The sequence below is a fragment of the Ureibacillus sp. FSL K6-2830 genome (genome assembly GCF_038004145.1).
Classification (GTDB): domain Bacteria; phylum Bacillota; class Bacilli; order Bacillales_A; family Planococcaceae; genus Ureibacillus; species Ureibacillus thermosphaericus.
The window spans coordinates 2,460,515-2,518,185 of sequence record NZ_JBBOQR010000001.1 but is presented as its reverse complement, the minus strand read 5'-3'; the positions used below and the strand labels follow the sequence as shown (position 1 = coordinate 2,518,185).

Sequence of the window (57,671 nt, the reverse complement as noted above, 5' to 3'; positions counted from 1 at the left end):
ATTTTTTAAAATCACAGATTTAAGTTTTAATTAAAAAAGAATGTGATATCCATAATAAGTAAAAGAAGAGAAAGTCTTTCATGGGACGTTAACGTATTAAACAACAGCTTGTTACCATGTCTTTGATGATTAAATCATTAAACACAGCTTCAATATGTCACATTAAATTGCATAGTATTTTTGTGGTGTTCCTACCTACTTAAAATTGCGTAACAAGTTATTTCTGTAAACATTGTTAGTCCATTTCACGTTATAAACGAGTGTCGTGACCAAAAATTGCTGTATTTCTAACAATATAAAAGTGATCAATTTATTTAATGACGAACATTTTTATACAAATCGAGTAGGAGGGAGCGATTAACTCCCGTCCTCTCACACCACCGTACGTACGGTTCCGTATACGGCGGTTCAATTAAGATCATTGACGCAAGTTTTCATAACGAGCTTCAAGACTTTTCAGCCCTTGGTTTCTCCAATAGGAGTTACCAAGGGTTCTGTGTAATATTGGACTTTTTGAAATACACCAATAACTCTTCCGAGTATTTCCCCATTCATACGCTTGCCATTGTGGTACGCCAAGTTGAATAAGGTTGCGTATCTTTGTTTTCGGTTTCTTCCAGTTCTTCCATAGACACATTCGAAGTCTTCTACGAATCCATTTATCTAATCCAAGGAATATAGATTTGGTGTCTGCTAACGCAAAATATCCACACCATCCCATTAGATATTGATTCAGTTTCTGAATGCGGTATTCCATCGGGTAGGGCATCTTGCGTGATGTGATTTCACGAACTTTATTCTTCACTCGTTTAAGGCTTTCTTTTGCGATACGAACCTTTGGCTCTTTATGATAGGTAAAGCTAAATCCTAGAAACTTACGTTTCCATGGACGGTCGACCGCTGATTTCTTCTCATTTACTTTCAGTCGTAGTTTTCCTTCAATAAATCGCTGGATACTTGCCATTGTGCGAAGTCCTGCTCGTTTACTTTTCACGTAAATGTTACAGTCATCCGCATATCGAACGAATTTGTGTCCTCTTCTTTCCAATTCTTTATCTAGTTCATCTAGTACAATGTTAGATAGTAGCGGACTTAATGGTCCTCCTTGTGGAGTTCCCTCAAATGTGTTTGACACCACACCATTAATCATGACGCCCGATTGTAAATACTTACGAATCAATTTCAGTAATGGTTTATCTTGGATTCTCTTCGCGAGTGTACCCATTAATCTGTCATGGTTGACCTTATCAAAGAATTTCTCCAAGTCCATATCTACGACCCATCGATGTCCATCTCTTATATATTCTTTCGCTTTCCTCACCGCATCATGAGCACTTCGGTTTGGTCGAAATCCGTAGCTGTTTTCAGAGAATGTAGGGTCATACACTTTTGAAAGTACTTGGGCGATTGCTTGTTGAATCAAACGGTCTGTTACGGTAGGGATTCCTAGTAAACGAACACCGCCGTCAGGTTTCGGGATTTCGACTCTGCGGACTGGCATTGGTTCATAAGTTCCCTTGAGAATTGCCTCCTTAATAGATAGCCAGTTTTCGACTATGTGCTGTCGTAAGTTTTGTACGGGCATCATATCTACTCCATGGCTTCCTTTATTCTGTTCTACACGTTTTAATGCTTGAAGCATGTTCTCCCGTGACAGGATTTGATTCAAAAGCATCGTTATTCTCCTTCCGTGAATAGCTGTTCTCTTTATGCCAGTGGTCACTCCACCCTCCAAGAGGTCCCCCACGGGATTCACCGCTTCCTTCCTCAAGTGAGGTACTACGTTTTCTGTGTTCATCATGACTCACTGAATGCCAAGGGCTATTCTCTCTTAATTGTTCGGTCCTTCTTAGTTGTTCTAGACCAACTAATACTATGACCTCTGCTGACTTCTGACGGTTCAGCTACTTATCACTAAGTAGGTTATGAAGCGTACTTCACCTATCCGCCAGACCTCCCCGGGTAAGTACATGCACTTTCACACCATCTATCCGCCTCATTTACTCGATATGACCTTCGACAGAAAGAGCTTTGTTTTGTTTCGCAAACTCACTCAATCATACCTAGCCTTATATGAGGTTCGTGTTCCTCGGACCGGTGTTTTGCCTCCAGCTTCCTTCAGATTCCGCGTCACCACGGACACCCTTGCTCTTGGCTAACCTCTACTTCTGTCTTCGGGGTTCGGGACTTACACCCTATAGTTCATGTACATGCCGGGCGCACCAAAAACGCCAAAATCCTTATCATAAAAGGATTTTGGCGCTCATTGAAATAGTACGAAATTTAATTATGGAGACGGCGGGGGTTATGGAAGCAAAACCTCTCCCCTCTGTAATAACAGTATCTATCAGACTTTTTTGACTATTATTAAAAAGATTAACTACGATTTTAACTACGATTAAGATTTTAATAATAATGTATCTTCAAAAATAAATGCATAAGCAGAATATAAATCATTGTACTTTGGATCATTTTTAATTACACTATCGAAATGTTTCCCTTTATTTTTTAAAACTTCTTCTAATTTTTGTTTATCTGCTTTCATCTTTTCATTTAATGCTACTGTTTCTCTAATCTTCTTTAATTTTGTTGAATAGTCTTTCAAATCCTTTTGAGTCCAACCAAATATATCTGGTCTAAATTTAAAAACTTCATTATAAAATTGAAAAGCCATTTCTTCTTTTCTTTCTTCTGATTTAAAATTACCCTTTTCATCTAAATAATCAAACAATTTATGATTTACAATTAAGTTCGAATATTCTTTAAGAATTGAGATTTTTTGATCTATTGGCTTATTTTTTAATTTATCACTATTTACAATATCATTTACTAACGCCAAATTATTAATATGGGAGTTCTCCGTGTCTCCATTATCACCCAATAAATGTTCTATTGTTATTTCACTATCATTTAAATATGCATCTGTTTGATAATAACTGTAATATTCTATTAACACATACTTTATTAATCTACTATTTTTAAGTCGTTTATCCTTGTTTGAATATTTGAGAGCTGAGCTATAATTATTTTTAAAATGTTCGTAGTTTACTAAATTACTTAATTCATAGAATAAATTTGAAATCTCAACCTTATATTCTACATCAGACTTTGAATGATAAATTGCATATGCTGCATTTTTTATAGCCGTATCTGTTCTGTTACTTGTTTCTCTTGAAGCATTAAAAATAACAAAGAAATTTCTTAAATTTTTTAAAGTCGCATCTTTAACTGAAATATCTATAATCCCTTTATGGAATACTTCAAAAATCGATGTCAATAATGATCTAATTTGCTTATTATTTTTCAAATTAAAATATTTAATATAATTATCTTTAGTATTTTTATCAGTTATTTGAGCATATAAGCTCGCAAATCTATGTAAATCATTTAGAAAAGAAGACATTTCATCAATTTTTATTTCTTCTTTAAATAGCCTATATACATCTTCAGCATTTTCTGCTTTTCTTTTCAAATAACATTTAGCAAAATGATTTAATAAGTCATCTTTATCAACTAAATGTTCTGTATAATTATATATATCTATCCATTTTTTTCTAGCATCATCTATATAATCATCTAATTTTGGGTAAACATACTTCATTGTGTGATTTTTGAGAAGCTCAATTTGCTTAAGTTGTTGCCCACGTGCATTTAAGACTTCAAAAATATTATATATTTCTTCCTCTTGCTCTGAAACAATCTCAACAATATTTATAACATATAACTTGTCAAGAAACTGATCTATTTCATATAAAGTTTTTGATGAAAAGTGTGAATAAAAATATTCAAAAGCTAATTTATATGGGTTATTATTTGATAATTTTAAATGCTGTGATTGTTTCATATTATGAAGTAATTCAAGTATAAAATCATTATATTCACTATTATATAATATTGGTATTAATTCATTCTGTGGTGTAACTGAGTTTATAAAAGTATTTTCAATATATCTTGCTCGTTGTAAGGCATCTTCGTTATTTAATTTATATAATCTACTACAAATTGCCGCAAACAATAAAAATAATGTCGTTATTCTTTGTTGTCCATCAATTATTTCATAATCTTTAATACCTTTAATTGAATCTGAGGATTTTAATTTTACATTACTACTTAAAACAATTGTCCCTAAAAAATGAGTCCACTCATTTTTTTCATTTTTAAATCCTAATGTAAATGTAATATCATTTAAAAGCTCATCCCAGTTTCTTTGTTTCCATACATATTCACGCTGATATCTAGGAATTACATAACGAGATTGTCTTTGAAATATATCTAATATTGTTCTATTTTCAGTATTAAATCCCATATTTTAATTACTCCTTAAGTTAGAAAAATATTTTCGTTAAATACTGCAAAGTTTTATTTGATTTTATTTAAAAAACTGTCTCATGATTCTATTTTGATATCAATTTTTAAAGCATTCATACATTCTTTTCTTTTTTGAACTTCTATATGTTGTAACTCAATATTTCGTCTACCACCAATAACTACACCATAAATTCTTATTGGTTTAGCACTATCCACAGTTAATCTACCTTTACTACATAGTAAAGGATTATATTTCTGAACTCCTGACTGTTGCACTGAAATCATGCATTTCTTTATTAAAGCTCAATTCGTTTGCCAAAGCATTAGCATTTCTTCTAATTATCTGATCAAATCCCTCTAAAATTTTTGAATTAAAAACAGCACTCTTGCTTGTAATATTGTTAATTAAACTAAAATCAGCTCCTTTTACTTCTATTTAATATACAGACATAAATGATCTATGCGTAAATACTGTAAAGTCAACATTTCCTGTTGTCCCTATTGGTAACTAAGAAAAACAAATAAATTCATCCGAAGGATTTGCATATGCTTTTGCAAATACAGACAAATCATTTTTTAAAACTTTTGTAATTCTTGCTCTTTTGCCCCACTATTTACAAATTTCTGTAATTCAGTTAATGTTTATCCTCCTCAACTCAACATATATAAATTTGAATTAACTTTAATAAATTTTTACATTTATTGTTATCGATTCTTATAGAAATTATATTGTTGTTATTAGAGAAGTCGCTAAAATAATTATAACAACAAAATGAAAAAATTAGCTATATTTTACATTTATATTCTGTCACTAGCGTCGCATTAAAATAATTTAACACCTTCAAATAAACCGAATTTTCTGAAATATAATCCAAACACAAAAAAATCCTTTATAATGGTTGGGTGGTAGTAAACCATCCAAATCCAATACAAAGGACAAAACCATGGATAAGTTTACACGAAAAACATCATTTGAACAATGGTTTTCACCGATTAATCGTCCATTATTTGACGACCTAGTGAAAACACATCAATTAAATCACTATACCAAGAAGCTTTATATGGCTTCATTTATGAAACTGCTTTTGTATGCCCAACTCCATGAAACCGAGAGTTTACGGGCGTTGAGTGACGCTGTCTTTTTAGAAGAATTACAACGAGCAACGGGATTGGAATCGATTAGTTTTTCACAGTTAGGGAGACGAATCAATACCATCCCAACTGAGTTCTTTCAAACGATTTTTCTCGATTTAGTGGCACAAATTCATCGGAAAACCAATTTCCAAACAAGAAGAAAAGTGACAACGCCTTTGAAAATCATTGATTCGAGTACATTACCGCTTAATTTGACCAATCATAAGTGGGCAGAGTTTCGAAAAACAAAATCAGGAGTAAAGCTTCACTTACGACTTGTTTTTATGGAAAAAGGACTCTCCTATCCAGATAAAGCCGTACTCACGAATGCCAACGAACATGATCGTGGTCAACTAGAAGTATTCGTGGATGACAAAGAATGCATGTACGTGTTTGATCGTGGTTACTTGGATTATGGGCGCTTTGATCAAATGACGGAAGATGGCTATTTCTTTGTGACCCGTTTGCGTAAAAACGCTGTTGTCCGAGTGTTAGAATCCTTTTCGTTACCAGAAGATTCACCCGTATTCTCTGATGAAATGGTTGTCATTGGAACACCACAAAATCGTTCTGAAAACGTGTTTCGCTTACTCAAATTGCATGATACAAAAGGAAATGAGCTTCATTTACTGACAAATCGGTTTGACATTGACGCAGATGAAATTGCAGAAATCTACCAATCACGTTGGGCAATCGAACTTTTTTTCAAATGGATGAAACAACATCTGAACATTAAAAAGTTTTTTGGTCACAGTGAACAAGCTGTACATCATCAAGTGTACGTAGCCATGATAGTGTACTGTCTGAATGTTTTAGCTCAGTTGAACACGAATAGTGACCGAAGTACGTTACAAATAAGTCGATATTTGAAAGCAGCTTTATGGAAATCTGCACACATTTGGTTACGGAAAATCGAAGGGAAGAGCGTTCCTTAAAGGTTGATTTGTCGTTGTTGCACTCGCCTTAAGCTATAGGTAAAAAATGGATGTTCACTACCTTTATTTAGGTGTTTTCGTTTTTCGCTAATTTTCCAGAAAAATAAAATCTGAAATTTCAAAACTTATTTATACGACGCTAGTGATAAAAATGATAATAAAATTTATATATAGGTATAAATTGATTAAAATGACAGGGCGGCAACAACTATGCAGATCACGAGCAAAAAACCATTTTTGTCGTCATTATATACAAATATTTTTCTCCTTATCATGTATCATGTAACTATTATACTAGTCCTATTATAACAAATTCTACAATAGATTTAGCACTTAATTCAAATTTTTGTAGAATTTTACTAATGATTAATTATTTTTCACAATATTTTATTTTTGGCTCTATAATATTTGGTGTTGGTGGATACAACCAGCATCATTTTTTTACACAAAAAAATGAGACATGTGACAAACTCTGGTAAAATGTAATCGAACAAAACCACATTTCCCAAAGGAGTTGTGTCACATGTCTCACCATCATTCTATACGAAACCTACTCAATATAAAAGACAAAAATATCACATTTGATGAAAATTTTTGTTCTACCGAAACGATCAAAAAAGTAAAAGCGAAAGTCTTTCATGGGACGTTAACGTATCAACCAAAAGCTTGTTATACTTGTGGACATGTCTTTGATGATCAAATCATTAAACACGGTTTTAAAACGTCTCTCATTAAAATGCCTAGCATTTCAGGTTTTCATACCTACTTAAAATTGCGTAAACAGCGTTATTTCTGTAAACATTGTCATGCCACGTTTACTTTAAAAACGAGCGTCGTGGCTAAAAACTGTTGTATTTCCAACAATACCAAAGTAGCGATTGCTTTAAACGCCAAAGATAAAATCTCCGAAAAAGATATTGCGATGAAACATCATGTTTCTCATGCCACTGTCAGTCGTGTCATTGACAGCTTTTATAGCTACTATCAACCAAATATTCACTACCTTCCAAAGCATTTGTGTTTTGATGAGTTTAAATCAGTGAAATCCGCAGCTGGAGCGATGTCCTTTATTTTCTGCGACTCTGAAACGGGGGAGATTGTGGATATCGTGGAGGACCGGAGATTACATGTCCTCAAAGAGTATTTCTTACGGTATTCCAAGAAGGCGAGAGATGCGGTAAAAACGATTGTCATCGATATGTACAGCCCTTATATTTCCTTAATCCAAGAAGTTTTCCCTAAAGCGGAAATCGTACTCGACAAATTCCATATCCTCCAACTATTTAGCAGAGCTTTAAACAAAACGCGCATCAACGTCATGAATCGGGATAAAAAGAATTACAATAAATTGAAAAAATACTGGAAGCTCCTTCTGAAAGATCAAACAAAACTTGATTATAAGAACTATACATATCATCGTTGCTTTAAAAAGCATATGTGTGAGGTGGAGATTCTCCACTATCTCATTGATTTAGATTCTGAATTAAAAGCGTCCTATGAGTTATACCAATACGTTCGACATTGCATCAAAACCAAAGACTTTGAGCTCTTGAAGAAAACCTTGGCGAATAAACAGAACAGCGTTTCCAGCTATATGAAAACCGCCATCAAGACAATCAACAAATACATAAATTACGTGGAGAATACGTTGAAATATGATTATAGCAACGGCATTTTAGAGGGGATTCATAACAAAATCAAAGTGATGAAACGCATTTCTTTCGGTTATCGATCCTTCTATCACTTTAGAAACCGAATATTCATTACCCAAAACTTAGCGAAAATAAAAACAGCTTAGGGGAACCCTAATTTCCCCTAAGCCATCCGATTACATATTACCAAATAATGTCACTAAAATTTATTCACCAACTCCATTTGACAAAGAACCGTTTTTTTATATAACAGTGGATAAAGTTATAAAACTTCAACTTGTCCCATCATACCGTTTTCTTCATGTTCAAGAATATGACAGTGGAACATGTAGATCCCTTTATTATTGAATTTCACAGCTAGCTTCACTGTTTGGTCTGGTTCAATTGCAACAGTGTCTTTCCATCCTTGTAATTCAACAGGTGGTTCTTTTCCATCTATTGAAACAATTTTAAATTGTGTTCCGTGAATATGGAATGGATGTAACATACCACCCATTTTATCAGGTTTATTGTAAATTTCCCAAATTTCTGTTTCTCCTTGTTTTTGAGTGAAATCGATACGGTTTATATCAAATTGTTTGTCATTTATATAGACCATTTCACCCATACCAAATAATTCAAGTTTTTTCGTAACAGGTAGATTTTTTTCTTCTTCTGTTACTACATAATCATTTAATGTTTCTGGAATTTTTACTGTATTTGTTTTTTGTTCATCAATCTTAAATGGCAATAAGATAGAATCGGCTTCGTTCACTAAGGCTACATCGCTTGATGCATCATATTTAGAGAAATCCACAATAATTTCAGCTCGTTCTCCAGGTGTTAATGTAATTTCTGACATCTCAGTTGGTTCATTTAAGAATCCACCATCTGTTGCAATTTGTTGGAATGAATCTCCTGTGTTTAATTTAAATGTATAGTCACGAGCATTTGAACCATTCAATAATCGTAAGCGTACTTTCTCTTTTCCTACTGTCAATTTTGGGTTAAGGGTTCCGTTTACTAACATTGTATCGCCGATAGTGCCATCTTCATTACGCACCGCTTGGTAATCAAATTGTTTGTCCTCAGTAAATTGTCTATCCTGGAATATTAGTGGAAAATCATTTTCACCGTATTCGGATGGTAAACCTAGGCTTTTTGAGTTTTCATCTTCGATATAAATTAAACCTGCTAAACCTTTATATACTTGTTCAGCTGTAGCACCTACTGGATGTGGATGGAACCAAAGAGTTGAGGCACCTTGACTTACAGTGAATTTTACATCTTCTGAAGCACCTGGTTGTAGAAGTTGATGTGGACCACCATCACCTTCACCCGGAATATCTAAGCCATGCCAGTGGAATGTTGTCGGTTCAGGCAAATCATTTTTCGTTCTAAATGTTACAGTTTCACCCTCACTTACACGTATAACTGGTCCTAAGAATGAACCATTATATCCATATGTGTCAGTTTGGACACCCTCAAAAATTTCAGTTTTACCTTGTTGAGCAGTAATAACAACAACTCCATCATTAGCTTCTACTAATGGTGGAAGGGCTAGTTCGTTTTCACCTGTCGAATTATTTAGTTCTAATGGATTTGTATGACTTGCATGGCCGTTTTCCATATCCATCCCTTCCATATCCATGTTGGAATGATCCATCCCCTCCATATTCTTCATTTCCTCTTCAGACATGTTGGAATGATCCATTTCTTCTGAATCTGAATTTGTATTATTTGCACTACAACCAGTTGTAATTACAGCACTGGCTATTAATGCAGTTATCCATAACTTGGATTTCATGCTGATTCCTCCTTAATTTGTTTACAAAAATAATGTAACAAATAATTATGGAGAAATTATGCACATATCAAATTATGATATGGGAGATTTTATTAAGTTCACAAAAAATTCATAATGTAATTTAAAATATAGTGAGTATAGAGTTATTTTTACAAACATCACTAACTGAAAATATTATAAATTAGCTCATATTTTTTATATTTTATATTAAATAATAGCGAACCTACAAACATATAGTTTTTGAGGTGAATAAATATGAAATACAAACTTGGCAGCTTTTTTGGATTCATTTCACTCCTCTTTGTATCACATTATTTGCAATAAAGTGAGTAACTAAAAAGCCCCCATTCCCAAAGGAACGAGAGCTATCCGCATTGCTACCCTTATTAAATAGACAACAGTATCGGCTTTTTAACCGGCCAAATCTTAATAAACCTACAACTTGGCTACTATAGTAAGAATACATAAACATTAGCTTCCACCAACCGCTAACCCTAACAATAAACTTGCTTTACATACTTCAAATCTTCGATTTTTTTGATATTAGTTTCGAAATCCATAAACTCTTTTGCTAATAAGATAAGACCTGCACAAGTCCCAAACATCGGTATTCCTTGTTGTGCCAATGTGTGTATTGGCTCATAAGTGATAGCAATCTAACAGTTTGCCCATTGTTGTACTTTCACCACCAGGTAAAATTAGACCGTCAAAACAATTCAAATCTTCAATTGTCTTTACTGCAATAGCTTCACAATCAAGAGATTCAATTTAGTGAATATGTTCTCTTACAGCACCTTGTAATGCCATGACCCCTATTTTTTTGTCATACTACCAGCCACGCTCCTGCATACGTTCACTTACATCTAGTGTAGCAATGTCAATCCCTTTCATCGGGGTTCCAAGTTCCTTCGAAATTTCAGCAATAAGTTTATAGTCTCTGTAATGTGTTGTTGCTTCGACAATTGCACGTGCAAATTGATTTTCAGATTTAAATATACCAGAGCCAACAAACACACCATCTGCTCCAAGTTCCATCATTAGTTCCCAACATATTTGAATTGCTGTTTGGGTAAATATTGATCAGTCATTTCCATTTTGTTAGTTGCTGCTCCATAATAATTGAGTACCGCTGTAAGAGCTGTTATTTCACATCCATTTGGTAATTCTGGAGTTTGAAGTAATGAAGGTACTGCTAATGATTGTTCACTATTTGCAGCGTTTGTTTGTACAATTACATTTTGTTTAGTTTGCGTATATGTAATTTCTTTTTCAGTAATAAACTTTCCCGTTTTAAAATTTTCAAATAATCCAACTTGTATTAAATACTCTTCGTTTTCATCTAAGTTACTAAAAATAACTTTCCCCTCATCAGTACTTACATTTGAATCTAGTATATTCCCTTCGTCATCAAGTAAAGTTACATATAATTTATCAAGAGGTGTTCCACTTGAGTATTCAACTATTAATACAGTCAGTTTATTTGAATCGTTGTTATTTTTTTCTACTTTGTTTGTGCAAGCGCTAAGTAAAGCTGTAACCATTAAAGAGATAGCAATTTTTCTTGTTTTCATTTTATTACCACTTTCAATATACTTTTTTTATAATTTAACAAATGATTATGGAGAAATTATGAAAGAAAGGATAATTATCATCAAATTATTAAAAAATGTACATTTTAAAACATCTGGTGCATGGGCTTATTTAGGGTATTCGAATATTGATGTGGAAGAGAGCAAAAGGAATTGACCCCACGTGGTACTCAGTGACATGACAATACAATTTACTAGCGAGGATAGCGCCAACGGAACAAGAGCTTTGATTATCTGATCCATCTTGTTAGTACCCCACAGTGGAATCTATCGGTTCTGTATTCACCTGTTCTGTACATTCTAACTCCATGTTCACTGAAGAGGACCATGATGGATACTAACAAAACCCTTATTTATCGTTAAGGGGTATGATTTTAAGAAGATAGAGTGCTAATATCAGCACCCTAAATCCTTTTTACTCAACATCATATCCTTGATCATCAATTGTCTCTTTTATTTTTTCTAGTGTTACTTTTTGATCATTGAATTCAACATTTACCTTACCAGCGCCTAAATCAACTTCTACTTGTTCAACACCATCTAACGATCCAACACTACCTTCAATCGATTTTACACAATGACCACATGACATTCCGTTTACGTTTAATGTTACATTTCCCATATTTATTCTCTCCTTTTATTTTTTTGTTAATTTGTGACAAGTATGCATCTAAAACTTCTAAACCCCTTTTTTATATACAATCAACAACACATTCTTTCATAAATGTTTCAAGAAGGTTTTTTTTGCTACACTTTTAACGCAACCGAGTATATGAAGAATTAACCTTTATTTTATAAATTTTATTTCAAAAGTCCTACCTCCATTTAGTTTACCGTAATCCAACCAACCATACCTGACTCTTTATGCCCAGGGACAGTACAAACGAATTTATATAATCCAGATTCCGTAGGTGTGAAACTAATCAACTGCTCTTCTTTAGGTCCTACATGAAGATGAATGATATTTTCTTGATTCGATTGATTTCCATGATTTCCATGATTACCTCCAGATTCCATTTTATTAGTATTTGGAATTTTCAATTCAATATCATGCTCGATAGTATCCTCATTTTTCAGAATAAGCGTAACTGGCTGGTTTTTTCCCAAAACAAAATTTGATGGCGAGTATTTCATATCGACTGTCTTTATAATTATTTCTTTTGAATCATCAACCTCTGAAGGTTTTGACTGTGTATGCTCATTATGTAAGGGCGAATTAGATTCTAAATTTACTTTATTCTCAGCAAAAGAAACCACACCAAATAAGTAAAAGGATATTATGATTGCAAGTAGTAATGGTTTAAGTAGCCAAATCTTATTATTAATCTTCTTTTGATTATGTTTATTGGGGAAAATTACAAATAAAAATATTGTTGAAATAGTTAGTATTAAGAATAGTCTTACTAATTGAATTAACTGCTCTCCATTTATCATCTCTCCCAACATAGCGCCCATCATTCCACCCATTAAACCAGACATAATTCCTTCTAAACAAGAAATTGTACCAAAGCTAATACCACATAATAATCCAGCTATCACTCCTATAATAATTGAAAGAATTGTCGATTGAAATAAATTACCTTGTAGGTAACCTCCAAGGAGAATACCAGCAGTTAATCCGAGATTCATGCTAAAAAACATCGTAATACTCATACCTTGCATTGGGGTAATCACATTTTTCATTTTGCTTGATAAAATTGTGATTATTAATGTTAATACGAGAAGTGAAATTAAAATAAATGTCTGATAGTAGTCCACATCTCCATCCTTTCATATATATATATATATATATATATTATATACCCTTTATAGGTATGCATCTCTATTAATTATTATTATTACTACATAGAAATAATTTGTATTATTCCAATTTTTATATAGGTAAATTGCATGTTCTGTACTATCTCTCAGTGATTTAAATCATAACCCTGCACACGCTTTTTTATGTTCCATATGGAGTAATATGTTTATTAAATACATCTCCAGATGCTTGACTTGTAATTAGTGTAAGGGCTGACTGATCTACAAATCTTGTCCTTCTGTCCTTTACCCCATCCTATGGTTGTTTTCTCAATAATATGTGGTGGGAATAAGAGTCTTATTACATGAGGGAACATCCCGTGTTCGTTCGTTCTTTCTTTCCAAATATTTCATGAGACATGGAAGCAAACCCCCCCTTCCCAAATGGCATTAACTTTACTTGGATTCTGTGAATAGAACTCCCAAACAAATAATGGCATTGGAATACCCCATAGTAATAAATCAGAAAACTAGCAAAGCAGATGGGGTTTTTGATTTAGGTAGGAAGTTACATTTTAATGTCTATGTTTATGCGGAATAGCTATTCCTCTTAAACAAAATGCTTGAAGGTATTTTCTACCCTCAAGCATTTTAATTCATGCATTTTCTAATTTGCTTTAATTATTAAATTATACAGCCATTTTTCTGCAAACTTCTGCACATTTGTAGCAAGATTCAGCACATTGTTTACAGTGTTCATGATGCTCATGTTTTTTACATACATCACCACACGCTTGACAAATTTCTGCACAGGCTTGACAAATTTGTTTTATATATGGGCTATCTGATTGCATTGATTTCGCGGCAAAAGCACAAATGTCTGCACATTCACGTAAAGAGCGGATACACTCAGCTAACATTTTTACATCCTCTTCTTTTAAACACGCATCATAACACCCATTACAAGCCTCCATACATTCTAGGCAAGCTTTAATACATTCTTCTAAATTCATGCTCATGTTCATCATCAATTACCTCCTATAATTTTTTTAAACAAAATTATTATGTTCAATGCTCTTATTTTTAAACTAGACATAACTACTTCGCTGATCAATTTTGCCTTAGATAATTCGAAAAAAATTCTCCAAATACACTAGGACGTCTAAACTAATATTGTCTCATCCATCCTTACCTTTATTTCCTTTAATAAAGGGCAATTAGAGCTATCTTCTATTTCTTAATTCAAACAGAACATGATTTAATCATGATTTATTAGTAGTTATTTGCACATGCTGACATATTTTCTTTAGTGGTCTGTGGATGGCAGTGTGCTTCTAATTCTGGTACCTTCTCGAGTGCCATCCATTTCCCTCTTAAAAATTGAACTACTAAAACAATAGCTCGAAAAACTATGTCAATACCTATGGCAATCCAAACTCCTGCTAAACCCAGTTCCAATTTAATGGCGAGGAAATATACCAAAATAGTACGGACAGCCCACATACCAACAGCCGTAAGGTACATGGGAAATTTTGTATTATTGGCACCTTGAAATACTCCTGTTAGAATTAGAAGAACCGCCAAAAAGGGTTGAAACATTCCTGAAATCCTCAATGCAATACTAATATCATTGATGACAAGCTGATCATCGGTAAAGAAGCTTCCAGCCCAGTCACCTAGAAAGAAGAGTATTGCACCAAATATAGCCATTGTTCCAAAGCCAAGATAGACTGTTAGCATTGCATAACGTTTTGCCTCATCAAATTTTTTGGCCCCAATCTGTTGTCCTACCAGAATGGTTGCAGCCGTGGCAAAACCGTACCCAATCATATAGGAAAATACTTCCACATTACTCGCTATTTGATGTGCAGCAAATGCATTAGTTCCTAAAGCGACAATAAAACCAAAATAAACAATCTGTCCTGCCCGCATCACTAACCTTTCCCCAGCTGCCGGCGCTCCCAGTGTTGTAAGTTCCATTAGATGTGACTTATCTGGTTTCCAATAGTCTCTCCTGAAAGAAAGGGCTTTTGAACGATTAATATAGAACAGCAAGAGTATGCTTCCAAGCATTCTTGAGAAGACAGTAGCAAATGCTACGCCAACAATCCCCATCTCGGGAATAAATAAAAGACCGTATATGAATACGTAATCAAGAAATGCATGTACGATATTGATTATGATGCTGACATACATAGGAGATTTGGTATCACCAGCACCCCTTAAAATAGCACTCATGACAAACATCAGCGACATAAAAATCGATGGAATACCAACAATTCTAAAGTAAAAAGCACCAATTTCCAAAACATCATTTTCTATTCCCATCAGCTTTAGGAGAGGTTCCGCGAAAATGAGTGTTAATAAACCCGTAAGAATTCCAAATAAAACCGCTAGTAAAATAGACTGCTGAGCTATATGGCGAGCTTTTTTCCGGAAGATTGGCGCCAAGAAAATTTGCAATCCTAACATTTGCTGCTACTCCTATCGCCATAAATAAAGCAAAATAAATTGCTAAGATTGCATTGGTTACGCCAACTGCTGAAACAGCAGCAAGGCTTATTTTTGATACAAAATAGATATCCACGAATCCAACTGCAGTTTGAAAAAAGTTCTCTATAACTGCTGGTACCGCAAGAATAATAACAAGTTTTATTCTTGCCTTGTCAGAAGCGGGGGATAGGACGTTGCTAGTATCTTGATGTTCTTTCACAGATTACTTCTCCTTTGCAATTCACATTCCTCGAGGAAAGGCTTATAAAAAGTGTTTCTTTTTCATGTAGTTACCGAATTATCTTAGAGCCAATAATGTTTCATAAAAAGATTTTCTAACTTCTATTAGTATTTCCACAAAAGACTATAGTGATTCTGTTTTCTATTTCGAAAGCATTGGAAGTTACAAATAAAAAAACACAGGGTAGTTTATTCCCTGTGTTCTTACTCGTCCATTTGTATTGAATTAACTATTTCGGTCATCATTTGTTCGTTCATTGGACCAATGATCTTTTGAATAACACCACCTTTAGGATCTAGAATATAACTAGTTGGTAGTGTTAAAATTCCGTACGTATTTCCAACAACACCATCTTTGTCTAATAGTATCGGGAAAGTTAAACCATAATCTTGCACAAATGATTCAACTGCTTGTACACCATTATCAATGTTAGTTAGATTAACGGCAACAATTTCAATTCCGTTTTCTTTATTCTGTTCATAAAACTTTTGCATAGCAGGCATTTCTTCTCTACACGGTGGACACCAAGTGGCCCAAAAGTTTAAAATAACGATTTTACCTTTAAAATCAGAAAGCTTAACGTCTGCACCACTCAAATCTGTTAATGTGAATTCTGGAGCAAACGTAACTGTTTGAGAGATTTTGTCGGACCCAGTTAAGCTTGTTTCAGTCATTTCATCTTATGAGTTTTTGGGAGTTTCATTTAAGATACCTTGTTCATTAACCTGTACTGTTTTATTAAAGGTATTTTCTTCAAAAAAAATAACAAAAATTAATATTAAAATGAAAATAATAGATATGAATTTTTTCAACATAAATAATACCCCCTATGTATAGTTTTAGTTAATAGTTACAGAATCTCTCGCTAGTTTTGGTGGTGAACTTCCTTCCTTTTTCCTCACGCGAAGTCATAAGAGGCTAACCATTTTTTTGCTTTCTATATCTAGGCCTTAAACTGAGTAATCGGTGGTTTTATCATAGCGAAACCTTTGCAAACTGAATGTTTAAAAATGTTAAAGTTTATATAGTGTGAAAGGTATTGGTGTGCCTTCTTTTTTCTCTTCGTACACAAAAATCGGGCACACCTTATCATGCTTACTCCTACAAAAATTTAGCGCTGAGCGTAATTAGTTAATTGATACATCGCTTTAAAATGACTTAAAATTCTCTTCTGTTCGCTTAAAGTAGCGTTTGGCATATCGATCCATTTTTTTCTTTTTATAAGATTGCTATATCTCTCTTGCAGGGTAGCTTGCTGTAAAGCCATGTGTATATGAATATGCCTTATGTTGGGGGTTTCCATTCTTAAGGCAGACATATAATTGTCTTCCGACATTGATTTTGCAGTATTCTTGCCTTCTAAAGCAATGTCTTTGTCCTTTAATAAAAGTCTACTTTCATTACAATTAAATTCAACAGGCTGATATTTTTGTAGGTCTGCAACAGTTATACTTGCATTTATTTCTGGATCAATTAACATTAACATTACAATTACATGGTTCTGCATAATAATGAATTGATCATGAATAATTTTCTTTAATTCCGGCTCTTGAGCAATGCAATAGTAGTTATTAAGCTTTGTCAGTATTTCCTTATGGGCTGTTAAATGTTCAGCCATTAACCCAAGTTCAATTGACTTGATAATCAAAACCATACCTCCTTCTCCTCATACTCATTTAAGTAAGCGTAAAATAACGCCCACGAAAAAACACGTGGGCGTTATTTTACGCTTACCTTGCTAATAATAGATTAACAAGGCTATTTCTTAATCATTAATTTATGAAATAAACATACATTGTAAACATCATAGCTATCAAAATCCCAACTCCCAGAATTGAATATCCTATCCATTTAATGTCATCTACTTTTTGAAATTTTAGATATTCTTTATAATTAATCTCTCCCTTTGCAAACCTTAAGCCAAAGTCATCAGGATTAACAGTAAAATAATTTTTATTCTCATCTTCTAGAATTATTTTAGTAATAAGGTCATTACTATTAAATTGTGAAGTTTGAAATTGAGGTTCCCAACAATAACCCTCTGAAAATTCCACTCTCGCTACGTTGTACAAAGAATTTTTACGTATTTCCTCAAATACTTGATATGAATGATTTTCGATAAAGTCGTTATTTATACACATGTTCTCACCTCTTTTTTCTTGTTAGTATTTGTTCATTATTGCTGAATAACCATAAATAGAGGGTTAATATTCATATTAAAAATAATGAAAGAAAATTCGCCTAAAATGTTTATTAAGCGAATTTTTTTGATACTTTCAATTGCCATATTTATTCCACATACATATTTAGAAAATCTTCTTGCGAAATTATTGTGATTATTTACCAAATTAGTCAATTCTCAATAATTGAGCATTAATCGCACAGATTATAGTACTTAATGACATAACCGCAGCCCCAATTGCCGGTGTGATCACAATACCTGCACTAATAAGAACCCCTGCTGCTAGTGGGATGGCAATAATATTATATCCTGCAGCCCAAATTAAGTTCTGAATCATTTTTATCCGACTTGCCCTAGAAAGTTTTAAAGTGCTTAAAATATCTACTGGGTTACTATTAACTAGGACAACATCTGCAGTTTCAATTGCAACATCTGTTCCCGCTCCAATAGCAATACCTAAATCCGCTTCAGCTAAAGCTGGTGCATCATTTACACCGTCTCCAACCATCGCAACTTTTTTGCCACTCTCTTTTAATTCTCTCAGATTATTTGATTTTTCATGTGGTAATACTTCAGCAATCACCTTTGTCATTCCAAGCTTTTCACCTACATAATGCGCTACGCGACTATTATCACCAGTCATCATGACAGTTTCAATTCCAAGATTATTTAATTCTTTTATAACCTTATAAGATGATTCTCGAATAACATCTGCTAATGCAATCATTCCCTGAAGCGCATTATCCTTTAATACGAAAATAACTGTTTTCCCTTGTTGTGCAAGTTTTTCATAAGTTTCTATATCAAAGGAAATATTATTTTCTCTTAATACACCCGGACTAACAATGGCAATTTCAGAATCATTAATTTTCGCAACAAGTCCTTTACCCGTTAGGTTTTGATAATTGGATACTTTATATAGTTCTAAATCTCGTTTCTTACCTTCTTTTACAATACCTTTTGCAATCGGGTGTTCAGATTGCGTTTCGACTGAGTACGCTAGTTTTAATAGTTCCTCTTCACTGATACCTACAGTTGGATGTATATCTGTAACACCAAAATTACCTTCAGTTAATGTACCAGTTTTATCAAATACAATACAATTGATTCTAAAAGCACTTTCAAAAGAGGTACGATTACGGATTAACAAGCCGTTTTTTGCAGCAATAGATGTTGATCTAGATGTTACTAGTGGAGTAGCTAAACCTAATGCATGAGGACAAGCAATAATTAATACGGTCACCATTCGCTCTAAAGCAGTATCAAAGTCACCAGTTGACCACCAATATGCGAGTGTGATAATACCTGCAACAATCGCAACATAGAATAACCATTTTGCAGCAGTGTCAGCGAATCCTTGTGCTTTAGATTTCGTTTTTTCTGCGTCACTTACTAATTGGATAACTTGAGCAAGATATGTTTCACTACTTGTTTTACTAACGTTTATTTTTAGAATGCCTTCACCATTAATGGACCCACCAATAACTTCCATTCCCATAGTTTTTTCTACAGGAACTGATTCCCCAGTCAACATTGATTCATCAACTGTTGAATGACCTTCGAATATTTTTCCATCAAGCGGAATTTTTTCTCCAGGTTTAACAAGGATTTGATCACCTGGTTTTAAATCCTCTACAGAAACATCAATAATATTTCCTGATGAATCTATTTTGTGTGCTTCTTTAGGCATTAATTTTATTAGCTCTTCTAATGCTTTTGAAGCTCCCATTATAGATTTCATTTCAATCCAGTGACCTAGTAGCATAATAACAATCAAAGTAGCTAACTCAAAGTAAAAGTCACTACCTTCAATAAAGAATGCTGTTAAAGTGCTATATACGTAGGCAGTGACAATTGCTAGCGAAATCAGCAACATCATACCAGGTGCTTTGTCTTTTATTTCACTCCATGCACCGAGTAAAAAAGGCTTTCCTCCATAGAAAAAAACTATTGTAGAAAGTAAGAATAATAAAAATGTATCTCCTGGAAAGTTGACTTCATACCCAAATAACATTTGAACCATCATGGATAAGTATGAAATAGGTATTGTTAGAACTAATGAGATCCAAAAACGTTTCTTAAATTCTCCTATCGAGTGGCCATGATGTTTGTCATGTCCTCCTTCATGATCATGTCCACCATGGCTGTGATTTTGGTGTTCCGAATGTTTGCTGTGATCATGTACATCGTGGTTATGAAGTTCATGCCCTGGATGTTTACTATGATCATGTGCAATATGTCCCTTATGCCCACCATGGACATGCTCACTTTTATTGTGATGTTCATGTTCACTTGGATTTGAATGGTGATGTTTATGATTTTGTTTACCATCTCCATTATCGTTCCTCATTACTATCACGCTCCTTATAGCTGATTTAGGAAGATTAAGAAAAACTACCTACAACCTTCTTGTATTTATATTAATACTATATACCATGTATGGGTATATTCAAATCACTTATTTGGAAATTTATTGGCTATTTTTCGAACTTTATTTATGATTCAAGAATTTTAAATAACTGTAAACTTTTTTGTTGATTCCCTTAAATCTTCAGCAATATTTGATAACGATTCTGTTGATTTAGTTATTTCTTCAATTGCAACTAGTTGATCTTGGCTTGAGGAGGAAACATCAATAGAATATTGAGTATTTCTCCTTGCTAAAGTAGAAATTTGATCTATTGTAAGAGATATTTCTTCAACATTTAATGCCATTCTTTCCGCTGCTTGTAATATATTACCCATTTCTCGGTTCATTTCCTCCGTCGATTGAGAAATTATTTTAATTATTACTAGTTTTTTACATAAATAGTATATTACAAATATATGCAAAAACTATCAAATTGTAGAAATAGCCTTCTTTACAAAGTGCATCTTAAGCAGAATTTATTTCATATTGTTAGTCTTTTGATACGAATTATAAAAATAAATTGAATCAATTACTGAATTTTAAAATCTCTATGAATCCCCAGTAATTCTCTGTTAATAATAAAGTAATACAAAGGATAGGATACTGCTAAATTACGTACAGACAATAAACAGCAGTACACAACATTTACATTCAAAGAACCCATTCGCTCAGATTCTTTTATTCTTTACGATCAAACAGAAACAAAAGATATTATTTTGATGAAGCAATTCAAGTGAATCTACACAATTGAATCTTACATTAATTTTTAGCTAAATAGATTAAAAAGTCTTTAATGTGCTTTCTATTTAAAAGACTCAAAATGATGTTATTATAAAAGTTCGTTTTTTAAATAAAGCCTATTCAAGACTCTGCATCTTGAATAGGCAAAATTACAATTTAACCATCTAATGAACACCTCTCACTTGACTTTCAGTGCGTTTTAAACGGTTAAGAAGTTGTTGTTTATTAGGCTGGACTGTTGTTTTCGTAGTTTTCTGCATGATTTCCTCTTTTCTGCTATTTTTCTAGATTCCCTGTCCATTCAGCAATACCTCCCTCGAGGTTAAAAACGTTCTTATAACCATTTTCTAACAAAAGATTTCCGCTTTCCGTCCCCATACGACCTGTATGGCAAACAAAGATAACATCCTTATCTTTAGGTAACTCGGTATATCTTGACTGAATTTCATCAAAAGGAATGTTTATAGCACCGGGAACTCTACTTGTGGCAAATAGTTCGGGTTCCCTTAAATCAACAATAACCATATTTTCCTTACTATCAATCATTTTAGTAAGCGTTTTAGTATCCACTGTTTGTAATTCAAAAATAGTTTCAGAATCCTTATTTGATGACACATATAAGGATGTCGCTATCACAATAAAAGTAACTACTATCAATCCAAACAAAATCGTAAGCTTATTTTTTCTTTTCATCTACACTGCTCCTCGCTAGAATACCTTATATCCTAATCATTTTCTTTTAGTAAATCTTATCACTAGCGTCGCATTAAAATAATTTAACACCTTCAAATAAACCGAATTTTCTGAAATATAATCCAAACACAAAAAAATCCTTTATAATGGTTGGGTGGTAGTAAACCATCCAAATCCAATACAAAGGACGAAACTATGGATAAGTTTACACGAAAAACATCATTTGAACAATGGTTTTCACCGATTAATCGTCCATTATTTGACGACCTAGTGAAAACACATCAATTAAATCACTATACCAAGAAGCTTTATATGGCTTCATTTATGAAACTGCTTTTGTATGCCCAACTCCATGAAACCGAGAGTTTACGGGCGTTGAGTGACGCTGTCTTTTTAGAAGAATTACAACGAGCAACGGGATTGGAATCGATTAGTTTTTCACAGTTAGGGAGACGAATCAATACCATCCCAACTGAGTTCTTTCAAACGATTTTTCTCGATTTAGTGGCACAAATTCATCGGAAAACCAATTTCCAAACAAGAAGAAAAGTGACAACGCCTTTGAAAATCATTGATTCGAGTACATTACCGCTTAATTTGACCAATCATAAGTGGGCAGAGTTTCGAAAAACAAAATCAGGAGTAAAGCTTCACTTACGACTTGTTTTTATGGAAAAAGGACTCTCCTATCCAGATAAAGCCGTACTCACGAATGCCAACGAACATGATCGTGGTCAACTAGAAGTATTCGTGGATGACAAAGAATGCATGTACGTGTTTGATCGTGGTTACTTGGATTATGGGCGCTTTGATCAAATGACGGAAGATGGCTATTTCTTTGTGACCCGTTTGCGTAAAAACGCTGTTGTCCGAGTGTTAGAATCCTTTTCGTTACCAGAAGATTCACCCGTATTCTCTGATGAAATGGTTGTCATTGGAACACCACAAAATCGTTCTGAAAACGTGTTTCGCTTACTCAAATTGCATGATACAAAAGGAAATGAGCTTCATTTACTGACAAATCGGTTTGACATTGACGCAGATGAAATTGCAGAAATCTACCAATCACGTTGGGCAATCGAACTTTTTTTCAAATGGATGAAACAACATCTGAACATTAAAAAGTTTTTTGGTCACAGTGAACAAGCTGTACATAATCAAGTGTACGTAGCCATGATAGTGTACTGTCTGAATGTTTTAGCTCAGTTGAACACGAATAGCGAACGCAGTTACTTACAAATTAGTCGCTATTTGAAGGCTTCTTTGTGGAAATCCGCTCACATTTGGTTACGAAAAATCGAAGGAAACGGCGTCCCATAAAGGTTTGCCAGTCGTTGTTGCACAAGTCATAGGTTATAGTAAAAAAATGGATGTTTACTACCCTCGCTTAGGTGTTTTCGTTTTTTCTCTAAAGTCCAGAAAAAATAAAACTGAAAATTCAGACATCATTTATGCGACGGTAGTGAAAAAATATAATTTGTAAAAAACCATTTCCCCAAAATAAAGTGATCATTTCCTATCTAAAATGTAAATTAACTGTAGTCTGGAAATGTTTACTTTGATACAATTCTTCCCAGAACATAGACGGTCCGGGATAAAAGGTTTTATAACCATTTCTAGTCTTGCGGGTGTATTTTTTTGAACGAAGTAAATAGCATACCCGTTTTGCTCGTGAAATACATACAAAAAACACTCTTCGTTCCTCAGCTAACTTTTCAGGATCATTTTCATTTTTATAAAACGGAAAAGTTCCTTTTTCCATACCTAATAATATTACAACTTCGAATTCAAGTCCTTTTGAACTATGCCTAGTTGATAAAGTCACTTGGTTTATTGGTTTACCTAGGTTGGAAAACCTAGTGATGTCATAGTCTCGAAAACTTCCATCTTTAGCAACCTTTAGTAACGTATTCAAATTATCCACCTCATCAGGATATACATCAGAATTATGTAAAATTGAATAAAGGTCTAAATTTTGAAATAAAAATTCTAACCAATTATACAACGATTGAAAGTGTTTAGCACTTTCTTTTAATAATGAATATAATCTTTTTCTTTCTAAAATACTCCTATCCGGAGATATAACTTGATTGTGTTTTTGTAATAGATGAATCCAGTAGTCAAATAAACTGGAAAATGATACATTCGATTTCGATGTAACCCATGAAGCACACTGTTCAAGCCAGATAACAGTATCACTTCTTTTAAAGTCAAATTTAGAAATATAATAAGGTATATTAGCTTCATCTAAAATTTCGCTCATAGACTTGATTTGTTTTTCTCCTTGAACTAGAACACAAATTTCCTCTAAAGGAATACCTTTTTGCTGACAACTTGGGATAATACTGTATACAACTTCCTTATACTGGTCATTCAGCTCTTCTTCACAAGTTATAAAATAAAATTCTGCATCTTTATCAAACGTTTTACCTGAAACATAGTTGCGATTTTGCTGGTTTAACCCTATTATTGATGCATTAATAATATCCTGATGACTTCTATAATTTGTTTTTAATTCTATAGCCCTAATGTTAGGACTTGAGTATAATTCATTTAAATAATCTGGGATTGCACCGTTAAATCCGTATATAGATTGATCTGGATCACCTACTGCAAAAATTTTTATATTTGTTTTATGAAATAATGAAAGAACCATTTCATGTAATGGCTTACCTAAATCTTGATATTCATCAATTAAAATCCAAGGAAATTTAGCTTCTAAGCACTTTCTTACATATTCCTCTTTTTGTATGAGCAAAGTGGCATATTTTACAATATCGATAAAGTCAACCATTCCCATTGCATGAAGTCGTTTTTCATATTCTTTAGCAACTTTTAAGGCAATATCATAAGGTTCAACTGTAACAGAACTAATACCATCGATACTTAAAGTTCTTTCTTTGTCCATATCAAGAATTTTAATTTTTTCAGGATCATAATTAAGTTGTGTGACTATATCATTAAAAAGCTTATTTTTCTCTTTTTCTGATACAATTTTTAATGGCATTGGAATATCATAATCATATAGATGAGCAAAAGGGCTAATCACCTCCGCAATACAAAATGCATGAACTGTCCCTAAAAAAACATTACTTCTTTTTACATATCCTAATTCGTATAGTCTATTCGTAAACTCCTTAACTGCTTCCCTATTATAAGTTAAGCAAGCTAGTCCCCTTGGATATTTAATTTTCTCATTTAATAATTTCATAATCTTTAAAGTTAAAACGGTCGTTTTTCCGCTACCTGGTCCAGCTTTAACGACTGTACTACAATTCGAATTAAAGGCGGCAAGTTGATCTTTATCTTTTTTAATCTGTTCTAGCTTTTCTAGATAAGTACTATTCATATTATTTTACCTCATCTATCTTGCTATATATGTGATCAATTGCTTTTTCAATATATATTGGAATATGTTCTTTTATACACATCAATGATAATCTTTGGGCAAATCTACCTTTCCCTATTTCATTATCACTATTTTCAATTTTTCTTAAGCAAGCCCAGTAATCTCCGGAATCTAATTCCTTTTTGAAATTCACTTTTTGACGTTCTCCACCTGTTGTTAACTCATTAAATATACTACAAATAATATTTTTTCCTTCTTCTGAATCTGAACAAGCTTCCATAATATCCACTTCAATTGTGTAATTTCCGATAAAAAATCCATAGTTTGAAAAAAGCTCGTCTTGTTCAATAAAATTTTCAGGTATAATAGAACTATCTATTCTCTTTAATTCTATCAATAAATTTCCAATTCTCTCGTTCCCTAACAGCCCCACCGATGAATAAGAGTCATTATGTAGTGTGTGGAATTTTCTTTTTATTTCTCCGTTTTCTTCTACGTTAATATAATAATCTCCATCAGTAATGCATACATATGGAATGCCTAGAAAATCTAAAAACCTAACATACGGCTTAAAATTAGTAGAATTGATATTGCAACATATAATCCCTTTTAAATCTAACGGCTTTCCAAGTTTTTCTGCAAATGCGGGGATCAAGTATTCCTCTGCTATACCTTCCACTAGAATTACTCCTTTACCGAAATATATTTCCCCTCGCTTAACATCAATATAACGTTCAAGATCTTGTTTTTCTTTATCTGATAAATCCAAGTCTGCAGTTGTATTAATCACTGTTCCTTCTTGAGTTGTCCGTAAATGAACGATTGAATTCAATGGTGCTACAGATGTTATGTATGGTGAATGGGTTGTCATTAACACAGAAGTATTGTTTTTCATTACGTCCTTATAAATAATTCTTTGAAAAGTTGGATGTAAATGTGCTTCTGGTTCTTCAATTGCAAGTATTGTAAAACCCTCTTTAGAAGAGTAATAATTATCCATAAAAGAGTATAGCTTTGAAATTAATTCATTATCTAAATTATCCTTTAAAAAATAATTACCTTTAGAACTTTGCACATAGCATTCCTCTAGTATTTCACTATCGTTTTCCTCTAATAGTTCAATATATTTTTCTTTTTTTAGAAAAGTAGGAATGGTCTTATCCTCTAATGATATGAGAATTAATGAAATATATAGGATGTTATTGATTCCAAGACTTGTTTCACTTGTCGGTCTTTGTTTTTCTTCACCAATCATTAATTTTAATGTATTTAAAATTCTATTAGGATCTACATCTACCGTTTCTAATGCAATTTTTGAAAAAGATTGGGTACCTAAAGTATTTATAAATTTATTGTTAATTTTCCACTAGCGTCGCATTAAAATAATTTAACACCTTCAAATAAACCGAATTTTCTGAAATATAATCCAAACACAAAAAAAGCCTTTATAATGGTTGGGTGGTAGTAAACCATCCAAATCCAATACAAAGGACAAAACTATGGATAAGTTTACACGAAAAACATCATTTGAACAATGGTTTTCACCGATTAATCGTCCATTATTTGACGACCTAGTGAAAACACATCAATTAAATCACTATACCAAGAAGCTTTATATGGCTTCATTTATGAAACTGCTTTTGTATGCCCAACTCCATGAAACCGAGAGTTTACGGGCGTTGAGTGACGCTGTCTTTTTAGAAGAATTACAACGAGCAACGGGATTGGAATCGATTAGTTTTTCACAGTTAGGGAGACGAATCAATACCATCCCAACTGAGTTCTTTCAAACGATTTTTCTCGATTTAGTGGCACAAATTCATCGGAAAACCAATTTCCAAACAAGAAGAAAAGTGACAACGCCTTTGAAAATCATTGATTCGAGTACATTACCGCTTAATTTGACCAATCATCAGTGGGCAGAGTTTCGAAAAACAAAATCAGGAGTAAAGCTTCACTTACGACTTGTTTTTATGGAAAAAGGACTCTCCTATCCAGATAAAGCCGTACTCACGAATGCCAACGAACATGATCGTGGTCAACTAGAAGTATTCGTGGATGACAAAGAATGCATGTACGTGTTTGATCGTGGTTACTTGGATTATGGGCGCTTTGATCAAATGACGGAAGATGGCTATTTCTTTGTGACCCGTTTGCGTAAAAACGCTGTTGTCCGAGTGTTAGAATCCTTTTCGTTACCAGAAGATTCACCCGTATTCTCTGATGAAATGGTTGTCATTGGAACACCACAAAATCGTTCTGAAAACGTGTTTCGCTTACTCAAATTGCATGATACAAAAGGAAATGAGCTTCATTTACTGACAAATCGGTTTGACATTGACGCAGATGAAATTGCAGAAATCTACCAATCACGTTGGGCAATCGAACTTTTTTTCAAATGGATGAAACAACATCTGAACATTAAAAAGTTTTTTGGTCACAGTGAACAAGCTGTACATAATCAAGTGTACGTAGCCATGATAGTGTACTGTCTGAATGTTTTAGCTCAGCTGAACACGAATAGCGAACGCAGTTACTTACAAATTAGTCGCTATTTGAAGGCTTCTTTGTGGAAATCCGCTCACATTTGGTTACGAAAAATCGAAGGAAACGGCGTCCCATAAAGGTTTGCCAGTCGTTGTTGCACAAGTCATAGGTTATAGTAAAAAAATGGATGTTTACTACCCTCGCTTAGGTGTTTTCGTTTTTTCTCTAAAGTCCAGAAAAAATAAAACTGAAAATTCAGGCATTATTTATGCGACGGTAGTGTTAATTTTCTTTTCAAGGTCAATTATTTCATCAATTGATAATATCTCATTACTTTGTTCTTTTAATTTGGTACCAATATCTTCGAGTTCATTCTTATCAAATTCATATTCCTTTAACAAATTATTTATAGGTGATTTTCGCGAATTCCGCATTTCACTTTCAACATCGCGGATTGCATTGATAACTTTAATATTCAAAAATTTCCTGTGATTATGTGTAAACTGTACTTCTGGCCTATTTCCCTGAAAAATTGTGTAGGTATACTCATTTGTATCTTGGGAAGGAAAGAATTGATATGTTAAGCGTAAAGTAGGTGGATTATCTGATATTGTCGCATCGGACAGCATTGATAAAACGGTTTTATTGTGTTCATATCCCCGTATTTCAATCATAATTTCAATTATTTCACCATTTTTCATTGGGTCAACTAAACCATCATAAAAGTCTGATTCATTTAGATAACGATCTTCATCTGAAAGTTTAGGGTCTAGAATAAGTTGGATAGCCCTTAAAAAATTTGTTTTTCCTACATTATTTTCACCTATAATAACTTGCTTATGACTTAAAGTAACATCGGTATCCTTGAAGTTCCTAAAATTTTTAATTTTTACTCTGGAGATATATGGTGATTTGATTATGGACATAAAAATACCCCTCTTTTAAAATTTTCGTTAAATAAATTATAACGTTTTTGGTAGCATTTTGTATTTAAGAAGGACTATTAATTTTCAATATTTAGTAAAATAGATATATATGATAAAATAAAGGCTAAAGAATTAATTTCTACCATAAATAATCTTAAAATCGGGTAAATATTTATTAATTTATACTCTTGAAACTATCCTCAACTATAGAAACCTATTTTGTAAGAAAAGAGAGGTAACATTAGTATAATTAGCAAAGTGGGGATGAAATAAAGTGTCAGTATCAACTTTACAAAGTAGTATAAGTCGCTCAAAATCAAAGTTAATTGATTTAAGAAAAAAATTATCCAAAGAGCAAGAAACTGAAACTAAAACCAGAAAAGAAATTGTTAAAATACAAAAAGAGCTAGTTAGAACAAAATCACAAACACTTATTAAATCTAAATTGTCAAAGTTGGAAAGACTAAATAAAACTCTACAAATGTCAATCAAAGAACAATCTTCACTTAACAAAAAAATTACGGAAGAATCGAAAAAGTTACATAGGCTAGAGGAACAACTATTAAGCCTAGAGAAAAGAGAAATGAAAAAGCAAATCTCTAGTAGAATACAGGCTGAAAATAGAATCGAAGCGAATCAACAATCTTTGTTAGAAGAGTTATATAAATATAAGAAATCAATAGAAATTCATACAGAGAATTTATTTGAACAAGAAAATTTAGTAGCGCAATATGATGTTTTTATTTCACACGCTAGCGAAGATAAAGAGGAATTCGTTAGGCCGCTAGCTGAACGATTAATTGAGGAAGGTTTAAAGGTTTGGTACGATGAGAAAAAACTTACTTGGGGAAAACCAACTAGACGTTCAATAGATCAAGGTTTAGCAAATAGTAGGTTTGGAATTGTTGTTTTATCTGAAGCATTTTTTAATAAAGCATGGACTAATTATGAACTTAACGGATTAGTAGCAAGGCACCTCTCAGGTGAAGATTTAATATTACCAATTTGGCATAATGTTGATTATCATGACGTAATGAAATTTAGCCCATCATTAGTTGATATAACTGCATTAAAATCAAGTGAAATGACTATTGATGAGATTGCAGAGCAGCTAATAAACTTACTAAAAGATGAAATCGAGTAGGAGGGAGCGATTAACTCCCGTCCTCTCACACCACCGTACGTACGGTTCCGTATACGGCGGTTCAATTAAGATGATTGACGCAAGTCTTTATAACTTCCGTGAATAGCTGTTCTCTTTATGCCAGTGGTCACTCCACCCTCCAAGAGGTCTCCCACGGGATTCACCGCTTCCTTCCTCAAGTGAGGTACTACGTTTTCTGTGTTCATCATGACTCACTGAATGCCAAGGGCTATTCTCTCTTAATTGTTCGGTCCTTCTTAGTAGTTCTAAACCAACTAATACTATGACCTCTGCTGACTTCTGACGGTTCAGCTACTTATCACTAAGTAGGTTATGAAGCGTACTTCACATATCCGCCAGACCTCCCCGGGTAAGAATGTAATCTTTCCTTCCATCTATCTGCTTCATTTACTCTGTACCACCTTTGGCAGAAAGGACTTTGTTTTGTTTAGCAAACTCATCCAATGATACCTAGCCTTATATGAAGTTCGTGTTCCTCAGACCGGAAGTTTGCCGCTCGCTTCCTTCAGATTCCGCGTCACCACGGACACCCTTGCGTTAAGCTAACTGTTACTTCTGCCTTCACAGTTCGGGACTTACACCCTATAGATTACACCCATGCCAGGCGCACTAATATAAATAAAGGGGTGATAATTTACCACCCCTTTATTTAAAAATGCTATACAAATTATTACAAACATGCAATTTTATTAAAATGCACTAGATAAGGGCTTCCAATGTTCATCCTGTAAACTTTCTGTATAAACAGTATTATTAATTTTTAAATTTTCATTTTTGTCTCGAACAAATCCCCATTTCAGGTTATGTTCTTTGGCATATTGTTTAAAGGCTTCGAATTTATTTAAAACCTGAGGATCAATATTTTTACTTTGACCATATTTCTTTTCTCCACCCTTAGTTTCTATAACCCAAACATCGCCATTTTTTAATTTTACAATATAATCTGGGTAGAAAAGCCACTGTTTCTGTAAAGCATCCACATAAACTATAGAAAAATACTGTTGCCCTGAATCGCCATTTTTATAAACCCAATCAACTGCATCATTATTCTCACAGTATCTTTCAAATAACCTCTCAGGAAGTGAACGAATTCCATCAACTAAAGTCGAAGATTGATACCCTTCATAGACATTACTTAACATATCTATGACATCAGTTTCAGATGCATCGTATTTAATTAATTCTTGTTCTGGGATTTTAAATATGCTTTTTTTCGGTTGTAATACTAAGGAATTTTGTACATACATCTGACTAGTTGCTTTTACAAAATCCTCCTTTAACTTTTGTTCATTATTAATAATAAATGCATAAAATTCTTTGGTATTAAGATCTAATAGCTTATCTTTATTGGAAGAATTATTTCTGAATAATCTTTCTAATATAGTTCTCAATTTACCTTGTTTGATTCCGATAGCAGACTTTATTTCATTTATTGAATGAAGTAGTTCTATACCATGTTTATGTGTGTCTACAGTTCTCCGAGTTTCTATATAATAACCTGCACTTGTATCTAATATAGTATCAGTCTTTATAAATTTTCCTTGTCGAGCTTTCCTTATCAATTCATCAGTAATAACATATCCTTCTGATTCAAAAATAATTCGATTTTCTTTTTTCTTTGTGGACAATTTATACTTTTCTTTAAAGAATTTTTGAACTACCTGATATGTTTCCCTCTCACCTAAACCATCAAAATCTAAATCTTTTAATTGTTTTTCCAATGTAAATGTCTTACATTTTTCTTTTAAGTATACTCTCTTAACATCAAACGCATTTGTAATTTCTTGTTTAATACTTTGTCGATATTTCTCGTCAAAGGTATAAAGATAACAATTATCTAGCAATTCATTATCATAGTGTTTAGCTTCCGGCATTCTTCTTATTCTTCCGATAGTTTGAATAGTAAAATCTTCATTCATATTTTCTCGAAGTTTTACAAGTATCTTAGCCCTCGGACAGTCCCAACCGGTAGCAACCGCCTGTTTCATTAACAAAAATAATGGTTGAGCGTCATTTTTTTCAATATCTTTTATATTAATCTTATCATTGCTATCACTCATCCATTTAGCAAGAAGTTTATTTTCATAAGTATAACCAATTGATTCTAATATATTTTCTACATGCTGAATCAATTCATCTGACATATCTGGAAATTGTATTAATACCAACGGCCTAATATCTTTACCTAATTTTTTATACTCCTCAGCTATATCTTTCCTTTTTTTATTTGCCAAATCAATTAAGTATTTATGTTCATCATCAATAGTAATACTGGCCTCAACATCTTCATTAATATACAAAGCTTTTGTAATTAGTCCAGAATTAATGACATCTATTTCTGGTATTTCATAAAAATTGGCTAATTTATTACTTTTTGTAGTAGCAGACACCCTAATTGTATACAATGAAGCAAATGAATTAATTATATCTTTTGCTTTTCTTGTATCATTAGAATGTTCCTCGTCAATGATTAATATAAATTGAATTCCAGCTCTATGAGCATCAGCAATGCGTTCAAAAAGATTTTTTCTTTCACTATCAGTTATAGCTTTATTACCTTTCTTAGTTACTAACTCCCAGTTAATAAAAGTGGTATCTCCTGCTTCAAAACCTGATCTTAACACTTCAAATAAATTTTTTGTGGATCTACTTGGCAAGTGTTTTATCATTTTTTCCCTACTTTGTTCTTCGAGATTACCTTTTCCGGGACAAAGCCAAACAAAAGAGATATTGGAATTTATGTTATTCAGATATTTATCAATATAATCAATCAATATTAATGTTTTTCCAGATCCAGTTGGCGCTTTAACTATAACTGTGTTTTTATCACCACTTGATGTTGCATCCAATAGAAACTGAACACACTTTTCTTGAAATTCAAATAATCCGTTACGTAATCCAATCATATTTCCCCCACCTCCCTTAACTCATATTCGAAATAATAATCAGGTATATTAACTAAATCAATATCAAAATCATCAAACAGCTTTTCCTGTTTTTTCGTTAATAACACCTGTGAAGAAAGGTAAATAGTTTTACACTTTTTTAATTTTTCTTTCTCATGTTCTAATTTATCAACTTCGTTGTCAGATAAAATAATAATATATTCTTTATTATCAATTTTAACCCCATGTTCAAGTTGTACCATCTCAACAATGTGTTTAAGTAGTTCCTCTCTTATATTATAATTTTCATTTTGGTCGAATTTCTCAATATAATCTGTCTTATAGTATTTAAGGTTAGCTGGAATTCCTTCCACTTTTTCCTCAACTATGTCTTGACCAACTATTTTTAGAACGTTACCTTCAAGTTTTTTTATAATTCTTGTAAAATTTTGCCGACTACGTTCTTCAATTTGATCAACTGTTTCGATAATACTTTCCATATTATATAAATCATCAATATCTAATGACTTTTCATAAAGGACTGTTTCTTTATTACCTTGAAACTTATAACCTTCAATAACATTTTTTAATCTTTTATACGTTACCTCTTCACAAATATTGTTTTGGTTATTAGTACATAGAATAAATCTTCTATTACCACCATCACTTTTATTTAATTCCAATACTGCTTGTCCAGTTGTACCAGATCCTGCAAAGAAGTCTAAAACTAATGCATCTCTTTTTGGGAAAAGTCTGATTAAATATTTTATCATCTCTAAATTCTTAGGATTATTAAATTTTCCTTTTTCCCCCAATACTCTATTTAATTCTTTAGTCCCATCGTTAGTTGAAAATTCTATAATACTTTTTGAGTTTCCTCTTCCATAAAAATTGTAATAAAGTTTGCCATCTTTACTATAAACTTCATTCTTATCAACAAACGTTCTTTTTTTCACCGAATATGATTTAGTTCTTTTATTTTCAGTGATTACAATTAAATGTTTATCTCGATTAAATTTATCTAACTCCCAAGTCCAAGCACCTAATTTTCCTCTAACCCTCGGTGGCCTAATCGGTATGTATCCTTTAGATATTAAATTTTTATCATCCTTATATATTGCTTTTTCATCATTAGATACTTTTGCTAACTCTACATCATAATCACAAACAGCGATTTTATCATTCGTCACTGGATTAAAATAAACTGTATATCCTAAATTTGGCCTCGCATTTAGTTCTCCACCCTCTCCTCTTGTAGTAATTGGATCATTGAGGTAATAGTATTTTTCTCCTTCTTGATAAATTTTCTTGACTTTATAAGAGTCACTAATTAAAGTCGGCTTTTCTTTATTATCTATATAATTAGCTTGCTTCCGGTAAACTAAGATATATTCATGATTTTTTTGTATATTAAGGGCATCATTTTTTGAATTCATTTTATTTTGAATAATTACACCAATACAGTTCGATTCTCCAAAGTGGAATGTCAACACTAAATTGAACATTTTAAATAAGGGTGTAATCCTTCACATATTAAATTTTTCTTTTAAAGTGTTACCTAAGGATGTAGTGGCTTGACATGGAGCCTTTGCGAGCTTGATTTCTTGAGCCGAAGAACCAGCTTCATTTTGCTGGCTCTGCCAAACGAGGCTATCATGCTCGCCTCTCCATGTAAAGCCCTTCTTCGGTGATATGTATTTCATAAATCTTATTTATTGTATTACAACGCTTGTTGCTTATATTGAGTGGGGGTTTGATAGCCTAGTGTTTGGTGTATTCGAATATTGTTAAACCAATTCACATGATCCCACAATTCTATTTCTAGCTGTTCAAGTGTGTCGAAGGTTCTTTGATAAACAAATTCAATTTTAAAGCTTTTAAAAGTAGCTTCTGCTACCGCATTATCATACGGGCATCCTTTTGCACTTAAAGAACGCTGAATTCCAAAGGTATTCGTTGCTTCTGTCATCAGTTGATTATCAAATTCTGAACCACGGTCAGTATGAAATAATTGAACGTTTGTTAAATTCCCTTTAATACTACTTAACGCTTTGTAAACAAGTTCTGCATCTTTGTTTGGACCTGCACTGGCACCTACTATTTCTCGATTAAAGAGGTCGACAAATAAGCATACGTAATGCCACTTTTTCCCTACACGTACGTATGTTAAATCACTGACTAGAACTGAAAGTTCTTTTTCTTGCTGAAACTCACGATTTAATACATTGGCGATTTTTGCCTCGTTAGTTTGTTTCTTTTGGGGCTTGTAATAAGCAACTGTGTAATTTGAAATGAGACCCAGTTCCTTCATCATTCTTCCTATACGACGTCTAGAAACCGATAAACCTTGTTTTTCTAATTCTTTTTTTATCTTTCGTGTACCATAATTATTACGACTTTGCTTAAAAATTGTGTAGATCCGTTCTTGTAAGTCTGCTTCCTCGGCTTGTTTTTCGTCATCTTCTTGTTTTTGAAGGTGATAATAATAGGTACTCCTTGGTATTTGTAGGACGTCACACATTGCTGATACCGAATAGCGGTCTGCATTTTTGCGAATGACCTCTATTTTCGTCCCATGATCAGCGCTGCTTGCTTTAAAATATCATTTTCCATTCGTAGGCGTTGGTTTTCTTTACGCAATTGAATTAGTTCATTTTCTTCTGGTGAACGATTATCTTCTGCTTTAAATGAACCCGTTTCCTGATGATTTTTGATCCAGCGATCTAACGCAGAAAGTGTAAGATCGTATTCTCTAGCGATATCTGCACGCGATTTTCCATTCTCATAAAGTTTGACCATTTGTAATTTGAATTCGGCTGTAAAAGTTCGACGTTGGCGTTTCATTTTGTACGCTCCCTTTTGGTTAGTTTATTTAGTGTACTATCCCTTATAAGTTTTGTCTAATTTAGTGTAGCCTATCCAAAGATGCTGTCACATAACATCTTTAACTGAGCCATTTCATTATCATCAATACTAATAAATATAACACCTTCAGAATTAAGCAATTTATAAGCGATATTTAATCTTTTTGACATAAAAGAAAGCCACTTAGAATGTTTGAATGCATCCTCTTCATCAACATAATTATCATCATAAATAAAATCATCCTTTCCCCGATTATATGGAGGATCAATGTAAATTACATCAATTTTGTTTTTATGTGTTTTTTCTAGTAAATATAAACTATGTAAATTATCGCCTTCTAAAAGAAAATTATAAGGTAATGATCCATTACTAGAAATTTCTCTTTCCTTAATCTCAGTAAAAACTGGAACTTTTGTTTCAATCTCCTTATCTACACGCTCTTCATGCTCTTCCCAAACTAATCCATACTTTATACTTGTTAATTCAGATTCGATTTTATTAATTGAAAATAATACTTCATCGTCCTCGTGTTCTTCTCGCAATTTATTTAAAAACTCTAGTAGTTGTTCCCTTTTTTTCTTCGATATATTACCCATGAGCAACTCCCCATTTACATTTACTTTTATAATTCTTCTTTTATTCTACCATTAGATTTAATTTCTTTAAAATTAAGATTTACTCAGCATGTTCTATATAAAATAGAGAAGTTAATTTTCACTTCATCATCCTTAAATCGTTTTTTCTAATCTCAAAACTCCTTTTAAATTACGTTAAACTTTAAATTAAATTTAGTTGTGAACCATAAAATTTCCTAAAATAAAAGGAACCATAAAGTTTCCAAACGGAAATTTTATGGTTCCTGTCACAGATTTTGACGTTTATTGAAATTTTATAAAATTCATCTATGGAGACGGTGGGAGTCGAACCCACGTCCAGAAACTTCAACACTTAAGCGTCTACGCGTGTAGTTTGTCTATTAAAGTTTCGCGTTGCATTCTGCCGACAAACAGGCGTCCTGCACGCTAGCTTGTGAAATCTCTTGCCAGCGCCCCAAGCAAGGCACTAGCCGTAGCCCACTCAGGATGAACCCTAATGCAACCACATGGGCGATGGTTGATTAGAGTGCTTCAGCAATTAAGCAGCTAAAGCGTAAGATTGTTTGTTGCCAGTTATTTTTAACTGCCGTTGATCACGGAGACGAGCCCTCCGACGCGCAGCTTAAGCTTGAACCATTCCTGTCGAATCCGTAACGTCCCCTTCATAGTATACTACAAAAGGACTACGGTTATTTTAGAACGTCCAAACTGGCTGTCTACGTTTATTATTATACTTCACTCATAAATAATTTGCAACTATCCGAAATAAAAATTTAGCATTTTTCTTTCATAAATATTATTTTTTTGATCAACACACTATTGATTTTTTAATTTCAACGCGCGTTCCATTTCTCGTTTTGCTTCTTTCTTCCGCTCATCCGCACGTTTATCATATTTTTTCTTACCTTTGCCAAGGCCGATCAACAACTTGGCATAGCCGTCTTTAATATAAATTTTCAAAGGTACAATCGTGTAGCCGTCCCGTTTGACTGCACCGGCAAGTTCTGCGATTTCTTTTTTATGTAATAACAGTTTCCGCACTCGCAGCGGATCATGGTTGAATCGGTTTCCTTGTTCATATGGGCTGATGTGCATATTGTGAATCCATGCTTCCCCGTTCCGTACCAACACGAATGAATCTTTCAATTGCACACGGCCGGCGCGGATGGATTTAATTTCCGTTCCTTGCAATACCATGCCAGCTTCAAATGTCTTTTCAATAAAATAATCGTGGTTTGCTTTTTTATTTTGAGCAATGACTTTTCCTGTACCCTTTGGCATAATTTACACCTCGCTGAACACACAAAATAAAAGGCTGCTAGAAATTCCTTCTTCTATTTTAAAGTAATTTCATAACAGCCTCTAGTATAATTGTTCGACAGATATTTGTCGAATCATCGGGCTACTTTCTTTTCTTCTTTTTCCCTTTTTTTGCAACGCCTTCGTAGAATTTCTCTTTCTTTTTCCCTTTGCGGCCGCGCTCTTCTTCCTCTTTCCGTTTTTTCTTCTTCCGTTCAGCATGAATCACTTTTGGCGCTTCTCTGCGAACTTTATGGAAAGATTTCACCATATCCACAATCTCAAAGTCGATGGATGATTCATCCAAATTCACATTCGCCACACGGACTTTCACTTCATCTCCAATGCGGAAGATGCGTCCTGTATATTCGCCCACCATAATCATTTGGCGTTCATCAAAATGATAATAGTCATCCGTTAAGTTTGTAATATGCACGAGCCCTTCAATCGTATTTGGCAGCTCTACGAAAATACCGAAGCTTGTGACTGAAGAAACAATTCCAACAAATTCTTCGCCAATTTTATCTGACATGTATTGGGCTTTCTTTAATGCTTCTACATCCCGCTCTGCATCCACCGCTCTTCGTTCCCGTTCAGAAGTATGATCTGCAATGTCTTCCATTTCTTGAGCCCACTTAAAAATCGTCTCTTTTGAAACGTCCCCTTCAAATAAATAAGTCCGAATTAATCGGTGAACAATTAAGTCTGGATAGCGTCGAATCGGTGATGTAAAATGCGTATAAAAATCAGTGGAAAGACCAAAGTGTCCTAAAGATTCTGGATAATATCTTGCTTGTTGCAATGAACGTAGCAACATTGTCGAAATCACCGGTTCTTCCGGCAATCCATCAATGGACTCAATAATTTCTTGCAACGCTTTCGGATGAACGGAATTACCTGTTCCTTTTACAATTAAGCCGAAGTTTGTGATGAATTCAAAGAAACGTTGTAATTTTTCAGGTTTTGGATCTTCGTGGATACGATATAAGAAAGGTACTTCCATCCAGTGGAAATGCTCTGCTACCGTTTCATTTGCACAAAGCATGAATTCTTCAATAATGCGTTCAGCAACTGTGCGTTCACGTAACACGATATCAATTGGCCAACCCTCTTCGTTCACAACGACTTTTGCTTCATTAAAGTCAAAGTCGATTGCTCCTCGATTCATGCGCTTTTTACGTAAAATCGAAGCTAATTCTGCCATCTCTTTAAACATTGGAACGAGTGGTTTGTACCGCTCGATAAGCTCCTCATCTTCCTCTTCTAATATTTTATAAACATCTCGATAAGTCATTCGCTCTGTTGTACGAATCACGCTTGGGAATATTTCATGTTCAATGACTTGTCCGTTTTGGTCAACAATCATCTCACAGGAAATCGTCAAGCGGTCGACTTGAGGGTTTAATGAGCATATGCCATTTGATAACCTGTGGGGAATCATTGGAATGACTCGGTCCGCCAAATAAACACTCGTTCCTCTTTCAAATGCTTCTTGGTCGATGAGAGACCCTTCCTTCACATAGTAACTTACGTCCGCTATGTGAACGCCTAATTTGTAAGTACCATCTTCATTTTTCGTCACCGTTACCGCATCGTCTAAGTCTTTTGCATCGGCGCCGTCAATCGTTACGATCGTTTCATTTCGCAAATCTCTGCGGCCTACTAAATCTTCTTCCGTAATCACATCAGGCACTTGTGCTGCTTCTTTTAGCACTTCATCAGGAAATTCAGGCGGTATTTCATATTGATAAATAATAGATAAAATATCAACACCTGGATCATTTTTGTGCCCTAATATTTTAATAATGACCCCTGTAGCCGATTTAATTTCGCTCGGCCAGTTTGTCACTTCCACAACCACTTTATGGCCATCCACCGCACCTAAAGAATCTTCTTTCGCTACGAAAATATCCATGTTTAATCGTTTATCATCCGGCACAACAAATCCGAATCCTCGATTTGCTTGATACGTACCAACGAACGTTGTTTTCGAACGTTCTACCACTTTAATGACTGTACCTTCTCGCTTATCGCCTGAAGATTCTTTCAATACCCGAACTAGCACAATGTCTCCATTTAATGCGCCATTGACTTCATGTGGAGGGATGAAAATATCATCTAATCCTTCTTCATCCGGAATGACGAATCCATATCCTTTTGAATGGCCGACAAATTTTCCTCTAAGTAAGTTCATTCGCTCCGGCAAGCCGTAACGGTTCGAACGGGAGCGTACAATATATCCCTGGTCTTCCATGCGTACGAGCGCTTTTACTAATTCCTTAAATTCATCCGCACTTTCGATACCGAGCACTTCTTCTAGCTCGTCCACTTTAAGCGGCTTATAATCTTCTTCCTTCATTAAATTAAATATTCTTTGTTCTAGCTCACTGAACACTGCGATTTCCCTCCTTTATTTCGAAATGAGTTAATCTTCCCAATCTAGGCTTTCTAGAAATTCGAAGATTACTTCATGCAGTTGATTTTTTTCTTTATCTAATGTAATGACATGTCCGGACTCTTCAAACCAAATCAGTTTTTTATTTAAGGATTCCACATTTTCATAGATAATATGAGCGGATTTCGGGTCAATAATTTCGTCGTTTCTTGATTGAATGACTAGAATCGGTGCATACACTAAATCCAGTTCATTTCGAACATTTTGCACGAATTGCTGCAGTTCAGGTAAGCTTGGCATTCCTTTTTGGCGAATAGCTTCAACTTCTTCACTAATTTGTTGTTCCGTTTTTCCCTCATATTTTTTATACTCTTTTGCATATTTGATAACACCTTTGAACATGATATCCGTCGTTTTCATTGTCATAGGAGAGCACATGGTGATGACTCCTTTGAGAGGGAAGTTCATGGCAAGCTTCAGTGATAACACACCGCCAAGAGACAAACCTGCAACGGCAATTTCTTCATATCCTTTTTCTTTTAAGGTTTCGTATGCTTTAACAACATCTTCCCACCAATCTTTTGGACCTGTTTCAATCAGTTGTTCTGGCGGTACACCGTGGCCTCGGTAGTGAGGGGCAAAACATGTATAACCTTTTTTCTCAAGAAAACGACCTAGCATTCGTACGTCGGATGAACTTCCTGTAAATCCATGAAGCAATAATACTGCCCGCTTTCCTGCTTGAAAAAAGAATGGTTGTTGCTCTTTAATTTTCATAAAATCCTCCAATTATATGTGAATCTTGTTGAATTGATGCCAGTATTTTCACGAGTATGCAAATTTTTCTCAAACTCTACTCCATTATAAATGAAAAAGCCTAACCATGCTCGGTTAGACTTTTATTTTATCTATTAAAATTTAATTATTAACAATGTCAAAATGAAAAATAATACTGCAAGAACAATTGTCAATCTATGTAAAACTAAATCCATTCCTCTAGCTTTCGTTTTACCGAATAGTTGTTCAGCTCCACCAGAGATGGCACCTGATAAACCTGCACTTTTACCAGATTGCAATAATACTACGGTGATTAAAGCAAGAGACACAAGAATTAATAATACTAATAATACAGTATGCACTAGTCCCACCTCCTGAACGAACAGTACTTTTACACTAATAGTTAGTATATCAAAAACGATTCTCCGTTACAACAATGTTAAAAAATTGAAAAAATATTGATCAAAACCGTTATGTTTAAAACGCTTTCATAATTCATTTCATTCTAAAAGTTCTATTTTTTCAGAAATTTATTGATTTTTCTATATTATTCTCATAAAATAAATTCCACTCACAAATTTAATAGAAAGAAGAGGATTTCGATGAATATGTTTCAAAAAATCGGGAAATTTGCAGGAGATACCTTTGCACTTTGGGTATTATTAGCTGCTGCTCTCGCAATGTGGGTTCCACAATATTTCACATGGATTGCACCTTGGATTACGACGCTTCTCGGAATTGTCATGTTCGGTATGGGGATGACGTTAAAATTAGATGATTTTAAACTCGTTTTGCAACACCCTAAAGGAGTTATTCTTGGAATCATTTCACAATTTACGATCATGCCGTTGCTTGCTTTTGTATTAGCAAAACTTTTCCAACTTCCACCTGAAATTGCTGTCGGAGTGATTTTAGTTGGATGTTGTCCTGGCGGTACTGCTTCAAACGTTATGACATTTTTAGCGAAAGGGAATACGGCATTATCTGTAACAATTACGTCATTTACAACGTTGCTTGCTCCAATTGTAACACCTGCATTAATTTATTTTTTAGCAAGTGAATGGCTTCCAGTATCCTTTATGGCCATGTTTATGTCTGTCGTAAAAGTGGTTTTAATTCCTATTATTTTAGGGATTCTTGCTCAAATATTCTTTAAACCAGTTGTTGCAAAAAGCATCGATATTCTGCCAACAATTTCGGTTGTTGCAATTGTGTTAATTGTTGCAGCAGTCGTAAGCGGCAGCCGCGATAAAATTATCGAATCTGGGTTATTAATTTTAGCTGTCGTAATTTTACATAACGGATTAGGTTACGCTATCGGATATTTAGCAGCGAAAATTTTCCGCATGGATTATGAAGATAAAAAAGCTGTTGCCATCGAAGTGGGAATGCAAAATTCTGGATTAGGTGCAAGTTTAGCGGCAACACATTTTGATCCAATTTCTGCAGTACCAAGTGCCATCTTCAGCTTCTGGCACAATATTTCCGGACCGATACTTGCAACCTATTGGTCAAAGAAAGCTGGAAAAGTGGAAAAATAAGCAGTTCTATATTGGTATGGAGGCAAGGTGATTCGTCATCTTGCTTTTTTATGGCTAGTTTAAGGCAGGGTAAACTTTGATTTTCACAGCCTTTTTCCGTCCAAAATAAAAGTTTCAGGAAATTTATTCCTTTTTGATACTCCAGGTTTTATTATGTTGGATAAAGGGGGTGATACGTTGCTTTTATTGGACCGAAAAACTCCAAAAAGCATTCTCATTATCGAAGCTCTTTTACGCAGATTAGATGTAAATGATCGAGACTTCTCCTACTTTCAAGATTACTTGACACGTCTAAAGTATGGATACGAGGGTGAGCACAGAGTCGACCGTGAATGGTTTGAAATGCCATATTTGAATGAACATTACTTATTTTTTAATTATGAAATTGAAAATGAATTTGGATTTTCTCATCAAGTGGATACGATTCTATTAACGAAACACTTTTTGTTAATTTTGGAAGTGAAAAATATTTCTGGCCGAGTTGATTATGATGAACAGAAACATCAACTCACTCGCACTCGTCCAACAGGCACAGAAGATATTTTAACGAATCCTTTTGATCAATTGCATCGCCATGAAGAATTATTTCAACGGATTTTATCGAAATTAAAAATTTCCTTGCCAATTGAGAAAGCGGTTGTCATGGCAAATCCTTCTTCCATCATCGGAAATGTTCCGAAATCTCCTCCAATTTTTCATTCGAGCGGGTTACGTTCATTTATCAAAAAATGTCTTGTTCGGCACGAAAGTAAACTTACTACAAGTCAATTGGATAAATTAGCGAAATATCTTCTTTCTAAAGTGGTCGCACGAGATTTTGATTTAAATATCAGTGTTGAGAGAATCCGAAAAGGAGTGCTTTGCGAAAATTGCAATTATAGTGTGGTCATGACTTACAAAAGAGGAATTTGGTCTTGTCCGCAGTGCGGCGTTCAAAGTAGAAAAGCTTTTCTAAGAGCGTTAGATGATTATCGATTATTGATTAGCGACCGGATTACGAATCAAGAGTTTAGGGAGTTTTTCCATGTGGAATCAATGTATGCATCTTCTAAAATATTGTCTCGACTAAATTTAAAAACGGTGGGTTATAAAAAGGGAAGATATTATATTATTCCAGAAGATATTCTCAATCGTTAGGATATGAAAGTATATTTTGGCTATCTAGAGTCTGGGGGTTCTAGATGGCCTTCTTTAAATAGGCATGCTTACCCTTTGGCAATTATATTCCCGAGATTGACTATTATCGCAGCCACTTTGACTATTATCTCCTCGAAGTTGACTATTATCCGTTCTCTTTCGTAGCTGTTTTTTCCCTTTGGCTATTATATTCCCAAGTTTGACTATTATCGTAGCCATTTTGACTATTATCTCCTCGAAGTTGACTATTATCTGTTCTCTCTCGTAGCTGTTTTTTCCCTTTGGCTATTATATTCCCGAGTTTGACTATTATCGCAGCCACTTTGACTATTATCTCCTCGAAGTTGACTATTATCCGTTCTCTCTTGTTGCTGATTTTTCCCTTTGGCAATTATGTTCTCGGGTTTGACTATTATCGCAGCCACTTTGACTATTATCTCCTCGAAGTTGACTATTATCTGTTCTCTCTCGTAGCTGTTTTTTCCCTTTGGCTATTATATTCCCGAGTTTGACTATTATCGCAGCCACTTTGACTATTATCTCCTCGAAGTTGACTATTATCTGTTCTCTCTCGTAGCTGTTTTTTCCCTTTGGCTATTATATTCCCGAGATTGACTATTATCGCAGCCACTTTGACTATTATCTCCTCGAAGTTGACTATTATCCGTTCTCTTTCGTAGCTGTTTTTTCCCTTTGGCTATTATATTCCCGAGATTGACTATTATCGCAGCCACTTTGACTATTATCTCCTCGAAGTTGACTATTATCTGTTCTCTCTCGTAGCTGTTTTTTCCCTTTGGCTATTATATTCCCAAGATTGACTATTATCGCAGCCACTTTGACTATTATCTCCTCGAAGTTGACTATTATCTGTTCTCTCTCGTAGCTGTTTTTTCCCTTTGGCTATTATATTCCCAAGTTTGACTATTATCGCAGCCATTTTGACTATTATCTCCTCGAAGTTGACTATTATCTGTTCTCTCTCGTAGCTGTTTTTTCCCTTTGGCTATTATATTCCCGAGTTTGACTATTATCTCAGCCACTTTGACTATTATCTCCTCGAAGTTGACTATTATCCGTTCTCTCTCGTAGCTGTTTTTTCCCTTTGGCTATTATATTTCCGAGATTGACTATTATCGCAGCCACTTTGACAATTATCTCCTCAAAGTTGACTATTATCTGTTCTCTCTTGTTGCTGTTTTTCCCTTTAGCAATAAAATTCTCGAGGTTGGCTATTTCCCCGAAGTTCTCCCATTCTCTCATTGCCATGAAAAAACCCGAGCCTCCGCTTTTCGGAAGCTCGGTTCAGTTCAATTCATGTTATTTTTTCAAATTATAGAATGACTTAATGCCAAGATATTGAGCAATTGAGCCAAGTTGATCTTCAATACGTAATAATTGGTTGTATTTTGCTACGCGGTCTGTGCGAGAAGGAGCGCCTGTTTTGATTTGGCCAGCGTTTGTCGCTACAGCAATGTCTGCAATTGTTGAGTCTTCAGATTCACCGGAGCGGTGGGAGATGATGGCAGTGTAGCCAGCGCGTTTTGCCATTTCAATTGCATCTAAAGTTTCTGTTAATGTACCGATTTGGTTTACTTTAATTAGAATTGCGTTACCCACGCCTTGTTCAATTCCTTGCGCTAACTTCTTCGTATTAGTTACGAATAAATCATCACCTACAAGTTGAACGCGATGGCCAATACGCTCAGTTAATAGTTTGTGGCCTTCCCAGTCGTTTTCATCTAAGCCGTCTTCAATGGAAATGATTGGGTATTTAGAAGTTAATTCTTCGTACCAATCCACCATTTCTTCAGAAGTTTTAACAACGCCTTCACCAGCTAAATGATATTTTCCATCTTCTTTGTTGTATAGCTCAGATGAAGCTACGTCTAATGCAATGCGAACTTCTTCTCCTGGTTTATAGCCAGCGCGTTCGATTGCTTCTAAAATCACTTGGATTGCTTCTTCGTTGCTATTTAAGTTTGGTGCGAAACCACCTTCGTCACCTACAGCTGTGTTGTAACCTTTTTCTTTTAATACAGCTTTTAAATTGTGGAAGATTTCTGCTCCCATGCGTAATGCGTGACGGAAAGATTCTGCTCCAACAGGCATAATCATGAATTCTTGGATATCTACGTTGTTATCTGCATGTGCCCCACCATTTAAAATGTTCATCATAGGCACTGGTAATTGTTTTGCATTCACGCCACCAAGATATTGATATAAAGGAATATCAAGATAATTTGCCGCTGCATGTGCGCAAGCAAGAGAAACACCTAAAATGGCATTGGCGCCAAGTTTTCCTTTATTTTCAGTACCGTCAAGTTCGATTAAAGCATTGTCAATTTCTACTTGATCTAATACAGAATAGTTGTTTTCTAAAGCTTCTGCAATGATTGTGTTAACATTTTCTACAGCTTTTAATACGCCTTTTCCTAGATAACGAGATTTATCGCCATCACGTAATTCAACAGCTTCATATTCACCAGTTGATGCACCAGATGGAACGATAGCACGTCCAAATGCACCTGATTCCGTAAATACTTCTACTTCAACTGTTGGGTTACCGCGAGAGTCTAAAACTTCACGAGCATATACTTGTGTAATAAATGGCATATCAATTCTCCTCTATATAAAAAATTTTAATTTAGCTGAGATTGGGTATATTTATAAATTTCAAAAATAAATTGTGAAAATCATAATCAATATTCTTACTTTTCCACTACCTCAAAAAGTGGTTGTCCTGTCATTTCTTCAGGTTGTGGTATATTTAATAATTTTAACATAGTTGGTGCTAAATCGGCTAAAATTCCATTTTCTCTCATCTCAATACCATGTTTTGTGATAATGACTGGTACTGGATTTGTTGTATGAGCCGTCATTGGTTTGCCGTCTAATGTAACCACTTCATCAGAATTGCCGTGGTCTGCTGTAATGATGGCAGTACCGCCAAGTTCTAAAATTTTATCAACAACTCGGCCTAAGCATTCATCTACTGCTTCGATTGCTTTAATTGTCGGCTCTAACATACCGCTGTGTCCTACCATGTCAGGATTTGCGTAATTTAAAATAATGGCATCGAATTTATCTGCTTCTAATTCATTAAGCAGTGCCTCTGTTACTTCATAAGCACTCATTTCAGGTTTTAAATCATATGTAGCTACTTTTGGGGATGCAATTAAGATTCTTTCCTCACCAGGAAACTTCTCTTCTCTGCCGCCGCTCATGAAATATGTAACATGAGGGTATTTTTCTGTTTCAGCAATACGTAATTGCGTTAAACCGTGTCTTGAGATGACTTCCCCTACAGTATTAATTAAATCTTCATTTTCAAACACTACATCTGCATATACTTCGTCGCTATATTCAGTAAATGTGACGAATTTTAAATTTTCAGGATGCTTATCTGATAGCTTAAATGCGATAAATTTGTCATTCGTAAATACAGTCGATAGCTGAATAGCGCGGTCAGGTCGGAAATTAAAATGAATGACTGCATCGTTTGCGTCAATGGTTGCTACTGGTTTTCCTTCTTCAGTAATGACAAATGGAATGACAAATTCATCAGTTACATCACGATTATAGGAGTTTTCTACACCTAATTTTGCACTAGCAGCAGTATGACCAATACCATCAACTAGAGCTTTGTAAGATAATTCCACTCGTTCCCAGCGTTTATCACGGTCCATTGCGTAATAACGACCATGAATCGTAGCGAATTTTCCGATTCCGATTTCATCCATTTGTCTTTCTGTTTCTTCAATATAACCAATTGCTGTTTTCGGACCTACATCGCGTCCATCTAAGAATCCGTGAACATACACTTCGTCAAGGCCATGACGTTTTGCCAATTTCAATAATGCAAATAAATGCTCATAATGGCTATGTACCCCACCATCTGACAATAGCCCCATAACGTGGAGTTTGGAATTATGGTTCTTTACATGTTCGATTGCTCCAAGCAATTTTTCGTTCTCGAAAAATTGACCTTCACGAATGGATTTATGAATTCGAGTTAAGCTTTGGTATACGATTCGGCCAGCACCAATATTTAAATGTCCGACTTCCGAATTACCCATTTGGCCTTCTGGAAGTCCAACTGCTTCTCCACATGCTGTTAGAGTTGCATGTGGATACGTTGACCAGTAACGATCAAAATTTGGTTTCCTACTTTGAGCCACTGCATTACCAAATACTTCATCGCGTAATGCAAAGCCGTCTAAAATAATTAATGCGACTGGCTTTCTAGGCATTTGCCCCCGCCTCCAATAATTTTAAATATGATTCAACTTGTAAGCTGGCACCACCAACAAGTGCGCCATCGATATGTTCTTTTGATAATAATTCTTCAATATTTTCAGGCTTGACACTTCCACCGTATTGAATGCGAATGTTTTCAGCCACATCTTTTCCAAACAATTCCTCAATTCCCTGGCGAATATGGCCACATACCGCATTTGCATCATCTGCCGTAGCCGTTTTACCTGTTCCGATTGCCCAAATTGGTTCGTAGGCGATAACTATATGCTGTACTTCTTCTGGGGATAAGTCAGCTAAAGCCTTTTTCACTTGGTTCGTTACTTTCTTTTCTGTTAGGCCAGCTTCACGTTCTTCCAATGTTTCCCCGCAGCATACGATTGGAACAATACCGTGAGCTAAAGCAGCTTTTACTTTTTTATTTACCGCTTCATCTGTTTCATTGAAATATTCACGGCGCTCAGAATGACCTAAAATAACATAGTCAACTTGAATAGCCTCTAACTGTTTTGGACTAATTTCGCCTGTAAAAGCCCCCTCTTCCTCATAGTGCATGTTTTGAGCGCCAATTGCCAAATCTGTTTCCTTTGCAATTTCCACAAGCGTTGGCAAATACAAGGCCGGGGCGCAAACAACTGCATCCACTTTGTTCTCTGAAGGAATTCTGTCTTTAATTGCCCCTACGAACTCCACTGCCTCATCAAAGGTTTTATACATTTTCCAGTTAGCAGCAATAATCGGTTTACGCATTAAATTTCTCTCCTTATTTGTCGTTCAACGCGGCAATACCAGGTAAAATTTTACCTTCCATCAATTCTAGAGAAGCTCCTCCACCCGTTGAAATGTGATCCATCTTTTCAGCTAAGTTGAATTTTTCAACTGCAGCGGCAGAATCTCCACCACCAATAATAGTATACCCTTTTGTTTCGGCCATCGCTTCTGCAACTTTTTTCGTTCCGTTAGCGAATTTGTCCATTTCAAATACGCCCATAGGTCCATTCCAAATAATTAGATTGGAATTGTTAATCACTTCTGCATATTTTTCAGCTGTTTTTGGTCCAATATCTAAGCCCATGTAGTCTTCTGGGATTTGATCGATATCTACCACTTTCGCTTCTGCATCTGGAGAAAATTCTTTTGCTACAACTGCATCGATTGGCATGTAGAAGTTAACGCCTTTTTCTTTCGCTTTTTCAATGAAGCCACGAGCTAATTCAATTTTATCTTCTTCTAATAAAGATTTTCCAATTTCATAACCTTGTGCTTTGATGAATGTAAAGGAAAGTCCGCCGCCGATAATTAAGTTGTCCACTTTATCAAGCAAGTTTTCGATGACACCGATTTTATCCTTTACTTTTGCTCCACCAATGATGGCAGTAAATGGTCTTTCAGGATTGGATAAAGCTTTTCCTAATACTTCTAATTCTTTTTCCATTAACAATCCAGAAACTGCTGGAATGTATTTTGCAATTCCTTCAGTGGAAGCATGAGCACGATGAGCAGCACCAAATGCATCATTTACGTAGATATCCGCTAACTTAGCAAATTGTTTAGCTAGCTCTTCGTCATTTTTTTCTTCACCTTTATGGAAACGGACATTTTCAAGTAACACAATGTCCCCATTTTGCATTTCATTTACCGTTTTCTCTACAAGCTCTCCAATGGATTCATCCAATTTTTTAACTGGTTTATTCATTAGTTGAGAAAGGCGCTCTCCAACAGCTGTTAAACGCATATCTTCTTTTACTTCACCTTTAGGACGACCTAAGTGGGAAGCTAAAATCACCTTTGCACCTTTTTCTGATAATTGTTGAATAGTTGGAATAGCTGCACGAATTCTTGTATCGTCAACTACTGCTCCATTTTCCATTGGCACGTTAAAGTCTACACGTACAAATACTCTTTTTCCTTGTACGTCAATATCATTCATCGTCTTTTTCGAAAACATGAAGTAACCTCCTAAGTGTTTACCGTCATTCCACATTAATATAAGACAACAGTTATTGAATTATTGTTCCAATTTGATTAGCAAAAAATAAGAAGCGATGGGTTATTCCACCACTCCTTTTACCCTCCATTATTATAAATCGTTCTTTATATTTAGGCTATACTTTTTCATTAGAAATTCACTAATATGCTACACTTTTTCAATAATGCAAAATGAATATGACACATTGATTAATAAGAGAGCCCTTGATTTGCAATGTATAGCGCTAAATCGATTAATCGTGCAGAATACCCTGCTTCATTATCATACCAAGCAACAACTTTTACCATATTATCATCCAATACCATCGTCGAAAGCCCGTCTACCGTTGCTGAATGAGGATTGCCATTGTAATCAATTGATACAAGCGGCAAATCACTATAATCTAAAATGCCCTTTAGTTCTCCAGTCGCTGCTTCTCGAAAGGCTGCATTGACTTCATCAATTGTGACATTCGAATTTAACTCTGCTACTAAATCCACACAAGAAACATTAGGCGTTGGTACGCGAATGGAAAAGCCATCTAGTTTTCCTTTCAACTGTGGCAACACTTTTGCAACAGCAATCGCTGCGCCTGTCGTTGTTGGAATCATAGATAAATTTGCTGCACGAGAACGGCGTGCATCTTTGTGAGGTAAATCAAGAAGCCGCTGATCGTTTGTGTACGAATGAATGGTTGTCATCAAACCTCGTTTCATGCCGAACTTTTCATCAAGAATTTTCGCTACTGGTGCTAAACAATTCGTTGTACATGATGCGTTGGATATAACATGATGTTGATTCGGATCATACTGTTGGTGATTAACCCCCATCACAAATGTTGGCATATCTCCTTTTCCAGGGGCGGATAAAATGACTTTTTTTGCACCAGCCGTTAAATGTTTAGAGGCATCTTCTTCCGAACGAAAAAGTCCCGTACATTCCAACACAATATCAACATTCATTTCCTCCCATGGCAAATTTTCAGGTTCTTTTTCTGAAAATACTTGAATTCGTTTATGATTGACGATTAACGCATCTTCTTCATGTTGAACTTCCGCATCATAAATGCCATGAACGGAATCGTATTTTAACAAATGAGCTAATTGCTTTGCATCCGCTAAATCATTTACTGCAACGACTTCAAATTGTTCTTTTTTCATTGCTTCTCGAAATACTAGACGTCCAATACGACCAAACCCATTAATCGCCAATTTTATTGTCATATAGCATCCTCCATTTTGCTATTTTCCTTCATTCCATTTTTCCTCAAAACATGTATTTATAAACCTCCAAAGGAATAGTCACAGCTAAGGGTTTTAAATCAATATAATGATTTAATGTTCTATTTATTCAAAAAAGCTTCGTATAACGTCACATAATCTAATTGGCCATATTGAATGATTTCACCATCTTTTACAACGACCGGAATCATCAACATGTACTTTTCATGAATGTCATCATCATCTTCAATATTGATGATTTCTATTTCAAAATGAATATCGTCTTGGACTAGCTTTAAAATACTTAATCCTTCATCACATAAATGACAGTTTGGTCTGCTAAAAAATTGAACTTTCATTGACATTCCCTCTTTTCTTCAATTCCTACTTTCACTATCCCAAATCTTCAATGAATAATCAAATGATGAAGAAGCCAAAATAGTTATGTACGAGTGTACAGAAACATAAATTAAGGAGGATACATGCAATGGAAAATCAATTCACAAACCAACAACAAACTTCAGAAAATATCCCTATGTCGATGAATCACGGTGCTCACGAGGTGATGGATGTTCATGAAGTATTAAGTGCTTCCATTGGCGCATTAAACATGTTTGTCATGTTACGTCCACATGTTCAAGACCCTGAATTATTAAATATTTTAGATAGACAATATGCGTTTATGCTCGATGAATACAATATTACTGCTGAATGTTTTAAAACGGGTCAAGATCCAAGCCATCCAACTCGTAAGTACTGCATGCAAATCGGAAATGACTCAAAATACGGCTTAACACCATCTGAACCGAAAAAACCAATTACTTCAGCAAATGAAATTGATGACAGCATCATTTCAGGTTTCATGTTAAGTCAGCATAAAGCGTTGGCGACTGGTAAAACAGCTGCTGCATTAGAAGCTACAAACCCAGTAGTACGCCGCGTATTGCAAGACTCTGTTCCAAACTGCATTGAAATGGCATACGAACTTTCACTTTACCAAAACAAAAAAGGATATTATCAAGTTCCACAACTTTCACCACAAGATATGCAAACTATGTTAAATATGTATGGTCAAGCAGATAGAGCAAAAGATATGCCTAACTAATGAAAAATCAAAAAGGACATCTCTTGATATGTGGAGATGTCCTTTTTGATTTATAAAACTTTACTTAAAAATGCTTTTGTTCGTTCGTGTTTTGGATTTCCAAAAATGTCTTCTGGTTTTCCTTCTTCCACAATAACGCCGCCATCCATAAAGATGACCCGATCCGCAACTTCACGAGCAAATCCCATTTCATGTGTAACAACGACCATCGTCATTCCTTCAAAAGCCAATTGTTTCATTACATCCAACACTTCATTTACCATTTCTGGGTCAAGAGCAGAAGTTGGTTCATCAAACAACATGACTTTCGGTTTCATCGCTAGTGCTCTTGCGATGGCTACTCGTTGTTGCTGACCTCCAGATAACTGTTGAGGATAATTGTATGCCTTTTCACGAAGACCTACTTTAGAAAGCAATTCAAGCGCCAGTTCCTCAGCTTCATGTTTATTCATTTTTCGAATGAGCATAGGAGCCATCGTAATATTATCTATCACCGTCATATGTGGGAATAGATTAAATTGTTGAAACACCATTCCTACTTCTGTACGGATTTTATTAATGTCTGTATTTCGATCATTGACTTTCGTACCGTCAATATAAATGGCGCCATCTGAAATTTCTTCTAATAAATTGATACAACGTAAAAATGTACTTTTTCCAGAACCAGAAGGACCAATCACACAAACAACTTCTTTTTCTTGAATCTCATAATCGATTCCATTTAACACATGTAACTCGCCAAAGCTTTTATGAAGATTTTCGATCTTAATCATGCACCAACCCGCCCTTCATTTTTATTTTTGCGCGGATTGTATTCAATGCTAAAGCGTTTCTCAATGAGTGAAACGATTTTCGAAACGATAAACGTTAGTGTTAAATAAAGTGCTGCCGCAGCAAGATATGGTTCCCAGAAACGGAAATATGCTCCTGAAACGACTTTTGCTGCATATAGAATATCGTTGGCAGCAATTACTGTCACTAAGGACGAATCTTTTAATAGAGTAATAAATTCGTTTCCAAGAGGGGGAATCATGCGGCGGAAAGCTTGCGGTAAAATAACTTTCCGCATCGCTTGGAATTGATTTAAACCAAGTGATCTTGCCGCTTCCATTTGACCTTTATCTATTGATTGGATCCCCGCACGGATAATTTCAGCTGTATAGGCAGCACAATTTAATACAAGTGCTGTAATCCCTGAAACCATAAACCCTAGTGAATGTCCAAACAACGTTGGAATTAAAGCTAAGTGAATAATAAATATTTGAACTAGGAGAGGCGTTCCTCGGAATAAATCGATATATAATTTACAAGGGAAATAAATCCATTTCTTTTTCGAATTTTTCCCTAATCCGAGTAAAACTCCTAATATGAATCCGCCTATAAATCCACAAATTGTTAAGATTAACGTTACCCAAATACCACGTATGAAGCTTTCACGGTAGTTCCAGATTATATCCCAGCGAAAATCCAGGAATTCCATCTGAAACACCCCCTACTCTGTTATTCAATTTCTTGTCCAGTAATTTCTGCTAATTTGCCGTTTTCTTTAATTTTTTGTAATCCTTCATTTAATAAATTTAAAAGCTCAGTGTTTCCTTTTTTCACCATAAAGCCGTAATATTCTTTATCGAATGCATCGTCTTCAATAACTTTTAATTTTACATTTGGATTATTTTTAATATATTCATACACTACCGCGTTATCACCAATTGCCGCTGCTGTTGTTCCATTGATTACTTCTTGAATCGCTAACGGAAGGTTTTCATACGCTAAAATATCTGGGCTTGTTTCTCCTAAAAGTTTTTTCGCTGCTTGGTGTCCAGTTGAGTTGATTTGTACAGATACTTTTTTCCCTTTCAAATCTTCAGCTGATTCAATTTCTGAATCTTCAGTAACTACAATCACTTGTGTAGCCTCGAAATATGGGTTAGTGAAGTCGAAAGTTTGTTTACGCTCATCAGTGATTGTGATACCGGAAGCCCCCATGTCCAATTCGCCGTTTTGCACTTGTTGGAACACCGGATCCCAACCAACATGGCGAATTTCATATTCCATGCCTAATTCTTCGAAAATTGCATCTAAAATATCTACGTCGATTCCAATGATATTTCCTTTATCGTCCATATATTCAAATGGAGCGAATGTCGCTTCTGTTCCGACTAAGATTTTTTTGTCTTTTAATCCTGAATTTTCACCTGTGGCATCTCCTGTATTCTCGCCAGCATCTCCTGTTGTGTTCTTTTCACCACCCGCTCCACAAGCAGTTAACATTAATAGTAGTGTTAAAAGTAACATCATAAATAAACTGCGATTTTTTTTCACCACTTGCAATATCCTCCTTTAGTCATTAACTTGTTCATCAGCAATAGATAAAAATTTGTGACACTGATATGTTTAATTATATAAACCAAGAAATATTTATACAACATTTAATTTTTCATATTATTAAAAAAGTTATATTTTATTACATTATTTTTGTGAAATATCTTAGTTTTCGATGTTATTGATATAACATTTCGAAAAGATAGATTTTTCAATCTCTTGTATAAAAATACCCTACACACCCAAAAAACCCCTCCATACCTAAGCGAAATCGCTAGATGATGAAGGGGGAATCTTATTGAATGAATATTAAATTTTATGAAAAAAGTTATTTAAAAAAATTGATTAAAAAAATGAATAAGGGATAAAATGAAATGTTCACTTTCCATTTTATTCCACACATCTGTCTTTAGGCTGTTAAACTATAGAGTACAACTTATTTACTTGCTAGTAAGTAAAATGGCACCCTCGAAGGAATAATAACCATGCACCTAAACGTATCGATATTTCAATGTTTTTCAGTTGTTAAATTTATGTCTGTACATAATTATTTTCAGTGCGTAAATCCATGAAGGCGGAGGTCTCTCCGCCTTCTTTTTGCACAATAAGCTTACTTAAAAAGTAGGCTTATTGTCCTGTTCGTTTGGAACAACATCTATATTTATGTTATATCAAATGTAATGTCATGCCCAATTTCATCCTCAAAATTGTTTTAACTTTTTCATCATCAGTAGTATTTTCTGTTGAATCTACCATAGTTTTTAATCTGGCCGCTTTTGTTGTTCAACATCGCCAACTACACATTCCATATAATATAAAGTTAAAAGAATCAAAGTCTTCAGAAGTAAGAGCATCTCCACTAATGGAAAATAAAGAAATCTCCTGAAAAAGTTTCATTTTATTTTGTTGCAGTTTCACTTGTCTTAAATCGCTTAATCATATCTTGAAGGTTGTCAGCCAATAGTTTTAGATCTGAATTTTGTTGTTTTAAGTAATCAATTGTGTTGTTTTGTTGAACAGCAGAAGCAGAAATTTCTTGAGTCGCAGCCACGCCCTGTTCTGAAATTGCAGAAATTTCTTGAACGGACGTTAAGATTTTATCGGATGCTTGATCCAGATCTTCCGTGCTTTTAACAATCGTTTCAATTCCATCTGCCAATTGCTCTACTGACTCAAAAATAGAATTGAATAATCGCCCATTATCCTCGACAATCTCAACACCTTTTACAATGTCTTCATAATCTTGTTGGTTCAGATTTAGCACGATATTAGCCTGTTCATTGATTTCATCTATCGCTTCAGAAATTGTTTTGATTGATCCATCTGTTTGATTTGCAAGTTTCTGAACTTCTTGGGCAACAACCGAAAATCCTTTACCCGCCTCTCCAGCACGTGCTGCTTCAATGGATGCGTTTAAAGACAGAAGATGAATTTGGGATGAAATTTCTTGGATAATCTTAATGATTTCATTAATATGTTCTAATTTTTTACCTAGATTAGACAAGTTCTCTTTAGTTACCATGCCATTTTGTTTTATTTTGTTCATTTGTTCAGTAATCATTTGAACTTGGACATTTCCTTGTTCAGCTTGCTGACTTGTTTGATCAGTAAGATCTTTTATTAATTTAGTTTGCTCATCCACATTGGATATCGAAGTTGATATTTCAGATATCATATTTGAAATTCGTTCAATATGGTTAGCTCTTTCTTCGGCACCTTTTGCTTCTTCATCTGTACTCGTCGCAATCTGTTTAGAAGCTTGAGCTAATTCTTCAAAGGATTCGAAAAGAGTTTGGCTAGTATGATGAATTCCTACCGATTTCTCTTTTACATTATCAATGATGTGACTTAAATTTCTTCTCATTTCTTCAAAGCTATTTGCTAAGATTCCTATCTCATCTTGTCGCTTAATATTTACCGATTTGCTAAGATCTCCAGTAGAAAAGATTTGCGCATATTGCACTAAACTAATAAGAGGTTTAGAAATTCTATTTCCAATGAATAAAGCCAACAAAATTCCAATAACAATCATAACAGCTGTTACAATAAGCGAAACAGTCATTATCCGCTTTTCTAACTGGTCTATAAATTGAGCGCTCATATCGATTCCAAAAATGGCTTGCACACCATCTTCGTCTAAAGGAATGAAAAATGATTTATGAACACCCCAATTATCTCTGTAAATAGGACTCAGTACAGTCTGTTTTTGTTCATATGATAATTTTTGATTATCTGTAAACGGAGACTCAACCATAAATTCGTCACTGCCATTTAAAGCGACAATGACATCCTTTCCATTTTGTCTGGACAATACATATACATATTCGATTCCATTTTTTCCTTGAATAAATGTATCTAATTCCTGCTTCAGTTCCTTCCCATATATCTCTGGGGAATCCATTGTATTCTTAATTAAATCTGGATCAATCGACTTTGCTAGTAATCGCCCATTTTCTTTTAACCGTTCGTCAAACTGTGGGATTACATGTTCATGAATAATGTAATCTGATACATATCGAACAAATCCAAAAAGAATCAGTGAAAATATAAGAAAAGGTAATAAAAAACTAACAATTAATTGGGTTTTTATCGATTTTTTCAGAGTTATATCTCTCATTCCTTATCTCTCCCTCGAATGTTCCATTTCCTTTAATGCAATAAATGGCCGTATATCCATTTGCAGTAATTGATAAAGTTCTTCCATTGTTTCGTTTTTGAAGAACACAACAGCAAACGTTCTATCATTTGTTGCTTGTATTTCTCGATATTCCAAAATTTGGTTAAACTGTTCTTTGAATGATTGATGATCAATGTGCTTTATAAGATTTTGTGAAATGTCCATAGGGATTTCCGCGCAGAAGAAACCGTAAATACCTTGGTCCATCTGGCGAAGCACTTCTTCCCAGTTAGGGCTAGTTCCTTCAAAATAATGCTTATACACATTACAGCCATAAGCATAAAATCCGAGATCTGTCGTTCCCGCCCCAGCAAATCTGAGCGGATTCATTTCAATTGGAATAATGCCGTGATTATTTTTTCTCACTTCAAAGTGAATTGGAAAATTTTTCAACGGAACAACTTCTCTAAACTTATGCATAAAAGTCAATATGTCATCGTAGATTTCATGAATCACTTGTTTTGATGTATAGTAGATTCGATCTGATGTATCATATTCGTCTTTAAACAAATGTTTAAAAATATTTAAAATCACAGGATTACCATTATGATCGTAATAACAGTCAACAGCATATTCTTCTCCAAATACCCATTGCTCAATTAAAATGCTCTCTCCGTTAATCACTTCATTGTCGTACATGTTTTTTATAACAAGTAAATCTACACTTAACTTATGTATTGCATCCTGCCATTCATCTGCACTTTTTACTTTATACACTCCAACGCTTGAATATCCTTTGCTTGGCTTAATTACAACGGGAAAAGGAATATCCTCCACCGGAATGTTAAAAAGCTC

Annotated in this window: 46 protein-coding genes, 1 other RNA gene and 3 pseudogenes (1 of these 50 cut by a window edge); 8 read left to right on the top strand and 42 right to left on the bottom strand. The window is 34.5% G+C overall.

Annotated elements, in window-relative coordinates:
- Positions 1-418: 418 nt before the first annotated feature.
- The 3 genes from ltrA to NSU17_RS12410 all read right to left on the bottom strand — a co-directional run bounded on the left by ltrA (position 419) and on the right by NSU17_RS12410 (position 4,524).
- Entirely contained in the window at positions 419-1,675 is a 1,257-nt protein-coding gene (ltrA, locus tag NSU17_RS12420) for a group II intron reverse transcriptase/maturase (RefSeq protein WP_340705152.1), read from the bottom strand.
- A 723-nt stretch (positions 1,676-2,398) separates the two neighbouring features.
- The gene (locus tag NSU17_RS12415; RefSeq protein ID WP_340705151.1) at positions 2,399-4,306 is read right to left on the bottom strand and encodes a DUF262 domain-containing protein; all 1,908 of its coding nucleotides are present in this window, start codon (positions 4,304-4,306) and stop codon (positions 2,399-2,401) included.
- Positions 4,307-4,386: 80 nt separating this feature from the next.
- Positions 4,387-4,524, bottom strand: a complete 138-nt coding sequence (locus NSU17_RS12410; protein WP_340705150.1) for a hypothetical protein — start codon at positions 4,522-4,524, stop codon at positions 4,387-4,389.
- A 728-nt stretch (positions 4,525-5,252) separates the two neighbouring features.
- On the opposite strand from NSU17_RS12410, the gene NSU17_RS12405 reads away from it, so the two are divergent.
- Positions 5,253-6,377 (top strand): IS4 family transposase, encoded by a 1,125-nt coding sequence (locus tag NSU17_RS12405; protein WP_340705149.1) that lies wholly within the window; start codon positions 5,253-5,255, stop codon positions 6,375-6,377.
- Between the two features lie 523 nt (positions 6,378-6,900).
- Positions 6,901-8,175: an ISL3 family transposase gene (locus NSU17_RS12400; protein WP_340705148.1), complete on the top strand. Its 1,275-nt coding sequence runs from the start codon at positions 6,901-6,903 to the stop codon at positions 8,173-8,175.
- A gap of 116 nt (positions 8,176-8,291) precedes the next feature.
- Here the strand turns inward: NSU17_RS12400 and NSU17_RS12395 are convergent, their stop codons facing one another.
- From NSU17_RS12395 to NSU17_RS12325, 15 genes and pseudogenes are all read right to left on the bottom strand, one after another.
- Complete coding sequence (locus NSU17_RS12395) at positions 8,292-9,815, bottom strand: multicopper oxidase domain-containing protein (RefSeq protein WP_340436409.1); 1,524 nt, start codon at positions 9,813-9,815, stop codon at positions 8,292-8,294.
- A 563-nt stretch (positions 9,816-10,378) separates the two neighbouring features.
- Positions 10,379-10,583 (bottom strand): annotated as a pseudogene (locus NSU17_RS12390) (Type 1 glutamine amidotransferase-like domain-containing protein); the annotation flags it as partial.
- A 60-nt stretch (positions 10,584-10,643) separates the two neighbouring features.
- Positions 10,644-10,856: pseudogene (locus NSU17_RS12385) on the bottom strand (pyridoxal 5'-phosphate synthase lyase subunit PdxS); the annotation flags it as partial.
- Entirely contained in the window at positions 10,853-11,356 is a 504-nt protein-coding gene (locus NSU17_RS12380) for a C39 family peptidase (protein ID WP_340436413.1), read from the bottom strand. The pseudogene NSU17_RS12385 and the gene NSU17_RS12380, both read right to left, overlap by 4 nt.
- A gap of 463 nt (positions 11,357-11,819) precedes the next feature.
- On the bottom strand, positions 11,820-12,026 hold the full coding sequence (gene copZ / locus NSU17_RS12375) for a copper chaperone CopZ (RefSeq protein ID WP_340436407.1): 207 nt from the start codon (positions 12,024-12,026) through the stop codon (positions 11,820-11,822).
- Positions 12,027-12,229: 203 nt separating this feature from the next.
- On the bottom strand, positions 12,230-13,162 hold the full coding sequence (locus NSU17_RS12370; RefSeq protein WP_340436405.1) for a cupredoxin domain-containing protein: 933 nt from the start codon (positions 13,160-13,162) through the stop codon (positions 12,230-12,232).
- 671 nt (positions 13,163-13,833) lie between these two features.
- Positions 13,834-14,163, bottom strand: coding sequence for a four-helix bundle copper-binding protein (locus tag NSU17_RS12365; RefSeq protein WP_340436411.1), 330 nt, complete (start codon positions 14,161-14,163; stop codon positions 13,834-13,836).
- Between the two features lie 253 nt (positions 14,164-14,416).
- A pseudogene (locus NSU17_RS12360) lies at positions 14,417-15,800 on the bottom strand (MATE family efflux transporter).
- A gap of 281 nt (positions 15,801-16,081) precedes the next feature.
- The gene (locus NSU17_RS12355) at positions 16,082-16,552 is read right to left on the bottom strand and encodes a redoxin domain-containing protein (protein ID WP_340705147.1); all 471 of its coding nucleotides are present in this window, start codon (positions 16,550-16,552) and stop codon (positions 16,082-16,084) included.
- A 6-nt stretch (positions 16,553-16,558) separates the two neighbouring features.
- Entirely contained in the window at positions 16,559-16,693 is a 135-nt protein-coding gene (locus NSU17_RS12350) for a hypothetical protein (protein WP_340705146.1), read from the bottom strand.
- Between the two features lie 296 nt (positions 16,694-16,989).
- Positions 16,990-17,532 carry a spore coat protein gene (locus NSU17_RS12345; protein WP_340705145.1) on the bottom strand — a complete coding sequence of 181 codons (543 nt, stop codon included), beginning with the start codon at positions 17,530-17,532 and terminating at the stop codon, positions 16,990-16,992.
- A 118-nt stretch (positions 17,533-17,650) separates the two neighbouring features.
- A complete protein-coding gene (locus NSU17_RS12340; RefSeq protein ID WP_340705144.1) occupies positions 17,651-18,019 on the bottom strand; it encodes a hypothetical protein in 369 nt (122 codons plus the stop codon).
- A 207-nt stretch (positions 18,020-18,226) separates the two neighbouring features.
- A complete protein-coding gene (locus NSU17_RS12335) occupies positions 18,227-20,410 on the bottom strand; it encodes a copper-translocating P-type ATPase (RefSeq protein WP_340705143.1) in 2,184 nt (727 codons plus the stop codon).
- 161 nt (positions 20,411-20,571) lie between these two features.
- Positions 20,572-20,805, bottom strand: a complete 234-nt coding sequence (locus NSU17_RS12330) for a hypothetical protein (protein WP_340435064.1) — start codon at positions 20,803-20,805, stop codon at positions 20,572-20,574.
- A 682-nt stretch (positions 20,806-21,487) separates the two neighbouring features.
- The gene (locus NSU17_RS12325; protein ID WP_340705142.1) at positions 21,488-21,904 is read right to left on the bottom strand and encodes a rhodanese-like domain-containing protein; all 417 of its coding nucleotides are present in this window, start codon (positions 21,902-21,904) and stop codon (positions 21,488-21,490) included.
- Between the two features lie 195 nt (positions 21,905-22,099).
- On the opposite strand from NSU17_RS12325, the gene NSU17_RS12320 reads away from it, so the two are divergent.
- A complete protein-coding gene (locus NSU17_RS12320; protein WP_339287653.1) occupies positions 22,100-23,224 on the top strand; it encodes an IS4 family transposase in 1,125 nt (374 codons plus the stop codon).
- A 196-nt stretch (positions 23,225-23,420) separates the two neighbouring features.
- Here NSU17_RS12320 and NSU17_RS12315 read toward each other — a convergent pair whose 3' ends face one another.
- Both NSU17_RS12315 and NSU17_RS12310 read right to left on the bottom strand, forming a co-directional pair.
- On the bottom strand, positions 23,421-25,253 hold the full coding sequence (locus NSU17_RS12315; protein ID WP_340705141.1) for an ATP-dependent helicase: 1,833 nt from the start codon (positions 25,251-25,253) through the stop codon (positions 23,421-23,423).
- Position 25,254: 1 nt separating this feature from the next.
- A complete protein-coding gene (locus tag NSU17_RS12310; RefSeq protein ID WP_340705140.1) occupies positions 25,255-26,508 on the bottom strand; it encodes a TOPRIM nucleotidyl transferase/hydrolase domain-containing protein in 1,254 nt (417 codons plus the stop codon).
- A 244-nt stretch (positions 26,509-26,752) separates the two neighbouring features.
- Between NSU17_RS12310 and NSU17_RS12305 the strand changes: the two genes are divergently transcribed.
- Complete coding sequence (locus tag NSU17_RS12305; RefSeq protein ID WP_096550405.1) at positions 26,753-27,877, top strand: IS4 family transposase; 1,125 nt, start codon at positions 26,753-26,755, stop codon at positions 27,875-27,877.
- A gap of 129 nt (positions 27,878-28,006) precedes the next feature.
- Here the strand turns inward: NSU17_RS12305 and NSU17_RS12300 are convergent, their stop codons facing one another.
- Positions 28,007-28,666, bottom strand: coding sequence for an ATP-binding protein (locus NSU17_RS12300; protein ID WP_340705139.1), 660 nt, complete (start codon positions 28,664-28,666; stop codon positions 28,007-28,009).
- A 274-nt stretch (positions 28,667-28,940) separates the two neighbouring features.
- Between NSU17_RS12300 and NSU17_RS12295 the strand changes: the two genes are divergently transcribed.
- Positions 28,941-29,810, top strand: a complete 870-nt coding sequence (locus NSU17_RS12295; RefSeq protein ID WP_340705138.1) for a TIR domain-containing protein — start codon at positions 28,941-28,943, stop codon at positions 29,808-29,810.
- A gap of 710 nt (positions 29,811-30,520) precedes the next feature.
- Here NSU17_RS12295 and NSU17_RS12290 read toward each other — a convergent pair.
- The 9 genes from NSU17_RS12290 to secG form a co-directional block, all read right to left on the bottom strand.
- The gene (locus NSU17_RS12290; protein ID WP_340705137.1) at positions 30,521-32,737 is read right to left on the bottom strand and encodes a DEAD/DEAH box helicase; all 2,217 of its coding nucleotides are present in this window, start codon (positions 32,735-32,737) and stop codon (positions 30,521-30,523) included.
- The gene (locus tag NSU17_RS12285) at positions 32,734-34,209 is read right to left on the bottom strand and encodes a DNA methyltransferase (RefSeq protein ID WP_340705136.1); all 1,476 of its coding nucleotides are present in this window, start codon (positions 34,207-34,209) and stop codon (positions 32,734-32,736) included. The genes NSU17_RS12290 and NSU17_RS12285 overlap by 4 nt, the downstream gene beginning before the upstream one ends.
- 227 nt (positions 34,210-34,436) lie before the next feature.
- Positions 34,437-35,560, bottom strand: a protein-coding gene (locus NSU17_RS12280) for an IS3 family transposase (protein ID WP_340705135.1) whose coding sequence is annotated in 2 segments (ribosomal slippage) — positions 34,437-35,281 and positions 35,281-35,560 — 1,125 coding nt in all. Because the reading frame shifts where the segments join, the coding sequence is not laid out codon by codon here.
- Between the two features lie 71 nt (positions 35,561-35,631).
- Positions 35,632-36,177: a DNA methyltransferase gene (locus NSU17_RS12275; RefSeq protein ID WP_340705134.1), complete on the bottom strand. Its 546-nt coding sequence runs from the start codon at positions 36,175-36,177 to the stop codon at positions 35,632-35,634.
- A gap of 306 nt (positions 36,178-36,483) precedes the next feature.
- Positions 36,484-36,838, bottom strand: a transfer-messenger RNA (tmRNA) gene (gene ssrA / locus NSU17_RS12270).
- 155 nt (positions 36,839-36,993) lie between these two features.
- Positions 36,994-37,458, bottom strand: coding sequence for an SsrA-binding protein SmpB (gene smpB, locus NSU17_RS12265; protein WP_016838673.1), 465 nt, complete (start codon positions 37,456-37,458; stop codon positions 36,994-36,996).
- Between the two features lie 121 nt (positions 37,459-37,579).
- Complete coding sequence (gene rnr / locus NSU17_RS12260) at positions 37,580-39,835, bottom strand: ribonuclease R (RefSeq protein WP_445684096.1); 2,256 nt, start codon at positions 39,833-39,835, stop codon at positions 37,580-37,582.
- A gap of 66 nt (positions 39,836-39,901) precedes the next feature.
- Entirely contained in the window at positions 39,902-40,648 is a 747-nt protein-coding gene (locus NSU17_RS12255) for an alpha/beta hydrolase (RefSeq protein WP_340705132.1), read from the bottom strand.
- A gap of 134 nt (positions 40,649-40,782) precedes the next feature.
- Positions 40,783-41,010 carry a preprotein translocase subunit SecG gene (gene secG, locus NSU17_RS12250; protein ID WP_340705131.1) on the bottom strand — a complete coding sequence of 76 codons (228 nt, stop codon included), beginning with the start codon at positions 41,008-41,010 and terminating at the stop codon, positions 40,783-40,785.
- Positions 41,011-41,250: 240 nt separating this feature from the next.
- Here secG and NSU17_RS12245 point away from each other — a divergent pair, with 240 nt between their 5' ends.
- Both NSU17_RS12245 and NSU17_RS12240 read left to right on the top strand, forming a co-directional pair.
- Positions 41,251-42,189 (top strand): bile acid:sodium symporter family protein, encoded by a 939-nt coding sequence (locus NSU17_RS12245; protein WP_340705130.1) that lies wholly within the window; start codon positions 41,251-41,253, stop codon positions 42,187-42,189.
- A gap of 177 nt (positions 42,190-42,366) precedes the next feature.
- Positions 42,367-43,326, top strand: coding sequence for a nuclease-related domain-containing protein (locus NSU17_RS12240; RefSeq protein WP_340705129.1), 960 nt, complete (start codon positions 42,367-42,369; stop codon positions 43,324-43,326).
- Between the two features lie 1,035 nt (positions 43,327-44,361).
- On the opposite strand, the gene NSU17_RS12235 is transcribed toward NSU17_RS12240, so the two are convergent.
- From NSU17_RS12235 to NSU17_RS12205, 7 genes are all read right to left on the bottom strand, one after another.
- Positions 44,362-44,595, bottom strand: a complete 234-nt coding sequence (locus NSU17_RS12235) for a hypothetical protein (protein ID WP_340705128.1) — start codon at positions 44,593-44,595, stop codon at positions 44,362-44,364.
- A gap of 51 nt (positions 44,596-44,646) precedes the next feature.
- Positions 44,647-45,942, bottom strand: a complete 1,296-nt coding sequence (gene eno, locus NSU17_RS12230) for a phosphopyruvate hydratase (protein ID WP_340705127.1) — start codon at positions 45,940-45,942, stop codon at positions 44,647-44,649.
- A 95-nt stretch (positions 45,943-46,037) separates the two neighbouring features.
- Positions 46,038-47,579 carry a 2,3-bisphosphoglycerate-independent phosphoglycerate mutase gene (gene gpmI / locus NSU17_RS12225; RefSeq protein WP_340705126.1) on the bottom strand — a complete coding sequence of 514 codons (1,542 nt, stop codon included), beginning with the start codon at positions 47,577-47,579 and terminating at the stop codon, positions 46,038-46,040.
- Positions 47,572-48,333, bottom strand: a complete 762-nt coding sequence (gene tpiA, locus NSU17_RS12220) for a triose-phosphate isomerase (RefSeq protein ID WP_340434640.1) — start codon at positions 48,331-48,333, stop codon at positions 47,572-47,574. Before tpiA ends, gpmI begins: the two co-directional genes overlap by 8 nt.
- A gap of 13 nt (positions 48,334-48,346) precedes the next feature.
- Positions 48,347-49,531, bottom strand: a complete 1,185-nt coding sequence (locus tag NSU17_RS12215; protein ID WP_339288086.1) for a phosphoglycerate kinase — start codon at positions 49,529-49,531, stop codon at positions 48,347-48,349.
- Between the two features lie 230 nt (positions 49,532-49,761).
- Complete coding sequence (gene gap, locus NSU17_RS12210; RefSeq protein WP_339288084.1) at positions 49,762-50,775, bottom strand: type I glyceraldehyde-3-phosphate dehydrogenase; 1,014 nt, start codon at positions 50,773-50,775, stop codon at positions 49,762-49,764.
- Between the two features lie 119 nt (positions 50,776-50,894).
- Positions 50,895-51,131, bottom strand: coding sequence for a glutaredoxin family protein (locus NSU17_RS12205; RefSeq protein WP_016838685.1), 237 nt, complete (start codon positions 51,129-51,131; stop codon positions 50,895-50,897).
- 128 nt (positions 51,132-51,259) lie between these two features.
- Between NSU17_RS12205 and NSU17_RS12200 the strand changes: the two genes are divergently transcribed.
- Entirely contained in the window at positions 51,260-51,877 is a 618-nt protein-coding gene (locus NSU17_RS12200) for a spore coat protein (RefSeq protein ID WP_016838686.1), read from the top strand.
- 50 nt (positions 51,878-51,927) lie between these two features.
- On the opposite strand, the gene NSU17_RS12195 is transcribed toward NSU17_RS12200, so the two are convergent.
- From NSU17_RS12195 to NSU17_RS12175, 5 genes are all read right to left on the bottom strand, one after another.
- Complete coding sequence (locus NSU17_RS12195; RefSeq protein WP_016838687.1) at positions 51,928-52,650, bottom strand: amino acid ABC transporter ATP-binding protein; 723 nt, start codon at positions 52,648-52,650, stop codon at positions 51,928-51,930.
- Entirely contained in the window at positions 52,647-53,357 is a 711-nt protein-coding gene (locus NSU17_RS12190; protein WP_340705125.1) for an amino acid ABC transporter permease, read from the bottom strand. The genes NSU17_RS12195 and NSU17_RS12190 overlap by 4 nt, the downstream gene beginning before the upstream one ends.
- Positions 53,358-53,377: 20 nt before the next feature.
- Entirely contained in the window at positions 53,378-54,199 is an 822-nt protein-coding gene (locus NSU17_RS12185; protein ID WP_409373615.1) for a basic amino acid ABC transporter substrate-binding protein, read from the bottom strand.
- An 898-nt stretch (positions 54,200-55,097) separates the two neighbouring features.
- Complete coding sequence (locus NSU17_RS12180) at positions 55,098-56,816, bottom strand: methyl-accepting chemotaxis protein (RefSeq protein WP_340705124.1); 1,719 nt, start codon at positions 56,814-56,816, stop codon at positions 55,098-55,100.
- A 3-nt stretch (positions 56,817-56,819) separates the two neighbouring features.
- Positions 56,820-57,671 carry the 3' portion of an ATP-grasp domain-containing protein gene (locus tag NSU17_RS12175; protein WP_340705123.1) on the bottom strand. 300 nt of this gene lie beyond the right edge of the window, so the window shows 852 of its 1,152 coding nt (coding positions 301-1,152); its start codon lies beyond the right edge, outside the window; the stop codon is at positions 56,820-56,822.

Bases quoted from the DNA above. Each gene is read 5' to 3' on its own strand.
- NSU17_RS12315 (WP_340705141.1), bottom strand. From the start codon at position 25,253: ATGAATAGTACTTATCTAGAAAAGCTAGAACAGATTAAAAAAGATAAA.
- NSU17_RS12415 (WP_340705151.1), bottom strand. From the start codon at position 4,306: ATGGGATTTAATACTGAAAATAGAACAATATTAGATATATTTCAAAGA.
- NSU17_RS12215 (WP_339288086.1), bottom strand. From the start codon at position 49,531: ATGTTTTCGAAAAAGACGATGAATGATATTGACGTACAAGGAAAAAGA.
- smpB (WP_016838673.1), bottom strand. From the start codon at position 37,458: ATGCCAAAGGGTACAGGAAAAGTCATTGCTCAAAATAAAAAAGCAAAC.
- eno (WP_340705127.1), bottom strand. From the start codon at position 45,942: ATGCCATTTATTACACAAGTATATGCTCGTGAAGTTTTAGACTCTCGC.
- NSU17_RS12195 (WP_016838687.1), bottom strand. From the start codon at position 52,650: ATGATTAAGATCGAAAATCTTCATAAAAGCTTTGGCGAGTTACATGTG.
- ltrA (WP_340705152.1), bottom strand. From the start codon at position 1,675: ATGCTTTTGAATCAAATCCTGTCACGGGAGAACATGCTTCAAGCATTA.
- NSU17_RS12355 (WP_340705147.1), bottom strand. From the start codon at position 16,552: ATGACTGAAACAAGCTTAACTGGGTCCGACAAAATCTCTCAAACAGTT.
- rnr (WP_445684096.1), bottom strand. From the start codon at position 39,835: ATGAAGGAAGAAGATTATAAGCCGCTTAAAGTGGACGAGCTAGAAGAA.
- NSU17_RS12310 (WP_340705140.1), bottom strand. From the start codon at position 26,508: ATGATTGGTGAAGAAAAACAAAGACCGACAAGTGAAACAAGTCTTGGA.
- NSU17_RS12365 (WP_340436411.1), bottom strand. From the start codon at position 14,163: ATGAGCATGAATTTAGAAGAATGTATTAAAGCTTGCCTAGAATGTATG.
- NSU17_RS12335 (WP_340705143.1), bottom strand. From the start codon at position 20,410: ATGAGGAACGATAATGGAGATGGTAAACAAAATCATAAACATCACCAT.
- NSU17_RS12290 (WP_340705137.1), bottom strand. From the start codon at position 32,737: ATGATTGGATTACGTAACGGATTATTTGAATTTCAAGAAAAGTGTGTT.
- NSU17_RS12190 (WP_340705125.1), bottom strand. From the start codon at position 53,357: ATGGAATTCCTGGATTTTCGCTGGGATATAATCTGGAACTACCGTGAA.
- NSU17_RS12300 (WP_340705139.1), bottom strand. From the start codon at position 28,666: ATGTCCATAATCAAATCACCATATATCTCCAGAGTAAAAATTAAAAAT.
- NSU17_RS12395 (WP_340436409.1), bottom strand. From the start codon at position 9,815: ATGAAATCCAAGTTATGGATAACTGCATTAATAGCCAGTGCTGTAATT.
- NSU17_RS12325 (WP_340705142.1), bottom strand. From the start codon at position 21,904: ATGAAAAGAAAAAATAAGCTTACGATTTTGTTTGGATTGATAGTAGTT.
- gpmI (WP_340705126.1), bottom strand. From the start codon at position 47,579: ATGCCTAGAAAGCCAGTCGCATTAATTATTTTAGACGGCTTTGCATTA.
- NSU17_RS12340 (WP_340705144.1), bottom strand. From the start codon at position 18,019: ATGTGTATAAATAACGACTTTATCGAAAATCATTCATATCAAGTATTT.
- gap (WP_339288084.1), bottom strand. From the start codon at position 50,775: ATGACAATAAAATTGGCGATTAATGGGTTTGGTCGTATTGGACGTCTA.
- NSU17_RS12330 (WP_340435064.1), bottom strand. From the start codon at position 20,805: ATGGGTAATATATTACAAGCAGCGGAAAGAATGGCATTAAATGTTGAA.
- copZ (WP_340436407.1), bottom strand. From the start codon at position 12,026: ATGGGAAATGTAACATTAAACGTAAACGGAATGTCATGTGGTCATTGT.
- NSU17_RS12245 (WP_340705130.1), top strand. From the start codon at position 41,251: ATGAATATGTTTCAAAAAATCGGGAAATTTGCAGGAGATACCTTTGCA.
- tpiA (WP_340434640.1), bottom strand. From the start codon at position 48,333: ATGCGTAAACCGATTATTGCTGCTAACTGGAAAATGTATAAAACCTTT.
- NSU17_RS12180 (WP_340705124.1), bottom strand. From the start codon at position 56,816: ATGAGAGATATAACTCTGAAAAAATCGATAAAAACCCAATTAATTGTT.
- NSU17_RS12200 (WP_016838686.1), top strand. From the start codon at position 51,260: ATGGAAAATCAATTCACAAACCAACAACAAACTTCAGAAAATATCCCT.
- NSU17_RS12400 (WP_340705148.1), top strand. From the start codon at position 6,901: ATGTCTCACCATCATTCTATACGAAACCTACTCAATATAAAAGACAAA.
- NSU17_RS12255 (WP_340705132.1), bottom strand. From the start codon at position 40,648: ATGAAAATTAAAGAGCAACAACCATTCTTTTTTCAAGCAGGAAAGCGG.
- NSU17_RS12275 (WP_340705134.1), bottom strand. From the start codon at position 36,177: ATGGGTAATATATCGAAGAAAAAAAGGGAACAACTACTAGAGTTTTTA.
- NSU17_RS12345 (WP_340705145.1), bottom strand. From the start codon at position 17,532: ATGGTTTTGATTATCAAGTCAATTGAACTTGGGTTAATGGCTGAACAT.
- NSU17_RS12380 (WP_340436413.1), bottom strand. From the start codon at position 11,356: ATGGTTACAGCTTTACTTAGCGCTTGCACAAACAAAGTAGAAAAAAAT.
- NSU17_RS12235 (WP_340705128.1), bottom strand. From the start codon at position 44,595: ATGGCAATGAGAGAATGGGAGAACTTCGGGGAAATAGCCAACCTCGAG.
- NSU17_RS12350 (WP_340705146.1), bottom strand. From the start codon at position 16,693: ATGTTGAAAAAATTCATATCTATTATTTTCATTTTAATATTAATTTTT.
- NSU17_RS12405 (WP_340705149.1), top strand. From the start codon at position 5,253: ATGGATAAGTTTACACGAAAAACATCATTTGAACAATGGTTTTCACCG.
- NSU17_RS12320 (WP_339287653.1), top strand. From the start codon at position 22,100: ATGGATAAGTTTACACGAAAAACATCATTTGAACAATGGTTTTCACCG.
- NSU17_RS12205 (WP_016838685.1), bottom strand. From the start codon at position 51,131: ATGAAAGTTCAATTTTTTAGCAGACCAAACTGTCATTTATGTGATGAA.
- NSU17_RS12305 (WP_096550405.1), top strand. From the start codon at position 26,753: ATGGATAAGTTTACACGAAAAACATCATTTGAACAATGGTTTTCACCG.